The following is a 57044-nucleotide window of genomic DNA, read 5'->3' as shown; positions in this document are numbered from 1 at the left end:
AAGCTGCTGTGCGTGCCGGCGTCCGACCCGCGGATGGAGCACCTGCGGGACATCCATCACGTGAGCGAGTTCGACCGGCTGGAGATCCAGCACTTCTTCGAGGTCTACAAGGACCTGGAGCCCGGCAAGTCCGTCGAGGGTGCGAACTGGGTCGGCCGCGCCGACGCCGAAGCCGAGGTCGAAGCGTCGATCAAGCGACTTGAGGCCCACGGCGACCACTGAAGCACCGGACCGGGTCCCGGGCGAGACGGGCGCGTACGAACGGCGTACTGACGGCACGCACACCGGGTGCGTCCCCATGGAGGGGGCGCACCCTTCGTGCGTACGGAGACGGGGCGGCCGGCCGCCCGTCTCCTGGTCACATTGCCGGCAGGGGCCCTAGAAGCCGCGGGTGCGCTTGGCGGCGCGGCGGCCGGGGAGCGGCGTCTCGACGCCGGGGCTCTTGATGAACAGCCGTGCCAGCTCGCCGCCCAGGTTGACGCCGATGGCGATGGCCAGGGCGAGGGCGACGGCCCGCGAGATGCTCAGGATGCCCTCGTCCATGTGGCCCTGGGCGATGTTGAGCAGCCCGAAGTAGGTCGCGCTACCGGGCAGCAGCGGTCCGATCGCCGCCGTGATGTACGGCAGCGACGAGGCGAACTGGTAGCGGGACATCAACTGCCCGAACAGGCCGACGAGTCCGGCCGCGGCGACGGTCGCCGGTACCTCGTCGATACTCACCGGCCGGTTGACCAGAGCGCCGTAGATCAGCCAGGCCACGCCGCCGTTGAGGGTGGCCAGCACCACGGTGTGACGTTCCTGCTGCAGCAGTACGCAGAAGGCCAGCGCCAGCAGCATCGCCGAGAAGAGCTGGAGCACGGGCCGGATGTCGCCCTGTGTGTTCTCCGGCGTGAGTTCCGCGCCCAGTTCGGAGCCGATGTAGAGCATCACCAGCACGCCGCCGACGATGCCGACGATGAGGTAGATGACCTCCAGCAGGCGGGCCGCCGCGGTGATGTAGAAGCCGGTCAGCCCGTCGTGCACCGCGGCTACCAGGGCCCGGCCGGGGATCAGTGCGAAGAGGCCACCGGTGATGACGGCCGCGGCCTTCAGCCTCGTGTCGTTCGACGAGCCCGCCAGCGCCACAGCGACGCCCATCGCCGCAGGCGGCACGGCCGCGACCGCGAACTGGTAGAACTCCGGCAGTCCGCGCCCTGCGCACAGCCATGCGAGCCTGTCGCCGAGCATCGCTCCGACCGCCGCCAGCACGAAGACGAGGCCGTCGCCGCCGACGAGCAGTGACGCGGCGCCGGAGAGCGTGCCGCTCGCGAGAGTCAGTGCGTTCTTGGAGTACGGGTGCCGGTTGCGGCGCATGGCGGCCAGACGCCGGTAGGACTCCTCCAGCGTGACGTCGCCCTTGGTGATGTCGTCCACCAGCCGGAAGACGGCCGCGAGCCGCGTGTAGTCGGTGCCGCGGCGGCGCACGGTACGTCCGACCGTCACCGGGTCGTCGACCAGCGAGGGCTGGTGCGTGATGGAGATCAACGTGAAGGTGACCGTGGGCTCGCAGCGGTCCAGCCCGTAAGCGTGCGCCACACCGAACATCGCCGCCTCGACGTCCTCGGCGCCCTCACCGCCCGCGAGCAGCAGCTCGCCGATGCGGAGGGTGAGGTCGAGCACGCGCGGCACGGCCGGGCCCGTCTCGGCGTCCTCGGGACGGCTCACCCGCTCCGGTGCCGGGCGTTCGGCCAGCGGCATCCGGATCATGGTCCGCATGCGGTCCTGCCAGGGCACGCCCGGCTTGATCAGGGAGACCTTCGGAATGCCCTCGGGCGGGGTGAAGGCGCTGCCGTGCTCCGGCGGCGGCGACGTCAACAGCCCTTCGGGGACGGCGAATTCCGAGCTGGGGTGCTCGTCGTCCGGCAGAGGCGGGAGAGGCATTCCCTGCGGCGGCGTGAACGCGCTGCGCACCTCTTCGGCGAGTTGCTGCCTGGCCTCCTCCGAGGAGTCCCCGTTCTCCGCCGACCGGCCGTTCCGCTTCGGCTCCCCGACCACTCTCTGCCCGCTCCCTCACACTTGCGTCTACGGCCTTCGCCCGCTTCCGCCCGATGGTCCGAGCATAAGGTCGCTCCCGTATCGAGGTCCCGGTCAGGGTGCCCGTACGGGGCAGCCGGCACGGGTGTGAGAGACACGGGGGCGGACGCCGGCGGCGCCGGGCCGTAGGCGCCTCGGGGCCGTGCGGTGCGGGCCTGGCGGGCGGCGTCCCGGTGCCGGCGGCACGGGCGGGCGCCGGCGAGGCAGCGGGAGCGTGAGGAACACCACGGACGGGACGGGCGGCCGGGCGGCCGGGCGGCCGCACGTGCTCCGCGCGGGCACGAACCCCCGCCGCCTCACACGGGGTTGACGAACAGTTCGCGTACGGGCCCTGCCGTGGCGGGCATCGGATCGCACCGGATTCCGCTTGGCGGCGGCGCCCGTCCACGTGCCCGGCGTCGGCCGCCCGGCAGGCCGAAGAGCCGGCTCACTGCTCCGCGTACGGGTTTCCGGTGCCCGGCGGCAGCACGTTGACCTGCCGGTCGCCCTCGCCGGCCATCACGAACGCGCCGTTCCGCAGCCGCTGCACCAGGCCGCGCGCCCACTGCGCGCCGCTGTCGGCGTTGTGCACCCAGAGCTTCATGATCTCGCCGATGTGACCCCACTCCTCCGGGGTGCTCTGCTCGGGCGTCCAGTGCCGCGTGACCTCCTGCCGCCACTCCTCCAGCGCCGCGATGCGCTTCTCGAGCAGCGCGACCGCCTCCTCGCGCGGCAGGTCGACGATGAAGCCGACGCCGGAGGTGAGCATGTCCTGCTTCTCGTCGATGGCCGTGAGCGCGTGCCGGAGCAGTTTCATGAACTCGGCCTCGCCGGCGCCGGTCAGTTCGTACTGCGTGCGGGGCGGGCCCCCCGCGGTGCTCGGCGCGGTCTCGTACGGGTGGAGCAGGCCCTGCTTGGCCAGCTGCTTGAGCGCGTGGTAGATCGAGCCCGGCTTGGCGTTGGACCACTCGTGCGCGCCCCAGAACTCCAGGTCGTTGCGGACCATGTAGCCGTGTGCCCGCCCGTGCTGGCGCACCGCCCCGAGCACCAGCAGCCGGATCGCCGACATCGTCCCTCGTCCCTCGCTTCAAACGCCCGCAGCCTCCGCGGTGCCCGCCCGCGCCGCCGCCAGCCTAGACGGGCGGGACGCGGGCGCCGCTGGAGGCTGCCGGGTCAGGCCAGGGCCGGACCGGCTACTTCAGGGGCTCGCTGCCGAAGGCCGCCCAGTCAGGCTCGGGCATCGCACCCGTTTCGAAGACGAGGTCGAAGGCGCCCTTGCCGTCGATGCTCTCCCTGATCACATCGGCATGGCCCGCGTGCCGTGCCGTCTCCTCGATGAGGTGCAGCAGCCCGTACCGCCAGGAGCGCTTGCCGCCCTCGTCCCAGGGGACCTTCGGGGAGTCGAACGTCTCGTCCAGGGAGCCGATGGCGCGTACGGCCGCGTCGGTCTCCTGCGCGGCCCGGGTGTACAGGTCCAGCAGCGATTCGACGGTCTCGTCCTCGTGCGGGGTGAAGCTGTCCTCCCACTCGGCGGCGGCCGCCGTGAAGTCGTAGTCCTGGCCGTCCGCCTGGAAGGTGCGGAGCCAGCCCCGCTCCCCGTACGTCACGTGTTTGAGCACCCCCGCGAGCGAGAGCGCGCTGGCCGAGGGGACGCTGCGTGCCTGCTCCTCGGTCAGCCCGTGCAGTGCCCGCCTGATTCCGCCGCGCTGTGCATCCAGGTACGCCAGGAGCGCGCCGCGCTCGTCGCCGGGTGCCTCGGGCTTCACCACTACGGGCATGGTCGTCACCTTCCGCCAGGAGCCGCCCCTGTACGGCGCCTCTCGATGACGACCACGCTATGAGGGCTTGCGGTCAGGGAGTGTCCTCAAGCCGGCCCGGACCGGTCGGCGTCCGGACGCGGTCAGAAGGGGAAGCCGCTGCGGTCGTGCTGGATGGAGATCCACTTGGTGGTGGTGAAGGCGTCCACCATCTGTTCGCCGTTGAGCCTGCCCAGACCGGAGTTCTTCTCGCCGCCGAACGGGACGATCGGCTCGTCGGCGACAGTGGTGTCGTTGATGTGCACCATGCCGGTCTCGATCCGGTGGGCCATGCGCAGACCGCGGTCGATGTTGCCCGTGTGCACCGCGCCGCCGAGGCCGTACGGGGTGTCGTTGGCGACCCGCACTGCCTCGTCGTCGCCGTCCACCGGGATGACCAGCGCCACGGGGCCGAGGATCTCCTCGCGGAGGGCGGGAGAGCCGTCGGGCAGGTCCGTGAGGATGCTGGGCGAGACGAGGTTGCCCTGCTTGGTGCCGCGTACGAGGGCGGTGGCGCCGTCCTCGATGGTGCGCTCCACGAGGGAGTTGACCTTGTCGGCCTGAACGGCGTTGATGAGCGGGCCGATCTGTGTGTCCGGGTCCCTCGGGTCGCCGACCTTGAGGGTCTCGACCTTGGCGGTGAACTTCTCGTTGAACGTCTTGCAGATGTCCCGGTCGACGATGATGCGGTTGGCCGACATGCACACCTGGCCCTGGTGCACGAAGCGGCTGAAGACGGCGGCGTCAACCGCGTAGTCGACGTCGGCGTCGTCGAGGACGATGAGTGCGCTGTTGCCGCCCATCTCCAGCACGGTGCGCTTGAAGTGCGAGGCGGCGACGGTGGCGACCTGGCGGCCGACCGGCTCCGAGCCGGTGAAGGAGATGACCTTCGGCACCGGGTGCGCGATGAAGGTGTCGCCGATCTCGGCGGTGTCGGTGATCACCACGTTCAGCAGGCCCGGCGGGAGGCCCGCCTCCTCCAGTACCCACGCGACCAGCGAACCGCCGCACACCGGCGAGTTCTGGTGGGGCTTGAGCACGACGGCGTTACCGAGTGCGAGCGCCGGCGTAATCGTCTTCAGCGAGAGCAGGAACGGGAAGTGGAACGGGGTGACGACACCGACGACGCCCACGGGGACGCGGTGCACCCGGTTCTCCTTGCCGTCGATGGGCGACGGCACGATGCGGCCCTCGGCGCGGAGCGCCAAGTGGACGGCCTCGCGCAGGAATTCCTTGGTCTGGTGGAGCTCGATGTCCGCCTTGAGGCGCGTGCCGCCGACCTCGGAGATCAGGGCCTCGCTGATCTCCTGCTCGTTGTCCTCGATGATGCGGATCGCACGCTCGAACACCTGCCGCCGGGTGTACGGATTCGTCTTCGCCCAGTCGCGCTGGTGGCGTTGGGCGGCACGGTAGGCGTGGTCGACCTCTTCGGCGGTGGCGACCGTGATGGCGGCGAGCTTGTCGTCGTTGTACGGGTCGAAGTCGATGATGTCCCAGGAACCGCTTCCCTCGCACCACTGGCCGTCTATGTACTGAAGCGCCAGGTCCGTGAAGTAGGACATGTCATTCCTTCGTGGGGCAGGAACAAGCTGAGCAATGCCGCCTGGGGCCGCAGCACAGCACAACTCCGTACTGATGACTGGTCATCGTACTTGCAATTCAGCCGAGTTGCCGTATTGCCTGCAGATGATCGCGCGTACGCGACGGGGAGAGACTGTCCTTCACCAATCGACTCAACACCTGGTCATAGTGAGCGACTTCATCTTTCTTGTCCAGGTAAAGAGCACTGGTCAGCTGCTCCAGGTAGACGACATCGTTGAGGTCCGACTCGGGGAAGCGCAGCAGCGTGAAAGCACCGCTCTCGGCGGGGTGCCCGCCCAGCTCGAACGGGACGACCTGGACGATGATGTTGGGTGATTCCGAGACCTCGGCGAGATGGCGCAGCTGAGCGTCCATGATCGCGTGCGAGCCGAACGGGCGGCGCAGCGCGGCCTCGTCGAGGATGCAGAGGAACTTCGGGGCGTTCTCACCGAGCAGGAGCTTCTGCCGCTCGATACGGAGAGCGACCCGGCGCTCGATCTCGTCGTGCGGGATGTGGCTCTGGTGGCCGGCGGTGACGACGGCCTGTGCGTACTCCTGCGTCTGCAACAGGCCGTGCACGAACTGCACTTCGTAGGTGTTGATGTGGGAGGCGGAGCCCTCCAGGCCGACGTACGTCTGGAACCAGCCGGGCAGGACGTCGCTGTAGCTGTGCCACCACCCGGCTATGCTCGAATCTCTCGCGAGACCCAGCAGCGGCTCGCGCTCGGTGTCGTCGACCACTCCGTAGAGCGTCAGCAGATCGGCCACGTCGCGGGCCTTGAAGCTCACACGGCCCAACTCCATCCTGCTGATCTTGGATTCGGACGCACGGATCGAATAACCGGCGGCCTCGCGGGTGACCCCGCACGCTTCGCGGAGGCGGCGGAGCTGGGATCCGAGCAGAATGCGCCGCACCATGGACCCGCTTGAGCCACTCGCCCCGATTGCGCCGCTGCTCGCACCCATTGCCGGTTGTGTCTCCATTTTCGAGAAACCCTTCACCCTGCTCTGAAGGAAGTGTGCCATCAATGCGCTCCGTTGCGTGCCCGGGTGATTACACACGATCGAAAGTCTCTCGTGCACGTGCATCTGCCCTTGCATCTGCCGTGGGCATTGGGAACCATAGGGATCGCACAAGTGCGCTGCATGCCAGCACAGTTGTGACACACGGGGAACGGCGAACGAGGAACAGCGAGACCCATCGGGACAGCAAGCCGACCGGATCCACACAGGATCATCACTGCCGCAACGCCAGGAGTGGCTCGTCATGGGGACCGAAGGATCGACCGTGCTGGAGCCCATGTGGCGTGGCCTCCCGCACCTCGGCCACTCGACCGTCTCCGGGTCCGCCACATGCGCACTGCCCGCGCGTTTCGACGCGGTGAAGAGCGCACGGGACTTCACCCACGAGACCCTGCAACGCTGGCGGCTGGAAGGCGAGTTCGACACCGTCGCCCTGGTCGTCTCCGAGCTGGTGACCAACGCCCTGCGCCACGGGCTGCCGGCTTCAATCGCACCCGCGCCGGAGCCGGCCGCTCCGGTGAGACTCGACCTGATGCGGTGGGCGGCGCGGCTGGTGTGTGCCGTACGCGACCCGAGCGGCGCGCCGCCCGAGACCACCAACAACTGCACCGAGTTCGCGGACTTCACCGCCGAGTCCGGGCGCGGCCTGTGCCTGGTCGAGTCCTTCAGCGACGGCTGGGGCTGGCACCCGATGACGGGCATGATGCGCGGCAAGGTGGTGTGGGCGCTCTTCCGGCTGACCTCCGTGCGCTCCGCCTGAGGCACTCACGCCCGCGGCGTCGCTGCCGTGAAGCGCGGAGGCAAGGCCCGCAGCCGTGAAGCCCGCAGCCGATCGCCCTGGCCCAAGACCCTCCGCCCGTACGTGACTTCGCGCCACGGGCGGCTCAACCTCCGCCGCGCCGCGTGCGTCTTCCCGTGCGGCCCCGGCGCCGCGCCGCGGGGGCCGGCCCGCTCAGGCCCTGTCCGAACAGGACCTACTCCTGCACGAGGTGGTCGAACTCGCCGTCCTTGACGCCGAGGAGCATCGCTTCGACCTCCGCGGGTGTGTAGACCAGCGCCGGACCGTCCGGAAAGCGTGAGTTCCGTACGGCTATGTCGCCGCCGGGCAGCCTTGCGAACTCCACGCAGGTGCCCTGCGAGTTGCTGTGCCGGCTCTTCTGCCACTCGGCCCCGTGCAGGTCCCTCGCGGCCATGCCGTTGTACGGGTGAGGCACTTGGATCTCCCGGGCTGGTGCGGTGGGGGGTGTCGCACAGTGCGCGGTACGGACACCGATGTCCGTCAACTGCCCTGGATCATAACCTCGTTCATGTGCCTATGCATGTGCCGATGCACGTGCACGACACCCTGTCGCTGCCCCATCACAGCCGGTCAAAGCCCCTTGCAGACCGCTGACCACCCATCACCCGGAGTCCTCCGGTTCCGTTTTCCGCGGCGTCCGGGGCGGTACGCCGCCTCCTGCCCCGCCTCCGCGACGGTGAACTCCTGCTGCGCGCCTGAGACCCGAAACCCTCGCCTCTTGACTTCAAGGAAACTTCAACTTCTAGGTTCGTCCAGGTACCGACCACACCGTCACCGGCACCCGCAGGAGAGACCATGAGCATGGAGACGACCGCGTGGCACGCGCTCTACGCCTCGCGCTACGCCCAGCAGGACAAGCGCCCCTTCTCGCGGGCAGCCCTCGCCCGCATCCTTCGCTTCGCCCGCGGCCACCGCAGGGCGCTCGTCGCGTTCCTGGTCGGCAGCAGCGCGCTGGCCCTGCTCACCGTCGCCACTCCCCTCCTGGCGGGCAGGGTCGTCAACGCCATCACCGGCGGCGCCGCGGTCCGTACCGTCGTCGTGCTCTCCTCGGTGATCGCGCTCATCGCCGTCGCCGAGGCCGCAGCCGGGCTCCTCACACGCTGGCTGTCGGCCCGTATCGGGGAGGGTCTCATCCTCGATCTGCGCAGGGCGGTGTACGACCATGTACAGCGTCTGCCCGTGGCGTTCTTCACACGCACACGCACGGGCGCACTCGTCAGCCGGCTCAACAACGACGTGATCGGGGCGCAGCGCGCCTTCAGCAACACCCTCTCCCAGGTGGTCAGCAACCTCGTCACGCTGCTGGCGACCCTCGTGGTGATGCTCCGCCTGTCATGGGAGATCACGCTGCTCACGCTCGTACTGCTGCCGCTCTTCGTGCTGCCCGCCCGGCGGATGGGTGCGCGGTTCGCCCGCCTGGAGCGTGAACGGGCCGACCACAACGCCGCGATGGGCAACCAGATGACCGAGCGCTTCTCGGCCCCGGGCGCCACGCTCGTCAAGCTCTTCGGGCGTCCGCAGGAGGAGTCGGCCGAGTTCGCACGCCGGGCCGGGCGGGTTCGGGACATCGGCGTCCGTACGGCGATGGTCCAGCACCTCTTCATCACCTCGCTCACGCTCGTCTCCGCCCTCGCGCTCGCCCTGGTGTACGGGCTCGGCGGCTACCACGCGCTGCGCGGCACCCTCGACGCGGGCACCGTCGTATCCCTCGCGCTGCTGCTCACGAGGCTGTACGCGCCGCTGACCTCGCTCGCCGGTGCCCGGGTCGAGGTGATGAGCGCGCTGGTGAGCTTCCAGCGGGTCTTCGAAGTCCTCGACCTGAAGCCGCTGATCGACGAGAAGCCGGACGCGGAGAGGGTGCCGGAGGGGCCGGTCTCCGTCGAGTTCGACGATGTGCGCTTCGCCTACCCGTCGGCCGAGAAGGTCTCGCTCGCCTCGCTCGAGGACGTCGCCACCCTCGACACCCGCGGCGGCGAGGAGGTCCTGCACGGCGTCTCCTTCCGCGCGGAGCCCGGGCAGATGGTGGCGCTGGTCGGCTCCTCCGGGGCGGGCAAGTCCACCATCGCGTCCCTGGCACCGCGGCTCTACGACGCAGACAGCGGCACCGTGCGGATCGCCGGCACGGACGTACGCGATCTGACCGCGGAGTCGCTGCGCCACACCCTCGGCATGGTCACCCAGGACGGGCACCTCTTCCACGAGACCATCCGCGCCAACCTGCTGCTGCCGCGTCCCGGCGCCACCGACGACGAACTGTGGGACGCGCTGCGCCGGGCACGCCTCGACGGCCTGATCGCCTCGCTGCCCGACGGGCTCGACACCGTCGTCGGCGAACGCGGCTACCGGCTCTCCGGCGGTGAGCGGCAGCGGCTCACGATCGCCCGGCTGCTGCTGGCCAAGCCGCGCGTCGTGATCCTCGACGAGGCGACCGCCCACCTCGACTCGACGTCGGAGGCCGCCGTGCAGGAGGCCCTGGGCGAGGCGCTCGCCGGACGCACATCCGTGGTGATCGCGCACCGGCTGTCGACCGTACGGGCCGCGGATCTCATCCTCGTCCTGGAGAGCGGACGCATCGTGGAGCGTGGTACGCACGAGGAGCTGCTGGCCCTCGGCGGACGCTACGAGCAGCTCCACCGCACGCAGTTCAGCGAACGGCCCCCGCTGCCGGAGGGGAATCTGCCGCAGGCCCGGACGACCACCGGCACCGGCCACGCACAGCCGAAGGCCGCGTCACCCGTGCAGAGCAGCCCAGCGGGCGGTGCGACCGGGCCGAGCGCACGCTGAGCACAGGGTCGCCACGCGCGGGGCGGACCCCTCCCAGGCACCGGCAAGGATGGGGATCACCGTGAGCAAGCCTCTTGATCAGCTGCGCCGTTGCTCGGTCGCCGTCGACGTCGGCTCCGCCCGTACACGTGTCCACATCAAGGACGCGGGGCTCGTCGTGGACGAGCCGTCCGTCGTCGCTGTCAACACGTTCTCCGGAGCACTCATGGCCGTCGGCAGCGCCGCCGAGCGCATGGACGGGCGCACGCCGGGCCACATCCGCGTCGTACGTCCCGTGAGCAACGGCACCGTGATCGACATCGAGATGGCCCAGCGGATGCTGCGGGCGCTGGTCGGGTCGTCGGTACGGCGGGCGTGGCGGCGCCGGGGTGCCATGCAGCGCGCGGCGGTCACGATCCCGCACAACGCCGATCCGCTCGCCCGCAGTGCCGCCGTCGAGACCCTCACCGGGGTCGGCGCGAAGCAGGTCGAGCTGGTCGACACCCCCACGGCGGCCGGGGTGGGCTGCGGACTGCCCGTCGAGCAGCCCGAGGCCACCATGATCCTCGTCTGCGGGGCCACCACGACCCAGATCGCGGTGCTGTCCCTGGGCGCGATCGTCTCCGCCACGACCGTGCCGATGGGCGGCGACACCATTCATCACGCCGTCATCCAGCACCTGCGCAACCACCACGAGTTGATCCTGCCGAGCCAGGCCGTCCGCCCGCTGCACCTGGCGCTCACGGGCGTCGGCGACCCCGCCCAGGCGACGGAGGTGTGGGGCCGCGACGTGGCCACCGGCATGGCCCGCACCGTGTGCATCAACCCGGACGACGTGCGGGCGGCCATACAGGCCCCCTTGATCGGGCTCTCCGATGCGATCCGCAGCGTCCTCCACAACTGCCCGCCGGACCTGGTCGCGGACCTCGCGGACCGCGGCATGGTGCTGGCGGGCGGCAGCGCACTGCTGCCGGGGCTCGACGAGCGTCTGCGTACGGGTACGGGCATGCCCGTGCACATCGCGGAACAGCCGTCCCTCAGCGCGGTCAACGGCCTCGCGGCCATGGTCGAAGGGCAGGTCAGACCACTCAATGTGGACGTCCACTGACTGCCGGCCGACACCCGTCACCCACCACCGCGGACCCGCCGTCCGTCCGCAGGCCGTCCCGGACGGTGACCCGGCGGGCAGTGCGGACGTAGCGTCGAAGTATGTGCAGAAGCATCAAGACACTCCGCCCGCCCTACGCCGAGACCGTCACCGAGGACGACATGAGGGCCGCGGCCCTGCAGTACGTGAGGAAGGTGTCGGGCTTCCGGCACCCCGCGGCACACAACGCCGAAGCCTTCGACAAGGCCGTCGAACGGGTAGCAGCGGCGACCGAAGACCTGCTTTCGTCACTGGTCGTACGTAGCTGAAGACAAACAGGTATTCGGACGGCATGCTGATCAGAAAGTCGGGTAGCTGCTCCCCGATCTGATCCAGAACTGAGAGGTCCACAGCGTGCCGGATAAACGGGTGGAACAGAACGCGACAGGGGAACCGCCAGGTGGCGGCTCCGGCGGTCTGCGGATGACGCGGAGTCCGCAGACCGACAAAGTGGTGTTCGGTGTCACCGCCTTGATGACCCTGGCCTTCGTGGTCTGGGGGGCGGTGGCCACCGACGCCTTGGACAGCGTCGCGACCACGATGCTCAACAGCACGATGCACAACGGCGGTTGGGCCTTCGTGCTCGCCGCCTCGGGCTTCGTCGTCTTCTCGCTCTGGCTGGCCTTCAGCCGTTACGGGAAGATCACCCTCGGTAAGGAGGGCGAGGAGCCGGAGTTCCGGACCGTGTCATGGGTCGCGATGATGTTCAGCGCCGGTATGGGCATCGGCCTGATGTTCTACGGCGTGAACGAGCCGCTCACGCACTTCGTGGACGCCCCGCCCGGCACGGGCGGGAGCCCCGCGGAGCGCATGGAGACCGCGATGGCGACCACGCTCTTCCACTGGACTCTGTACCCGTGGGCGATCTACGCGGTCGTCGGTCTCGCCATCGCCTACAGCTGCTTCAGGCGTGGCCGCCGGCAGACGATCAGCGCCGTCTTCACGCCGCTCATCGGTGAGAAGAACGCCAACGGGACTTTCGGGCGCGTCATCGACATCCTCGCCATCTTCGCGACGCTCTTCGGCTCCGCAGCCTCGCTGGGCCTCGGCGCCCTGCAGATCGGCAGCGGTGTGAAGGAGGTCGGCTGGGCCGCGACCGTCGGCACTCCCGTCCTTGTGCTCATCATCGCGGTGCTGACGGCGGCGTTCGTGGCGTCCGCGGTCTCGGGTGTCGAGAAGGGCATCCAGTGGCTCTCCAACATCAACATGGTGCTGGCGGGCCTGCTGGTCCTGTTCGTCTTCATCGTCGGTCCGACGATCCTGATGCTCAACCTGCTGCCTACGTCCGTGGGTTCGTTCCTCGGCGACCTTCCCCAGATGGCCGCCCGCACGGACTCGACCGCGGGCAAGGGCGTGGCCGACTGGCTCTCCGCATGGACGGTCTTCTACTGGGCGTGGTGGATCTCCTGGACGCCCTTCGTCGGCATGTTCATCGCGCGCATCAGCCGCGGCCGTACGATCCGGCAGTTCGTCGGCGGCGTCATCCTGGTGCCGAGCGTCGTCAGCCTCATCTGGTTCGCGATCTTCGGCGGTGCCGCCATTCACCTGGAGCGCACCGGCGCGAAGATCACGGACGAGTCGACCGCGGAGGGCCAGCTCTTCGCGGTGCTGCGTGAGTACCCGATCGCGAGCGTGACCAGCCTCCTCGTGATGATCCTCGTCGGCATCTTCTTCGTCTCCGGCGCCGACGCGGCGTCCATCGTGATGGGGACGCTCTCGCAGAAGGGCACCCTGGAGCCGGGGCGTGGCGTCGTCATCATCTGGGGTGTGCTGACAGGTGCGGTCGCAGCGATCATGCTGCTGCTCGGCGGCGGCGGAGCCACAGCGCTCAACGGCCTGAAGAATCTGACGATTCTGGTGGCGGTGCCGTTCACGATCGTGATGGTCGGCATGTGTATCGCCATGACGCGGGATCTGCGCCGCGACCGGCTCATCGTCGTCGGCGAACGCGGCGACGAGGCCATCGAGACGGCCGTCATCGCCGGTCACGAGCAGTACGGCGGCGAGTACGAGATCCTCATCGGGCCGACCAACGGCGCCTCCTCGGACGGCGGTTCGAAGTCCGAGGGCAGCGGGACGGACACCGTCAGCAAGGAATGACCCGGGGCCGGAGCCCGGACCGGTCCCCGAGCCGGTCCGGACAACCCGTAGGTAAGACAGGCGCGACCGGTGCGCGACGACGCGTACGGAGCGCACGCGGAAGCGCATGACAGCGCCCCGTCACGGCACGCCGTGGCGGGGCGCTCGCGTTTCCCGCTCGCGTTTCCCGCTCGCGTATCCCCCGTCGCGTTTCCCGCTCGCGTTTCCCCTCGCGTCCGTCAGCCCGCGGACTTCGCGGCGGGCGCGAGGTGCCTGCGCTTCCAGGCCCAGAACGCCTTCTGCCCCACCAGCGTCAGCGTGCCGGCGACGAGGATGCCGGCCAGGTTCAGAGCCAGTTGCTGCACCGAGTCGACCGACTCGCCCACATGGTCGTACCTCAGGGCCAGGGCCGCGTTCGCCGCGGCCGGCACCGTCGTCACGGAGATCGCGACGCCCACCAAGGCGCCGGACTTGGCGGAGGTCAGCGAGAGCATTCCGGCGGTGCCCGCCAGGGCGGCCACGACGAACGACATCATGTCCGGCTGCCACACGAAGTCGCTGACGGGATGGGGCTGTTCGTACCTCTCCAGGGTGAACAGGCCGAAGGCGTCCATCAGTACGGTGAAGGCGCCCGTCACGAGCATCGCCACCGGAAAGCCCACCACCAGCGCGGCCAGCGGACGCAGAGCCAGCCGCGGGGTGCGCCGTACGAGCGCCGTACAGACACCCGCGAGCGGCCCGAACTCCGGACCGACCGCCATCGCGCCGACGATGAGGATCGCGCTGTCGAGCATCACGCCGCATGCGGCCAGCATCGTCGCCACGACGAGGAACGCCACAAAGGTGACCGACAGCCGCGACTCCTCGTGCGTGGCGTCGGTCAGCTTCTCCCACAGGACGGCGTCGACGCCCTCGCCCGGGGCGTCCACCTCGGCCTGGGTCCCCCGTTCCGACAGCGACAGGTCGATGTCCTCCATCGAGATCGCGCCGTGCTCGTCCAGGCCGAGCCGTCGCAGGTTCGCGATGAGACCGTCCGCGGCCTCGCGGGCGACGTCGCACATCACCACGTCGCCCACCGGGTCGCGGGCCGCTCCGGGCAGCATGACGAGATGTGCGGTGCCGACGGTCGACTCCAGCAGGGACGTGACCTCGCCGGTGCGCGACGACGGACTGATCAGCCGCAGATGAAGCATGGCGGAAGACTAGACGTGCGCCGCCGCCGGTACCGCGCCGGCAGGTGGATTCCGCCGGTACCACGCCGGCAGGTGGATTCCGCCGGCCCGGCACCGTCCGCGGGCAGCCGACTGCCGTTCTCCCGCGGCGAGTCGGCCGCGGTCGTGTCCTCTCCGGCCGCATGCGCGGGCCCGTGAACACAAAGACCACAACGACCATTAAGTTCTTTCGCGCGCAGGGGGCGAAACCGCCGCGTATCCCGTGCAGCATGTGGGGCCGTCCCCCCAGCCGGGAGCTGCCGGCCGGACCTCACTCACGAAAGGCGGTGCCCCGCGTGCGCCAGCGCACTCTCCTGTCTCTTCTCGGGGCGACGCTGCTCGTACTGATCGGCCCCCCGCTGATCACCACGGGCAGCGGTGCCGAGACAGGGACGAACATTCCCGGGCTGCAGTTCATGGTGCCCAACACACCGGGCGGCGGGTACGACATCACCGCGCGTACCGCCGCCAAGGACGCCGAGGACGCCGGCCTCAACCACAACGTCGAGGTGTTCAACCTGCCCGGCGCGGGCGGCACCGTGGGTCTGACCAGGCTCGTCAACGAGCGCGGCAACGGCAAGCTCGCGATGTCGATGGGCCTCGGCGTCGTGGGCGCCGTACGTACGAACGACTCCCCCTCCACCCTCGCGGACGCGACACCCATCGCGCGCACTGTCGAGGAGCCGAACATCGTCGTGGTGTCGAAGGACTCCAAGTACAAGACGTTCGAGCAGCTGCTCGCGGACTGGAAGAAGAAGCCCGGCTCGCTGCCCGTCGGCGGCGGATCCTCCGCGGGCGGACCCGACCATCTGGCACCGATGCTGATGGCGAGGGACGCGGGCATCGAACCCAAGTCCGTCAACTACGTGCCCTTCGACGGCGGCGGCGAACTCCTCGCCTCCGTACTCGGCGGCAAGGTCGCCTTCGGCATATCCGGCATCAGCGAGTACCGCGACCAGATCGAGTCCGGCGAACTGCGCCTGCTCGCCGTCACCGGCAAGGAGCGGATCGACGGCTTCGACGCCCCGACCCTCAAGGAGGCGGGCATGGACGTGGAGTTCACCAACTGGCGCGGCATCATGGCGCCGCCCGGCCTGCCGGAGGCGCAGCGCGCGAAGCTCATCCACTTCTTCGACGAGCTGCACCGCAGCCCGCAGTGGAGGAAGTCGCTGAAGCGGAACGGCTGGGACGACGCATATCTGACGGGTGAGAAGTACAGGCGCTTCCTGGAGGCACAGGACAAGCGCGTCCAGTCCGTGCTCAAGGAGGTGGGCAAGTGAGCACCGAATCCACCGACTCGGCTTCCGAGTCCCGCGAGGCTCCCGAGGCCGCCACGCGGCCCCCGGCGCCCGGCAGTTGGCGCGAACGGCTGCGCGGCCGCTCCGAACTCGGCGTCAGCGTCCTGCTGCTGCTCGTCGGCGTGCTCGTGCTGAGCGACACCTTCACCATGGAGACCGTCGCCGACCAGCGCGGGCCTGTGGGCCCCAGGACCGTCCCGATCGTGGTCGGCGTCTCGCTGCTTGTGGTGGCCGTCGTCCTCGCCGTCGACGTGCTGCGCGGCGGACGGGGCGAATCGGACCAGGGAGAGAAGGCCGGCAGCGAACCCGCCGACTGGCGCACCGTCGCGCTGCTCGCCGGGATCTTCCTCGCCGCCGCCGTCCTCATCGAACCGCTCGGCTTCCCGGTCACGGGCGCGCTGCTCTTCTGGGGCTCCGCGTACGCACTGGGCAGCCGCAACTTCTCCCGCGACCCCCTCATCGCGGCCGTCCTGTCCATGGCCACGTTCGCGGCCTTCAACACCTTGCTGGGCGTCCCGCTGCCCGGCGGCCCGCTGATGGGGGTGCTCTGACCGATGGAATCTCTCTCCTCCCTGCTCGACGGCTTCGGCACCGCGCTGACACCGCTCAACCTGCTGTGGGCCGCGGTCGGCGTGCTCCTGGGCACAGCCATCGGCGTACTGCCCGGCATCGGTCCGGCCATGGCCGTCGCACTGCTGCTGCCGGTGACGTACGGGCTCGACCCGATCGGCGCGTTCATCATGTTCGCCGGCATCTACTACGGCGGCATGTTCGGCGGATCCACCACCTCGATCCTGCTGAACACCCCCGGTGAGAGCGCGGCCGTAGTCACAGCCATCGAGGGCAACCCGATGGCGAAGTCCGGACGCGGCTCACAGGCGCTCGCGGCCGCCGCCATCGGGCACTTCGCGGGCGGCATGATCGGCACGATCCTGCTGGTGGCCCTGGCGCCCACGGTCGCCTCGCTGGCCGTCGACATCGGCGCGCCGGACTACTTCGCGATCATGGTGCTGGCCTTCATAGCCGTCACCTCCGTGCTCGGCAGTTCACGGGTACGCGGCTTCGCGGCGCTGCTCATCGGCCTGACGATCGGCCTGGTGGGGCTCGACCAGATGACCGGCCAGCAGCGGCTCACCTTCGGCAGCCTCCAGCTCTCCGACGGCATCGACGTCGTCATCGTCGCCGTGGGCCTCTTCGCCATCGGTGAGGCGCTGTGGGTCGCCGCCCAGGCACACCGGACGGCCGGCGAGTCGATACCGGTGGGGCAGCCCTGGCTCGGCGGCTCCGACCTGCGGCGTACGTGGAAACCGTGGCTGCGCGGCCCGGCGATCGGCTTCCCGTTCGGCGCGATCCCCGCGGGCGGCGCCGAGATCCCCACGTTCCTGTCGTACGTGACCGAGAAGCGGCTCTCCCGGCACAAGAACGAGTTCGGCAAGGGCGCGATCGAGGGCGTCGCGGGACCCGAGTCCGCCGCGTCGGCATCGGCCGCCGGAACGCTGGTCTCGCTGCTGACCCTCGGTCTGCCGACGACGGCGGTCGCCGCCGTGATGCTGGCCGCCTTCCAGCAGTACGGGATCCAGCCGGGCCCGCTGCTCTTCGAACGGGAGCCCGACCTGGTGTGGGGCCTGATCGCCTCGCTCTTCGTCGGAATGGTGCTGCTGCTGGTGCTCAACCTGCCGATGGCACCGGTGTGGGCGAAGCTGCTGCGCGTGCCGCGGCCGTACCTCTACGCGGGGATTCTCTTCTTCGCGGCGGTCGGCGCGTACGCGGTGGGCGGCGAGGCCATCGACATGGTGATCCTGCTGATCATCGGAGTCCTCGGGCTGATGATGCGGCGCTTCGGCCTGCCGGTGCTGCCCGCGATCATCGGCGTGATCCTCGGCCCGAACGCGGAGCAGCAGCTCCGCCGTGCTCTGCAGATCAGCGACGGCAGCGTGACGGGGCTGGTGAACACGCCGTTCGCGGTCACCGTGTACGTCGTGATCGCCGTGCTGCTCGCCTGGCCGTGGCTGCGCCGGCTGGCCGGGGGCCGTGGCCGGAGTCCGGAGGGACGCGGCGGCCCGGGCGGAGACGGCGGGGACGGCGGGCCGGGCGGCGGCGACAGCACCGGCGGGGACGGCGGGGACGACGGCGTCCAGGACAAGGAGGACGCCAAGGTCTGAGGCGGCCCCGCCGCCACCGCACCGCGGTCACAGAAACGGCGCCCCGCCGGTCCGGTTCACACCGGGCGGGCGGGGCGCCGTTCGTCGTCGCGGGTGCTGTGTGCTGCGGGCCTCAGCGGGGCGTGCTGCGCGGCCTCACCGGGCGATTTCAGCGGTACGCGGCTTCAGCGGCGGGCGGCTTCAGCGGCGGGCGTGCCGCCCGCGCTGACCGCCGTTCTCCGTGGTGGACGAAGCCTCCCCTGCGTCCACGGCACCGGCGGCCGCAGCGCCCCCGGACGATCCCGAGGAGCCCGAGGACCCGGTGTTCTCCCCTCGCTTCTTCGCCCTGCGGGCCCGAAGGATCTCGACGGCGATCGGTGTCACGGAGAGCAGGACGATGCCGACCAGCATCGCCTCGATGTTGTCCCGCACCCAGGCGATCTGCCCCAGCATCGCGCCGAGCAGGGTGACTCCCGCACCCCACAGCACACCGCCGACGACGTTGAAGACGACGAAGGTGCGATACCGCATCCGGCTCACGCCGGCGATGATCGGCGTGAACGTACGCACGATCGGCACGAAGCGGGCCAGCACCAGGGACTTGGCTCCGTACTTCTCGAAGAAGTCGTGCGCCTTCTCCACGTTCTCCTGCTTGAAGAACCGGGAGTCGGGGCGGCGGAAGAGGGCAGGCCCGACCTTGCGCCCGAACATGTAGCCGACCTGGTCGCCGAGCACGGCGGAGATCACGATCAGCGTGCAGACAAGCCACAGCGGATAGTCCAGATACTGATCGGTCGCGACCAGCAGACCTGCGGTGAACAGCAGCGAATCGCCAGGCAGGAAGAACCCGATCAGGAGGCCGGACTCCGCGAAGACGATCACCAGGATGCCGATCAGACCGAATGTCTGGATCAGAAAGTCCGGGTCGAGCCAACTCGGTCCCAGCGCTTGGACGGTCACGTCACAGGCTCCTCATCAGGCGCACCGCACAGGCGGTGGTCATCGGGTCGTACACGCTATCAACGACCGGGAAGACGCGGATGTGCCGCCCGCCCGGACCCGGCCGCCGGGACCGCGCGTCGCTCACCGTGACGACAAGGACGTCAGGACGATCAGGACGTCAGGACAGTCAGGACCATCGGACGGTCAGCCCTGCGGAGCGGGCAGCATCTCGTTCCAGTTCGCCCAGTACCCGCCATATCCGTCCGGAACCAGTCCGTCCGGCAGCAGCATGTCCCCCGGGGAGCTCATCTGCTGTGCGGGGATCCCCGTGTGGTGCGGGACGGACTCCCTGCGGTGCTTGCCGCCCTGCCGGCCCGTCTCCTCCGGCACGACGAACAGCCGCCCCTGCGCGGAGAGATACTGCGCGCGGGCGGTCAGCCTCCGCAGGTCGGTGCCGAGTTCGAGCGCGAGGATCTCCAGGTCGACACCGGACTGCCAGCCGTCGACGAGCACCGCGTCCTGGACGGGCGACCAGCCCATGTGGTCCGGCAACTGCGTGGGGTCGTAGGCCTGGTAATGCTCCTGCGGCTGCTGATACGGGTCGTGGGGCTGGTAGTACGACTGCGCGGCCGCGTGATGCTGTGCCTGGTGCTGATGCTGGTACTGGGTGTGGGGCTGGGTCTGCGGCTGGGCAGGCATCTGCGGAACCTGCTGCTGTTGCTGGCCCGGAGCGTGGCCCTGAGCCTGCGCGTGGGCCTGGTACAGGGGCTGGGGCTGCGTCTGGTCGGGACTCATCTGGTCGGCGGCGGGCGCGGCGGCCTGGGCATGCGCATGGGCGTGCTGGGCGTCCTGCGCCCGTACGTTCTCGTCGTGGGCGGCCTGGCCGGGGTTCGGCTGTTGCAGGGGCGGCATCAGCAGGTCGTCGGCCAGCGAACGTGCGTCGTCACGTCCCACGGTGCGGCGGGCGATGCGCACCTCCCGCTCCGGAAGGCCCAGCATCTCGGCGACCGCCTTGTCGTTGCCCACGATCACCGCGAACGCAGCAAGGGAACGGACCCGGCTCGTCTGGGCGTCGTCCAGCGTCGTCTGCGCCGAACGCACCTCCTCGTCGCTCTGGCAGAAGGCTCGCGCCAGCACCGTGTGCCGTTCCCACAGCTCCCGAGGCTCCATGCAGACCCCGCGTCCTCTCGGTCCTTATGTACTGACTTCATAGTCCAAATCATGCAATCCGTATCTTCGTAGCCCTCAATCTAGTGGCGACAACTTGGATATCCGCGCTGCTGGGACGGCGTCCGGCGCGTTTCCCCGTGATTCCCCCGGGGTACACAAGTGCGGCCCGACGGACGGCTGTCAGGCCGTCACCTCGACGCGCTCCGCTCGTAGGCACTACTCCGCGGGCCTCGGATCTCCGCCGCGCCGCCGCCCGGCAGCCGACCCCGCTCGGTCTTGCCGCGCTTCAACTCCCGGTATCGCGGCTGCAGTTGCGGGCCCGCGACCAGAGTTCTCATGCAGGTCGCCCGCGCCTGTGGGCGGTTGGGCGGTTTGCCGGGCGAGCACGCGGCGGCCGCGGGAGACAGACGGGTGTCCGTCCCGCGGGGGCACTCGGGGAACACCTGCCGCAGCTGCCGCAACCGTGCCCCCGGGCCCTCGGGCGTATCGCTCGATGGAAGTACATCCCGTGCACGGACGGGACTTACACGGCAAGGCGATGACACGGCGCACGGAGCCTCGCGGGGGCTTCACCCGCCCGTCCGCACGCCCCGTCCCGCACTCCCTGCGCGCTCTCCTCGCACCGTCATCGCACGGGCATCGCACCGGCTCGCACAGTCATCAGCCCGCACCGCCGCCCCGTTCGCCCCACGCCCGCACCGTCATCGCGCCGCACAGCTCACGCCGGGTGAATCAGCTCCGGGACGAGGCCTCGGCGTCCTCCACGATCCTGCGTACGTTCTCCACCCGCCCCGGGACGGAGGCCAGTTGGTCGCGGCGGGCGCGGGCGAACGCCCGCCCCAGCTCGGCCCGGCGACCGCTGCCGACGTTCTCGCGGGTGTCGTTGATGAGCGAACGCTCTTCCTCGTCCAGGTGATGACTGACCGCCTGTACGAGGTTCTCCAGCTTCGCGTCCCAATCCTCACCGCCGGGAGGGCCGGCCTCCAGCAGGGCGAGCAACGCCTCGTTGCCCTCCGTGTGTTCCTCGACGCTGTGCTCCACGTCCTCCTCGTCCACGTTCCGGTAGCGGCGCAGCGCGGGGTAGACCTCCGCCTCCTCGGCCGCCGCGTGGGCGATCAGCAGATCCGCGAGCCGGCGCAGGGCGGCGGCGCGGTCCGCGTCGACGCTGCGCATCTCGCGGAACAGATCCTCCATCGTCCGGTGGTCCCTGAGGATCAACTCCACGACGTCTTCGGTTTCGTGGCCCTGTCCCTGTCCCTGCTGCTGCACCTGCTGCCGCACCTGTCCCTGCTGCTCGGCGGGTGAGTCGCCCATGGCCCCTCTCTCCTCCGTCCGTCCGTTTCCCGTCCGTCCCGTCCGTTGCGACCGGGCGCTCGCCGCGTTCCCCGGCGACGCCGCCGCAGTCGTACGGAACGGAACTCCCCCACCGCGTCACGTGATCGCACACATCACGTCACCTCACGGACACCGCCCGCCGACGCCCCGCCCCGACCGGCGACGATCCGGTCCGCGTTCGCGAGACGGACCTTCACGCGCGACCGTGGGACGTGTCCGCCCTCCCGACTGACACGGAGCAGAACCGGCAGAACCGGAGGAAGGAGCCCGCCATGGGCACCATCACCACCAGCGACGGGACCGAGATCTTCTACAAGGACTGGGGAACCGGACGACCGGTCGTCTTCAGCCACGGATGGCCGCTGACCGCGGACGTCTGGGACCCGCAGCTGTTCTTCATCGCGTCCCAGGGCTACCGCGTCATCGCACACGACCGCCGCGGCCACGGCCGCTCCTCCCAGCCGTGGAGCGGCCACGAGATGGACACTTACGCGGACGATCTCGCAGAGCTGATGGACAAGCTCAACCTCAGCAACGCCACGCTCGTCGGACACTCGACGGGCGGCGGCGAGGTGACGCGCTACCTCGGCAGGCACGGAACGGCCCGCGCGGCACAAGCCGTGCTGCTCAGCGCCGTACCGCCGCTGATGCTGAAGACCGACGCCAACCCGGAGGGGCTGCCCGTCGACGTCTTCGACGAGATACGCGAGGGCGTGCGCAAGGACCGCTCGCAGTTCTACCAGGACCTCACCGCACCCTTCTACGGCGCGAACCGGGCAGGCTCGGAAGTATCCGAGGGCACACGTGACGCGTTCTGGATGATGGCCATGAGCGTGGCGCTGAAGGCTTCGTACGACTGCGTGAAGGCGTTCTCCGAGACCGACTTCACGGACGACCTGACCCGGATCGACGTCCCCGTCTTCATCGCACACGGCGACGACGACCAGATCGTCCCCATCGAGGCCGCGTCGCCGAAGACCGCCGAACTCGTCAAGGACCCCACCCTCAAGATCTACCGGGGCTGGCCGCACGGCCTGTACGGCGATCATCACGACACGTTCAACAACGACCTGCTGGACTTCCTGAAGTCCGCCTGAGGGCGGCACACGGTGGGGTCGGCCGGGCGGGGCGCGCGAGCGATCGTGCCTCCGTCGGCCGGGCCGCCGCCCCCGTCACCGGCCGTCCGCCTCCGTCGGGGGGCGGTCCGGCGTGCGCGCTTGGGCGCGCTTGCGCAGGCGTTCCGCCTCGTCCCGTATCTTCCCGAGCCGGCTCTCCAGCCCCATGCCCGGGCAGGAGGTCTCGAAGGCGTCCCGGTGTCCCGTTATGACGTCGAACCGGGCCCGGTCGCCCTCGTCGAAGCGGCTCTCGTCGCTGGAGGAGACGAGTTCCGCCTTGCCGTGGGGGTCGCCACGGGGGCCCAGCTTCCACGCGGCCAGTGAGGCGATCGAGTCGAGCATCACCTGCGGTACGTCGGCGCCCTCGTCGAATGTGCCCATGGCGGCTATGCCGAGGCTTCCGGCGTTGAAGCCCTTGGTGTGCGCGCCCTCCACCGAGCGGGACAGGGCGCCTGAGCGCCCTTCGTAGATGGTGCCGCAGTGATCGACGACGAAGTTGTAGCCCAGGTCGTCCCATCCGCGCTCGACATGCTCCGCCTCCAGCTGCCGGAGCATGCGGGGCACCGCGTCGCAGTCGTAGCCGTTGGGCTGGCTGGTGTGGTGGACGAAGACGACCCGTACGTTCCGCATCGTCGACGCACGCTCCCGTACGAGGCTCTCGTCGGCATTCCAGGCGCTGCGCGGAACTATGTCGGGGCGTGGCGGCCCGGGCGGCGTGTCCGCCTCCGCCGGGTCGCCGTGCCGCTGTCTGCCGGCGGTCGGCGACAGGGCGTCCCTCACCGGCTCCTCCCAGGTCATGGCGAACGCGAGCGGTACGAGTGCCACGTACACCAGCCTGGAGGGGCGCCTTGGCTTGGGCTTGCGATGCCGCATACGGAAAAGGTGCACCGGACCCCCGGCCTCGCACAGGTGACCGTATCCGTTCGGGTGAGAGCCGCTGCCTCTCCGCCCCGGACCGCTCGCCTACGGCACAGGGCCGCGGCCGGGGCCGGGCGTCCCGGGCGCAGGCGTGCAGCTCACCCGCGGGGAGGGCGCTGCGTCAGCCGCAGACGCAGCACCGCCTGCACCGCACCGGCGACGACCAGGGACACCAGCGGGCCGATGAGCCAGCGCGCGGCGCCGTCCACCGCGAAGCGCCCGCCCAGATATCCGAGGCCGACCGTGCACGAGACGAAGACGGCCTCGGCGACCGCCGCGCCCAGCAGGTAGCTCCGTACGGGATAGCCGACGACACCGGCGGTCAGCCCGCCCACGCCCCGCCCGCCGGGGACGAACCGGACGGCGATCACCGACGGCACGCCGTACCGCCTGAAGCGTCCGGCGGTCCACTCCAGCATCGACCGCCGGCGGGGACTGCTCCGGAGCCAGACGAGGGCCCTTCCGCTCGACCTCCGCCCCGCCCAGAAGGTGCCCAGATCACCGGCGACCGTGCTGACCAGCAGCACGGCCACCAGCAGTGGAAGGCTGAGGCCGCCCGTCGCGGCCAGTGCGCCGGCACCGGCCACCAGGGCGGAGTTCGGGACCACGGGCGGCATGGTGGCGAGCACCAGCAGCGCGTAGATCCAGTGCCCGCTCTCCATGCCCGACCGACTCCCCGGCGACTCTGTGTGATGGCCCCTGCACGAAGGCTGACAGGGGTGGGCGGGGCGTTCAACGGACAGCGGATGAGCCCCGGGGAAACTGCGAGTTCTCCCCTGGGGGCCGCCGCCCGGCGCCTCCTCCCGGAGACCGACAGCGGCCCCACCGCGTGGCGGCCCGTGGCAGGGTGTACGCATGTGCGGCAGATACGTCTCCACCCGCAGGCCGGAGGACCTGGTCGACCTCTTCCAGGTCGACCAGTGGCACCAGGAAGAGGCACAGGCCCCGGAGCCGAACTACAACGTCGCCCCGACCGACGACGTGTGGGCGGTCCTGGAGGCAGTGGACCGTGAGACCGGCGTCGTGGAGCGGCAACTCCGGCCGCTGCGCTGGGGACTTGTGCCGTTCTGGGCGAAGAGCCCGGACACCGGCGCGAAGATGATCAACGCCAGGGTGGAGACCGTCCACGAGAAGCCGGCCTACCGGCGTGCGTTCGCCAAGCGCCGCTGCCTGCTGCCTGCCGACGGCTTCTACGAGTGGCAGTCCGTACCGGCGACCGAGACCGAAAAGGCGTACAAGCAGCCGTACTTCATCACCCCCGAGGACGGCGAGGTCATGGCGCTGGCGGGCCTGTACGAGATCTGGCGTGACCCGGACCGCGACAAGGACGACCCGCGGGCCTGGTGGCGGACCTGCACCATCATCACCACCGAAGCCACCGACGCGGCCGGCAGGGTCCACCCGCGCATGCCGCTGGGCATCGACCCCGCCGACCAGGCCGCCTGGCTCGACCCGGCACACGAGGACCCGGACGAGCTCCGCGCTCTGCTGACCTCACCCGCCGGCGGCCACCTGGACGCACGGGCGGTGTCCACCGCGGTCAACAACGTCCGCAACAACGGCCCCGAGCTGCTGGAATCGCCCGGGACGAACGGCAGTTGAGCACGAACCCGCCGAGGAGCTGAGGCGAGTCCGCCGATGAACCGAGGGCGGTCGCCGGGCCGGAGCCCGGGCGGCAGCGGAACGCCCTTGCCAGCAGCAGGCGGCAGCCGGCGACATCCGACCGCGCCGCGACCAGCCTCCGACCTCGAAGGTTGTACGGGGCAGCCGAACGGGTCCTGATCGAGGCCCGACCGAGACGGCATTGCGACTGCCGTCCGGCAACCCGCCCCCTGCGCGCCCCGTCCAAACGGCGACAACGACAGCTCGCGCACCGCCTCAGGGGGACTCCTCATGAACGATCCAGCACCGCCCGCGAATCGGAACCGGCGAGGCACCGGCCGGCCGCCACGCCGGTCGCTCGCGCTGCTCACGGCCGGAGTGCTGGCCGCGGCGCTGGCCGTCGCGGGCTGCAGCAACTCCGGTACGGAGGCAAGCAGTTCGACGACCGAGCAGCAGCAGCAGCACACGAAAGAGGCGCCCGGCAGGAGCGACACCGGCGCCGGCGAGGCCCGCGCCGGCGAAGCGGCCGGCAGCGCCGCGGACTCGAAAGCCACCGGCAAGCCGGGCGAGCGGGACGGCTCGGCCGAGCAGCAGCCCCCGGAGATCGCGGCGGATCACGTCGTCCGCAAGGCCCAGCTCACGGTCCGGGTCAAGGACGTGCCGTCCGCGCTCGACGACACCCGGACAACGGTGGAGGCCGCGGGCGGCTACATCGGGGACGAGACCACCGACCGCGACGGCCGGAGCCACGAGCGGTCGCGTCTGGTTCTCCGGATACCGCAGGAGAAGTACGCGGACGTCCTGGCGGACCTCTCGGGCGGCGGAAAGCTCATCGAGCGGAAGGTGTCGGCCGACGACGTCTCCGACCAGGTGGTGGACGTCGAGAGCCGGATCGCCTCGCAGAAGGCAAGCGTCGAACGGGTGCGGGACCTGATGGACGAGGCCACCGAGTTGTCCGACATCGTCTCCCTCGAAGGCCAGCTGAGCACCCGCCAGGCGGAGTTGGAGTCCCTTCAGGCACGGCAGGCGTCGCTGAAGGACCGTACGGCCATGGCCACGATCACACTCGTGCTCTCGGAGACCGAGGTGAAGAAGGAGCGGGACGACGAGACGGGGTTCGCGGACGCGCTGGGCGGCGGCTGGGACGCGTTCATCACGACGCTGCGCTGGATCGCGGTGGTCGTCGGAGCCACGCTGCCGTTCCTGGCCGCGCTGGCGGCGCTGCTGCTGGTCTGGCGGCTGGTCCGGCACCGGCTGCCGCAGGGGTTCCGCCGCACACCGCGGCCCGCGGGTGTCCCGGACGGCCCGTCCGGCGGCCACGCACCCGCGCCGGCGGAGGCGAAGAGCGACTGAGGGCCTCGCCCTCGTCAGGAACCTGTACCGCTGCCGTGTGAGCGTCCCACGGACGGGCCCCGCCCATCGGCAGTCTGGCCCCGGGAGGCCGGTTCCGGGACAGGAACCGGCCTCCGCGCCGTGGAGCGGCCGGAACCTCGAACGGAGAGCGGCCCGTGAGCCCCCGTCAGCCGTTCCGTCAGCGCCGCTGAGGCTTCATGATTCGGCAGTCCCTCACCGCGTGGTGCGGAAGGCGGGGAGGCTGCGGATCGCGGCCAGGACGAACACGGCGACGGTCGTGACGACGAGCGCGTAGTGCAGCCAGTCGGCCGCGGCGTCGAGAGGACGGGTCAGGGCGGTGTCGGCGTAGTCATCCGGTATGTCGGCGTTGCCGGCCACCCCCAGCATGATGCCGCTGACGATCAGGCTGCCCGTACACAGCATGAGGCGGAGCAGGGTCCGCCTGCTGCGGAAGTTGTCGAGAACGGCCAACAGCAGGACGAAGCCGAGGAGATAGACCATCCACGCGCAGATGATCAGAAGGTGCAGCAACACGGGAAGCCCCCGGATCACGAATGTCTGTGCCGGCCGCCTTACCGTAGCGGCCGGCACAGCCGACGGCACGAGCCTGTCGGACACCTTTCGGCAACACCTTCACCGCGACGCGAGGGGGCACGCTCGGAGAGCGCCGGCGGCCGGCGATCATGAAGCCAGGCTCACCGCTCGACGTATGCGCCCCATCGCACTCAGGGATGAGGAGTCCACAGCGGGCTGCCCTTCGAGTCGATGCACGTCACTGGTATGAGCGGTGACGCATCGGCTCAGGAGGCGGCCGCGGTGCCGGTCCGGCGCTTGCGCGCCCGGTAGGCGGCGGCCTTGACGCGATTGCCGCACTCGTCCATGCCGCACCAGGTACGGCGGGCTCCGCGGGAACGATCGAGATAGATGCGAGTGCAAGCGGGGCGGCCGCACTCCTTCATGTGAGCCTCGCGATCGGCGAGGACGGTGACCGCGTCGCGGGCCAGTTCGGCCAGGACGGCGTCGATGTTGCCGGTCCGACGGGTTCCGGTGTCGCTGAGCTGCACAGTCAGACCCGCACCTCGAGCGAGGTCGTTGAGGGTGTCGAGAGCTCGGCGGTCGAACCCGCGCTCGGCGAGCCGGTCGGTGGCGAGCCGGTAGACCGCTTCGCGCAGGATGACGGCCTGCCGGAACGCGTCCTGGGTGACGCTGACGTCACCGGGCAGGTCGGCGGAGGCGTCGAGCCAGCGCTCCAAGTCGGCCGGCCCGGCCAGCAGCTCCTCCGGTTCGGTCAGACGCCACTTCAGCGTGCCCGCCAGATCCAGTGCCGCACTACCGCTCACGAATGTGAATTCCACGTCACCACCTTGACAGGTGACATCGAGTCGCGCAAACCTCGTCACCGTCTGAACCGGTGACGATTGGAGTGGCATGCTCAGCCGCGAGGACTACCTGTACTTCACCGATCGCGCGCTCGACGGGATGGCCGCAATCGTGGTCGAGCTCGGCGATGAACGCGCGAACCGGGCCGCCTACCCCGGCGCGAACTCGCCGTACGCGCTGCTCCACCACTGCCTGTGCGTGATCGAGACCTGGGTCGGCGGGTTCATCCGCGGCCGTCCGGTCGACCGCGACCGCGACGCCGAGTTCGCCGCCACCGGCCCGGTCGAGTTGCTCGTCGAGCGCTGCGCGACCATGCGCGCCCAGATGCACACCGACGTCGCCGGCACACACCCGGAGCAGGCCCTGCTCCAAGAGCCCCCGGCAGACTTCCTCGGCCCGCCCACCCGACTCACTCAGGGCGGCGCGCTGCAGCACGTGTTCGAAGAACTCGCCCAGCACCACGGGCAGATGGAGACCCTGCGCGACGTCCTCGCCGCCGCGCCCGTACGGCCGCTGGAGACCACATGAGTGCCCCGCCCTGTCCTGAGCTGGACCCGACCCGGCTGCGGGCCGGCCACGGAGCCAAGTGGACCGCCGTCGACGCCGGCGTCCTGCCTGCCTGGGTCGCCGACATGGACATCGGCATCCCGGAACCCGTCCGCGCCCGCATGCTCGAGACCATCGAACGTCAGGACCTCGGCTACCCCCACTGGCCCGACGGCGACCCCGTCGTCGACGCGTTCACCGACCGCATGCGGTCCCACTACGGATGGCAGCCCCGTGAGCGCCGCACCCGCGTGTTCAGCGACCTGATCCAGATCCTGCAGATCGTCATCGAACACACCACCGAGCCCGGCGAACCTATCGCCCTGCACGTGCCGAACTACCCACCGTTCCTCGCCGCGATCAACCGCGCACGACGCCGGATCGTGCCGCTGCCCCTCGACCGCACCCCCGGCGGCTGGGAACTCGACCTCGACCGTCACCGCGCCGTCTTCGCCACCGAACGGCCTCGGCTGTTCGTGCTGGTCAACCCGCACAACCCGACCGGGCACACGTTCAGCGCCACCGAGCTGCGTGGGCTTGCCGACATCGCGGCCCAGCACCAAGTCCCCGTTCTGGCCGATGAGATCCACGCCGACCTCACCCACCCTCCGCACCGGCACATCCCCTTCGCCGGCCTCGACCCCGCCACGGAGGACCTGACCATCACCGCGACGTCGGCGACGAAGGCGTTCAACCTCGCCGGTACCCGTTGCGCGGTCGCCCACCTCGGATACGCGCCCACCGCCGACGCTCTCGACCGCGCCCCGCTGGACTACTTCGGCACCCCCAGCGTCCTCAGCCGCATCGCCACCGTCGCCGCCTGGCGCGAATCCCACGACTGGCAACACGCCACCAGCGCCCTGCTCACCCGCAACCGTGACCGCGTCACCGCCTGGGCCCGCGCCCACCCTGAACTCGGCTACCTCCCCCCGGAAGCGACCTACCTCGCCTGGATCGACTTCACCCGCGCAGACCTCGGCCCCGACCCCGCAGCCACCCTGCTCCGGCGCGCACTCGTGTACCTCAACTCCGGTGCCGAATTCACTCAGCACACCGAAGTGACGAGCTCGGCCTACGCCCGACTCAACTTCGCCACCACTACCGCGAACCTCGAACGAATCCTGGACCGACTCGACAGCGCCCTGTGAAAGCTGCAGCACCAATCAGCAAGCAAGATCAAAGAGGCCCTACCCGACGTCGGATAGGGCCTCTGACCTGCGAGCCGCCTGGGGGAGTCGAACCCCCGACCTACGCATTACGAGGCCTGCAAGATCGTGATGGGGTGTGCTGAACGCTGGGGCGGAATGTCGTTTTAGCTGGTCAGCGACGGGTGCTCTGGTGACCGGTGATCCCTGATCCAAGGAGTGCTGTCCCGTCCGCTCACGCATCGCTCACGCATTCGGCGTGCCTGACCCGGAGGTCCAGCCGCAGCCACTCGCAACCCCGAAGCTCAGCCGACGTAGTCCTTGGAACGACGAATCCCGTGCCCGCGAGCGCCGATCCGACCTTCGTCTCGGCACACTTGGCAAGTAGAGCCGGATCTCCTTCGAGCTGATTCAGCAGATCGGCGATCTCATCAGCACTTGGCGATTTGGGCAACTCGCAGCGGAGTACCGTGCTGCCTGTCGCGCTGCTGCATTCCTCGTCGTCCGGGTCATCGGGTTCCCCCTGCGCAAGGGGCACTTCAGCCCCCACGCCACGACCCACCTGGACGAGAGCCACCGCACCTCGCGTGGGGTCTTCACCAGGGGCGCCTGCGGATGTCTTCCACTTCCTCCTACGTAAGAGGGTGGGAGGTTGTGGGGCACCGCCCTGCACGCCCAGACGCGGCAGTCCAAATGCCAACCCGGCCGTGTGCCCAGCCTGGACGCCTGGCGGAGACTGGTCGCAGGACGATCGTCCGGGTGATCAAGAGGGAGGCGTTCCGATGGAGCCGCTCGTGTACGGGCCCGCCGACGACTCGCGCTTCGGCCCGGTCGTCATCGCACTCGATCACGAGGCAGGGACGTTGACCGTGAGCGGTGACGGACTACCGACGGTCGAGGTCCGCCGTGCTCCCGGAACAACTCCGGAGAGCCAAGTGCCGATCGGTACCCGCGACCCCGAGCGGCTCACCTTGGCCGTCGACGTCGCCGAGGAGGCCCTGCGCCCTGCCAAGGGGTTCCTGACCCGGCGGTCGTACCGGGTGGAGGTCGTCTCCGTGACGCGGGGGCGCAGATACTTGCTGGTGCCGGACTCCCTCGGCACCAGCAGACTGCTGTGCGACGGTTGGCTGCTCGGTGTCTTCACGTCGTCCGGCGACGGGAACGTAACCGCGGAGTGGGAGACGGAAGGCGACTCCGGTCGGATTCCGGACCCGTACGACGCGTCCGTGGGATACGCCCTCGCTGCCGCCTTCGGGACCGGCGCTGAGCCGATGTGGAAGCTCACTCTGAACGCCGCGCTCGACCTGTGGCCCTGACGCGAGGACATCAGACCCCGGTCCCGGGCAGCGGGTGGGAGCAGGTCGAGCGCGCGACGAACGCGAGGCCATCGTAGTCCTGGGCCGGAACGAGCGGGGCCGTGTGGAAGCGGTAGGCGAACCGAGGGACGTTCGCGCCGAAGCTGCGCTGCGCCTGCGGGCTGTTCAGCCAGGGCGCGGTTCCGGTCCGCAGGTCGGCGTAGTAGTCGCCACGTACGGCATCTACGAGCCGCGCCTCCAGGGAACGTATGCCGGTGCCGATACGGTGCGGTACCGGAGGACCCTGGAGGTCGTCGCCGCGCCGGGCGAGGAAGGATCCCCTGCCGAAGAAGAGGGCCAGGGCGTAGTAGGCGTCGCCGTACCGTTCCCGGAGCCTGCTGCCGAGGGCAGGAACCCGTACCCCGTACGTGCCCTTGGCGATGTGGCCGTTGTGCGCCCAGACCATGACGCGCGCCCCCGGGTCGTCGTCCACGAGGCGTGTAACGGCCTCGGCCATGTAGCGGTCGCGCGCGGCGAACATGCTGTCCTCGCCGGCCGAGGGGTCGAAGGGGCGGGTCACCAGGTCGGCGGCGCGGACGAGGATCCGCGCGTGCTCCAGGGCCTCGTCCGCGCCGTCGCCAGGCCCCGACCGCTCACGCCGGTCCGCGACGAGGCGGGCGATCTCCTCGGCGTGCCGCATCAGCGCCCGCTCCGGGTCGGGCTGCGAGGCCGGGCGGGCCTGGGCGAGCACCTCAAGGGCGTAGGTGTCCCCGGCCCGTACGGGCACCGTCCGGCGCAGGAAGGCTGCGACGGCGTCGGCGGAGTCAGCGCAGCGCTGGGGGTCCGTGCCGACGAAGCGGACTCGGCGCTCCTCCGACAGGTGGCGGTTGTAGGCGCGTAGCCACTCGACGACGTCGACCATCTCCCGGGTGCGCCAGGTCCAGAAGCCTAGCCGGGTGACGAGCCTTTCGGGATCGCCGATGCCGTGCCGCACGTAGGCGTCGAGCGCATGGCCGGCGGACTGGCTGGCCTCCATGGCGAGGGTGGTGAACCCCTCCTCGAGCACCAGGAACTCTATGATGCGGTGCTTGAGCCGGAAGAACTCGGCGGTGCCGTGGGTCGATTCGCCAAGTCCCACGATCCGCGTCCCGCGCAGGGCCTCGCCCAGAGGCTTCAGGTCCTGCGTGGGCGCGCCGGGTGTCAGAGTGCTCAGTGGGTGGGCGTGCTCGGTCAGCCAGCGGACGATGTCGTCGGGCACGGTGGTGCCTCTCCTCCCTGCGTGCGTCCGGGCGGCGCGTCGGTGCGCCCGGGCCGCACGCACCCAGTCGTGGGTCAGTTTGTCGCCTCCCGGCAGGCCGCGAGGATCTCCCGCAGGTCCCGCACGGCGTCCGGTTGGCCATGCTCGGCATACACGCCCGCGATGTTGACGACAACTTCGTCCACCCCCGCCCGACCGTAATCGGCCAGCCGCCCGGCGATGTCCTCGGGTGTGCCGTGGAGGAAGACGCCGGCGTCGACCAGGGCGCGGGCGCCGAAGTTCGGGCGGCTGTGGTGGACGCGCAGGCCGGCGCGGCGCAGCATGTCGGCGTAGTGCGGTCCGGCGAGGTGAAGGTGGGCCGCCGCGTAGGCGAGCCGGTAGGCGTTGCGGCCGGGGCGGTCGACGGCGGCGTGCACGACGGTGACGGCTCGGGGCACGGCGCGGCCCGCCTCGGCCGCCCCCTTCGCCATGGCGGGCAGCAGAGTGTCACCGACGTAACCGGGCGGGGTCATCCAGCTGATCGCCGTGTCAGCCACCCGGCCGGCCGCGCGCGCCAGTGTCGGCCGGAGCACGCCGAGTCCCACCTCCACACCCGGGTGCGGCAGTCCTGGCAGGCCGACGGGGGCGCCGGCGGCGGCTGCGGCGTCCCCGTCCTCGGTCCCGATCAGCCGCCGGACCTCGGTCAGATACTCCACACAGGTGTCGCGCGGGCTGTCGTACGGTTTCCCGTGCAGCCCGGCGACGAAGTCGGGTGTCGCGGGGCCGAGTCCGAGGACCATGCGGTGCCCGGTGAGCACAGCCAGCGAGCGCGCCTGGATCGCCGCGTCCAGCGGGTGCCGGAGTGGCATGAGAGCGACTGAGGTGCCGACCGGGACGCGATGGCCCATGCCGGCCAGATACGCGAAGACCTGCTGGGTGTCGGCGCTGAGCGACTGCCCCTGCCAGAGGCGGGCCGCCCATCCGTCAGAGACGAGCGCGGCGAAGGGAGCCACGGGCCGGGGGTCCGTCGGCATCACGGGGTACAGGACGGATACGTGCATCGCTCGACCTCTAGGGAGACGTGGCCTCGGTGAGATAGCCCGAGGCCTGGAGACGGAATAGCCGGGCGTAGACGCCGTCGGCGCTCATGAGTTCCTGGTGCACACCGTGCTCGATGACCTTGCCGTTCTCCATGACGACGATCCGGTCCGCCATTCGGACCGTGGAGAAGCGGTGGGCGATGACCAGGGACGTGGCACCACGGGCGACGTCCCTGAGCCGGCCGAAGATCTCCGCCTCGGCCTCCGCGTCGATGGCGGCCGTCGGCTCGTCGAGGACGACGAGGGGGGCGCGGCGCATGAACGCCCGGCTCAGGGCCATCTTCTGCCACTGGCCGCCGGAGAGCTGGTGGCCGTCCTCGAAATGACGGCCCAGCGTCGTGTCGTAGCCGCGCGGCAGCGCCTCGGCGATCGCGTCGGCACCGGCGGCGCGTGCCGCCTCGGCGACGCGCCCGGCGTCCTCGCGAGCATCGATGCGGCCGAAGCCGATGTTGTCGCGGACCGGCATCTCGTAGCGGATGAAGTCCTGGAAGATGACGCCCATGTGGCGTTGCAGGTCGTCGAGGTCGTACTCCTCGATCGGCACGTCGTCGAACAACCAGGCCTCGTATCTCCTCGAGGAATATGCGGCCTGAACCGAATTTCCCGAACTCCTGTCAGCCGTACGCGCCGAGCGCACGTCCCCCGATACGCGGGTCGAGATCCGGACAGAGCAGATGAAGCGGATCGACGAACTGGCTGACCGGACCGGTGAACACCTGGGTGCCGACGAGTTCCGCACGCGGACGGGATGGCCCCTCCAACAGGCGCAAGAACTGCTGCACCGCCTGAAGTAGATCAAGCTGGGCCGCCTGCGGCGCATCCGACGCGACGAGCTTGAGCAGTACGTCGCGAGCCTTACGCCGCAGGCGAGCTAACCCACGCGTCACGAATCGAACATCTCAGAGAACGTCGCCACGCTGGTGGACCCGCCCTCGGTGGACGAGGTCGAGGCGAATCCCCTCACCATGGAGGAGGCTCGGGCATTCCTACTGGCTGCAGCCAAGCGCCCAACATCCCTGCGCTGGATCATCGGCGTGGGCATGGGCTTCCGGCAGGGCGAATGCCTGGAACTGCGGTGGCAGTACGTGGACTTGGAACGGGAGTTGTTCCACCCGCGCTGGCAGCTTCAACGGCTTACCTGGCAGCACAGCTGCAAAAATCCGCACGCCTGTGGAGCACGACTGCACCGCTTCGAACCGTGCCCGGAACTCTGCACCGCCCACAAGCACTACAAGCGCGGCTGCCCGCCCCCCTGCCCGAAGCGCTGTCGTCGGCACGCGAGCGCTTGCCCTGACCGCCAGGGCGGCGGACTGGTCTTCACCCGCCCCAAGACGAAGAAGAGTCAGGAGCCCGTACCGATTCCGCCCCCGTTCGTCCCCCACCTCCTCGCCCATGGCGAGGCTCAGCAAGTGCAGCGCGAGGCGGCCGGAGACCTGTGTGAGGAGCACGACGCGGTATTCGCGCGTCCGGACGGACGGGCCTACGGCCCGCGACATGACTGGGAGGAGTTCAAGGAACTACTCCCAGAAGCAGGTATCAGCGACCGTCGCCTGTACGACGGGAGCCGCCATACCGCCGACACGATCCTCAGCGAGTTGGGAGTGGACATGCCCACGATCATGGAGATCCTGCGGCACACCCAGATCAGTCAGACACGGCGGTACGTGAAGGGGGGTCGGAACTCTCCAAGGAGGCGATGCGGCGCATGGGAGACGCCTTCCTTCCGCCGCCCCGGGCCACGTCTGTGACCAGGGCTGAGACCGGACGGACACGCGGCGAGCGGTCCCGGCGGCGCCGACGCATCCGCTGACGCAAAGAACCCCAGGTCGGAGCACTTCCGACCTGGGGTTCAGGGTGAGCCGCCTGGGGGAGTCGAACCCCCGACCTACGCATTACGAGCGAGCTGGTGGGGGTCGCGCGGGTTGCTGACCTCGTGGTTCTCGCCCCAGTGGGCCTCAGGCGCTGGATCTGTGGACCTGATTCGCAGGGTGTGCGGGAGCCCGGTTAGCAAATCATTAGCAAGCTCGGGCTAGCCACAGCGCTCCGCAACTAAGCAATGAACTACACACAGTCACCCACCTTGATCATTCTCGAGAGTCGCTGGGGGGACGGTGACCGTTGCTTTGGTAGGGCGCCTCGTCAGGGTGCCGGCGAATCCTCGTCTCTCGCCATGCCGTGTCGAAGGAGAGGTCCCCCGGACGAGACTTCGTCAGGCGCCAGGCGTACCAGCTGGTCCGAGGTGACAGGAGCCAGCGCCAGAGCGTTGTGCTCATGGTCGGCATCCACTTCCAATGGCCAACTGCGTCGACGCAGGTTCCCGCACGCTCCTCATGTGCCGGTCGTCCGTCTATCGTTCAACGGATCGACGCGCAGGTGGCCGTTGAGCAGTTTCTCCACTCGTGCGGCATGCGCAGGTCTTTGGGCATGCCGCATGCCTTGAGCCAGAATTGTGTAAAGCATCTCCTTCTGAGGTTTGTCAGGGAAGCTACTCAGAAAGTCGCGAAGCACTTCGAGCGCCTCGAATTCAAGCGTTCGCTCATGTTCAGGCCGATACTCCGCGAACGCCTGCGCAGTCTTGGCTATCTCTGTGAGATCGGGAAGGTCGGACCAGTTCGGCTGCTCCTGTTCGGACCAACGCACCAATAGCCCGGCTGGTACGGACAACTCTCGCGCGATCGCCTCCCCCCTCTGCCTCCGCACGGTGTCGACGACAGTCTGCCGACGCTGGGCATCGAGGAGAGCAGTCACAGCGGTCTGGTCGTGAGGGAGTAGATCGAGAGTGAGCGCACCGTGGTATTCGATCGGCGGCGTGGTCGGAAGCGTTCGCACACGGGCCATATGGCGCCAGCACTCGTCCCGAGCTGAGGGCAAATCCGACGGATCACACGCCTGAGAAAGATCGGAAAGCGCTGAGCGTAGGGATGTTCGAACGTCGTGTGCTATGTCGTCGATTGGCGCCGGGTAGGGCGGGCTGTTGAGAACCGTAGCCGTGATTCGAGCGTTGAACCCGATCCCTGGGTAAAGGCTGGGAACCCGGGCGGAGAAGCGAGATAGACGGCGTCGAAGCCTTCTGCGCGCGGCGCGCCGAGAGTTCATATAGAACACGATCAGGACTCCACAGCATCTTCACCGATATGCGGATTGTTCTCTGACGAGGGCAGCCTGAGATCCTTGCGCAGTTCGATGACCGCGTGGTCATATCGGATCTCAGGTTCGCCGAATACAAGAGCGGAGATGGGGCTGGAGTACAGGTGACGCCTAACCACTTCCTGAAGGATGTCGGTGACCGTGTGCTTCGCAACAAGTCCCTCTGAGCGCACGCGAGCCCAAGCGATTAATAGTTGGCGGCATTCGGTGTCAACACGAGGGTCGGCAAGAGCAGCGCTCCAACTATCCACCAACGCATCCCTGACCTGTTGGCCCTTCCCAGCAGCCTCCAACAAGAGCTGCACCACTGAAGGATCAGGATATGGATCGACAAGTGAGAGAAAGGCTCGGTGACCAGCTAGGCCATTCCCTTCCTTGGTCCATTTAGTGACTGACTCCCAGACCCGTGGCAGATGCATTTCGCGAAGGGCGAGCATGTGCAGTGCCTCTTCCGCAATTCGCACTGCGCTATCACGCTCACGTCGACTGAGGATATGTCGCAGGCGGACCATCGCCTGACGGGGATAGCGATCTGCGAATGCACCTTGGCACACAAGCGCAACAACCCGCGCTACCGCCTCAGAGTCGTCCTGAGCCCAAGTGAGAAGTCGAGCGCGGACCGCTGGTCCGAATATGTCAGCCTCTGCAGCGGTGGTTAGCACGTCGGCAATCAATTGCTGATGCTCGACGCTGTCGTTCCCGTTGTCGATCCAGTTGCGAATCTGGTCAATGACGCGGATATCACTCTCGGCAACGGCCAATTGAACCAAGAGGTCGCTAATGTATTCCAGACGGATAACACCGGGCTGTCTGGGTCCGGTGATCGTGTCGACCCATTCCAGCAATGGACCGTGGATATCGGCACGCTGCCGCCACAAATGGAGCAGCACGGCACGCGCATAGCCCGGTTTGTGGTCCACATTTGCTCGCCGTCCAGCGACCTCTACTCCGACGCCTTCTAAGCGAGCGGTTAGGTCGGGCCCACTTAAGATCGTGCGAACATCCCGCACGGGCGCTTCGTTAAGTAGTTTGCGGGCAGCGCTCTGAATTGCTAGCGGGTCCTCACCACTCAGAAAGATTGCTGCGATTAGTAAGGCACGGTCGTCCGGGCTCTCCAATGTGCGCTTGAATACAGAGTCGACTTCAGCGGTCCACTGCTGGAACTGCTCTATGGCCGACGCCAGTCCAGCGGGTGTGTAGTCAACAGAAGCCAGGATGCCCGCGAGTCGTGTGGCGTCCGCCGGACTAGAACGGTCGCTGAGGAGGTGTGCTGCCTCCCCCACCATCTCTGAATCGTTCGTAGGCCACTTGAGCCACTGTCCGCGTTCCGGCATGCAGTGGACGCGTTCCAAGTGAGCCCGCGCTACGAGATGGGGTGATGGTCTGCCTTTGACTCGAACGACCACTTTGGCTAGCGTCCCCGAAACTTCCTCGGGCCAGCCGGCCTCATCACTGATAACTACCAGGTAAGATCCTATTCGTCGCAGGGCCTCACCATGACTGATCAACTCGTTGGCCACTCGGCGCTGGTCCTTCCAGGCACCGATCTCTGCCGCGACATCGAGTAGGTAGCCGGTGCCGGGCTCATCAGGCAACAACGAGGTATCCGGGGTTTCAGGGGTCTCCCAGTCGGGCCGTATCTCCTTCAGTAGCAGGGCTTGTCGACCCCTTCTCTCCAGTATTCTTGAGGTCTTCGACAAAGCCCTGATCCCGATAGCGCGCTTGCCGAATCCAGGGGGACCGGAGACGACTGCAATTCCGGGTCCTATGCCGTCTAACAACTCTGCAGCTTCGGTAGCCGTGGGGATGTTATCCCCGCTGGGAGTGAGCGGCACCCAGGCCTTCCGTACAGCTTCGATGTCACTTCTCGGAATGTCGATTGAGGGTAGCGGTGGTTTGCCCGAGGTATTTACGGAACCTCCGGCGATGATGATCGATGAGCGATCATTACCCTCAACCGATACGTGCAGCGATGTCACTGGGGGGTCAATCCGGGGGAAATCATTGGAATGTGGCATACGTGTAGGGAGAGTACTTTCACTCACCCGTCTCGCTCCGGTGCTCGGTAGACGATGCTGCCACCGGGACTGACGGACCCACCGGAGACGATTACCTGACTATCGGTGTTGCTGTGTGCATTTACTTGCATGCCCGACCTGTCGGGTGTCTCGCTTGCATTATCCACCAGCGCCTGGAGTTCAGTAACGGCATCCGGGTTCTTTTGCAGAAAGGCTGCGAGTTGAATTGTCAGCTCCTGCTGCACTGCCCCGACGAGAGCATCACGTTCATTGTCTGAACTCTCATTGAGGCGCCGATGGGCGGCGTCCAGAAGTTGCAGCTCCTCTTCGGCCGACTTTTCGCCTCCACGACCAAAGATTCCGGACATCGTGTTGCGAACGGACCTCCAACCGGTCATCAACATTTCAGCCACCAGCACACTGGAGGCACCCGTAGCTACTTGCAGAACATCCAAATCCCCCACCCCTGAGTGATCCCTTGTCGCCGATCGAGAAATCTCGGTACGCAAGGGCTCCAGACTGCGGGTGATCAGAGTTAAGGGCAATCGAAAAGATTTTCCCCATTCAGAAGTTGCCACACCGCAACCCTTGAATTCCAGCCAGGCCCGTGTATCTCGCGATACAGGTGTTGCTGAGGGGAAAATGGAGCATGCGGCCGCGCCGATGAGCACGCATGATTAGGCCGATCTCACACTCATGAGCGCCAGCGAATTATGACTCGATCACGGTGTACAACATGGCGAGTGGTAAACAAACGTTGGCTGCATGCAGTGCGACTGCCAGGCAGCCGCATTACACGTCAGGACTGCACAGGTCAGTGGAAGGTGGGCCCTTCCGCTGGTTCGCCGTGCTCCAGGTAGGCAACGCTCGCACTCCGTCGAGCTGAAGCAGCTGCCGCGATGCGTCGAGCGAGTCGCGAGATCGTCACAGCAACCAACTTGTTGACATCGTGAAACGCGAAACCGACCAGTTCGTCCGTCTGCAGCACCACACGTTCGGTATCGGTGCCGCTCAGTACTCCCCCGTCGAAGAGGTACAGCACCTTGTCCCCCTCCCCCGGGTTCGGTGCCCAGTCGACGACCAGGAGTCGGCCGATCGTTGGCGTGATGCCCAGCTCCTCGCGGACCTCGCGGATGCACGCCTCGCGGGGGGACTCGCCCTTCTCGACGTAGCCGCCAGGGATGTCCCAGTAGTCCTTGTACGCGGGCTCGACCATGAGCACTCGGTCGTGCTCGTCGAAGAAGAGCGCGCCCGCTGCCATGCGCGGGCGCGCCATCTTGGCTTCGTGCTCGTTCTCGGCTCGGTGCTCGCTCACCCCACCGACCCTAACCGGCTCACACGACGCGGAGCCGATGGGCCAGGTCGGCGACCGACCGGGAGGGCTGGCCCTTGGTGCCGCGGACCCAGCCGACGACGAGTTCGCGGCTCAGGTAGTGGTGGCGGACCTGTTCGGGGGCGTCCTGCTCGGCTTCGAGGACCTTGTCGAGGGCTTCGTCCGTACGGTTCCAGGCGTTGAGGGCGCGCGCGACCTCGAGGTGGTGCCGTACGCGGCGTTCCGTCGGCAGCGCCGTAACGTCGAGGTCCTGGCCGAGCTCAACCGCGACCTGCATGTCGCCGAACTCCCCCGCTGTGGCCACGCGGTGGATGCCGACGTTCGTCGGGCCGAAGGACGTCCACATGTGGTTCGCGTCGGCGCCGAGCCGGCGAGCGGCGTTCTCGGCTTCCCGGAGGTACGTCTGCGTGGTCGAACGGTCCTCGGCGCGTGCCGCGGCCATCGAGCCAGCGAGGAAGAGCGTCCCGTACACGGACAGGTAGCCGGGTGAGGCGTCGGCGAGCTCTGGTTCGAGCACGGTCGAGGCGTCGTCGACGAGCTGGACGGCGTTCTTGAACCGACCGGTGGAGAGCAGGCAGTGCACCACCGAGCGGAAGAGGGAGCCGGTGACAGAACGGTTCCCGCTCTGCTGGGCCGCGGCAAGGCCTCGGTCGGCGGCCATCCACGCCAGCTCGGTCTCCCCCACCTTGCCGAGCACCTGGGCCGCCCCCTGGTACGTCATGGCCAGGTGTGCGTTCGCTTCCTCGCCCTCGCGACCGGTGTACGAGCGGGCGGCGAGCAGTGCGTCCGCCAGGAGAAGCGGGAGCCGGCGAGTGGCGTAGCCGTAGCGGGATGCCTGGTAGGCGTCGAGGACGTCGGCGATGTTCGAGCGCAGTTCCGGAAGTGCCGGCGGCTCACCCTCCGTCGGGATGCCGAGCAGGGGCGTCAACTGCCGGTAGTCCATGAGAGCTTCGCGAAGTGCGGGGACGGTGCGCCGGCCGCTGTCGGCCGTCCAGTCCATGAGCGTCGGCTCGGCGAGCAGGTCGCCCAGCGACACGTCGAGCGCGTCCGCCAGGGACTTGATGACCGAGAGCCGGTCGAGGTCGATGCGGTTGTTCTCCGCCTTGCTCAGCCAGTCCGTCGTACGTCCGATGAGGCCGGCCAGCGCTTCCTGGGGGATTCCGCGCCGCCGGCGGTACCAAGCGACGCGCTCACCGATGGTCAGGTTCTCCGTCATTCCTCGCATGGACAGAGCTTCACCCCGCGGTCCGGTCGGACCCCGGAAGGTTTTTCCGGGGTGCTGCGGCGTTCCGTTCCTAACGTCATAGCCACTGGAGCAACTGATCGAACCGCAGCACGGCTTGGAGCTCGGGACATGGCACTGACGGAAAGCGAGCGCGCTGAACTGACCGTAGTTCTACGGGAGATGGCTGAGGAAGCCCACGATCTGTCGGACCGGGTGAACCAGCTGTTCAGCCGCGTTACTGAGGACCGACCGCATCTTCGAGCTGCCCGAGCCGACGAGCGAGGCTCTGCATCTCGCCCCTCAACGCGCGGATCTCACCCATGATCGCCTCGTACTCCGGAGTGTGGGCAGATGCCGAGTCGCTCGGCTTGGCCAGCACGTACACGGCCTTGCCGGGCTGGCCGCGCAGCAGACCCTCCCCTTTGAGCTCCGCGACTGCGCGCCGGACGACCGTGACCGAGACGCCGTACTCCTCCATGAGGTCCGCGGTCGACGGGATGGACTCCCCCAGCGGGAGGACGTCGTTCGCGATCTGGCGCCGCAGGTCGTTCATGACCCGTCGGTACTCAGGCAGCCCCGTCTGCTCGCCCACTCCGGATCCTCCTATGTGCACCTGGTCGTCGCCGTACCTAGTTGAGCACATCGCAGATGACCGGGGAACGAGCAGGTTCTCGCCGAGAAAGGCAACACGATCGCTTGACAACTATGTGCACATAGCTCAACCATGTACATACGGCAAAGCAAGGTGGTGCATGCGAAAGCAGCGCCCCTTGCGACGTACTCAGGAGGTTCAACTTGTCCAAGCCGACGACCAACCAGCGGCCGCTGAAGGTGAAGGACATCGCCGCACTTCTCGACGTTCACGTGGCCACTGTCTACCGCGAGATCGAGGCCGGTCGGCTGCATGCCATCCGTGTGGGTGCCGGCCGCGGCACTCTGCGGATCCCGCGGCCCGCGTACGACGCGTACGTGAGCTCGGCGGGCACGGCGCCGGCGGTCGAGGCCGCCTGACGGAGAACAGCAAGAGGCCCCGGCGAGAACGGCCGAACGGGAGCTGCCACTCCTGGTCAACCTCACCGAGGCCCGACATCGCGAGTGAACTGAGGAGTTCAACGATGCTCAATGAGCAGCGTACCGCCGATGTGGCGGTCGATGCCCGGCCGGATGAGCTGGGCAGGTCCCGCACAGTCGCGAGTCTGCGGCTGATCGCGGACTTCCTGGAGGGCTTTCCTGGCCTTCCTGATCTGTACGTGGTGGTGCATACCGACGGCTCGATCGGCGTGCAGGTCTCCGAGTTCGACGGTGAGCCGGGGGAGCGGTGCGAGGCGGTCGCGCGTATCGCGCAGGAGGCTGGCGGTATCGCCCTGGTGAAGCCCCTCAAGGACCGCACGTGGTTGTTCGAGACCCATGTGTTGGTCGGCGGCCGGCAGGTGCAGGTCTACGCCCCGGTCGAGGGCCCTGACACCGGCCGCGGTGGTGATGCGGCGTGATGTCGACGCGTCCGTTCTACGACCAGCGTCCTGCCTGCGCGACGGCTCGCTGCCCGCGCTGCCAGAGCGCGACGTCCGTCTCGCGGTGCCGTACGGCTGCCCGCGAGGTGTGCGGGAGCTGCGGCCACATGTGGACGCCCGGCCCGCAGCTTGAGCGTGAGGGGGTGCGCTGAGATGACTGTTCGTCCTGTGACGATCCGCGTGGTGGGCTCCTCCCGCCCGCACCTGCGCCAGGCCAAGGCGCCGTACGTGCACCCGAACCGCCGTGGACCCGGTGGCCCGCCGGTGCCGGGCGCCGACCCGGACGTGGAGGCCGGTGCCGCGTGCGTCGAGGTGGAGACCGAGCTGTTCTTCACCGACCGGCCCGCGGACATCGAACTGGCCAAGAGTATCTGCGAGTCCTGCCCCGTGCGGGCGGCGTGCCTGGAGCGTGCGCTGGAGAACAACGAGCAGTTCGGCGTCTTCGGCGGTCTGACCGCCAACCAGCGCCGAGCGCTGCGGCGCAAGCGGGCACGGCAGGTCGGCGGTGAGGCCGCATGACCGAGCACACGAACTCGCAGACCAGCCAGGCGTACGTGCTCACGGACGCTTCCGGCCGGCAGTTCGCCTCACTGGCGCCGGCGGCCCAACCGCCAGCCGAGCATGCGGTAGCCGTCGGCCCGCACACGAATGCGGCGCCAAGCTGCTGCTCGCATCACGACCACGGTCAACAGGCGCCTGCACGACGGCAGTTCAAGCCTTCGGCTGTGGGTGTCGGCACCGCCGGCGCGCTGGCGGTGGGCGTCGTCCTGGTCTCACTGCTGCTGTCGGTCGCCGTGGTCGCCATCGCTGTCGGCATCTCGGCTGTCGCGATCACGTGCTGCGTGCTGGTGATGCGCAGCCTCACCACCTACCGCTGACCCGCTCTCTGCTCTCTCGCTCGTCCTGACTCCGCCGGGCCGCAGGCCCGTCGCCTTAGCCCCGTGCGGCCCGGTGGTGCCCTACTTGTGGAGGTTTCTCCTCACATGTCGACCCCGACACGTTCCGAACTCGCCCGCAGCAACACGTATCTGCGTCGGCAGCTGGCCGCGCTGCGGCACGACCACACCGAGCTGCTGGGCGCGTCCCGCGCCGCGGTCGTCGCGCACTACGACGGCCATGCACTGCCGCTCTCCGTCCTCATCGACACCCTCGACCAGCTCGGTCAACTACCCGAGTACGAGCCGCAGCTGGCCGAGGAGCTGCTCACCGGGCCGCTGCCGCTGGCTGGGAGGCGGATCGCATGAGTGCCAAGACCCGCTGCCCGGACTGCGGTTGGCGCCGTACGTACCGGAGCCAGAAGGCCGCTCGCCGCGCTGCCCGCGCCCACAGCTGCCAGCCCGCGCGTACGGGGAGGGCCGCATGAGCGCTCTGATAGCTGCGGCCACGGCTGCCGTACCGCTGGCCGGTTGGGGCTTCCACACGGTGTGGATGCGTCGCCAGCTTGACCGTGCGCGCCGCGACCCGCTCACCGGCCTCCCCGGACGTACCGCCTTCGAGCGGCGTGCCGCGCGGATGCTGCGTGGGGGCCACTGCGCCGTGGTCCTCATCGACCTGGATGGATTCAAGGCCGTCAACGACACCTACGGCCACGCGGCTGGCGACCAGGCCATCCGTGCCAGCGGCTCCAGGTTGACGGAATGGCTGGATGACCGGCCGGCCGACGGCGCCGCTGCTCGCCTGGGCGGCGACGAGTTCGCGCTCGCCGTGCGCGCTGGCGATCCGGAGGCGTTTCACCGGTCGCTAGCCACGCTGCACCGAGGGCTGTGCCTTCCCGTCGACCACGGCCGCGACCGCTTTCAGCTGGGCGCCTCGATCGGAGCCTGCTGGAGCGGCGAACTGCCGCGACCCGATCTGGCGCTCGCTCTGCGGCGTGCCGACGAGGCCATGTACGTCGTCAAGCGCGGCGGTGGCGGTTGGCTTACCGCTGACGGTCCCGCCAGCACTCAGAAAACGGTCAACGGTCGCCGAGCCGGACGACTCGGCGCCTCCCGCGCTCGCGAGGGGAGGGCTGCGTGATGACCGCACGTGTCAACTCCCTCTGGGCGCAAGGCCGGATGGTGGCCTTCGACACCGAGACCACCGGCGTGGACGCGGAGAAGGACCGTGTCGTCACCGCGGCCGTGGTCGCCGTCGGCGGCGGTCGGGCCTCCGACAGCCGCACGTGGATGGCTGATCCGGGCGTCGAGATTCCCGAGCAGGCCACGGCGATCCACGGAGTCACGACCGACCAGGCGCGTGCCGAGGGTTCCGATGCCGCCGACGTCGTCGACGACATCACCGCGGCTCTGGCTGAGCAGTTGGGCGCCGGCGTTCCGGTGGTGGTCTTCAACGCCCGCTACGACCTCACCCTGCTCGACCGCGAGGCGCGCCGGCACGGCGTGCTCCCCCTCGTCGAGCGCCTGGCGGGCCTGGACGTGGCGCCAGTCATCGACCCGCTGGTGCTCGACCGGCAGATCGACCGCTACCGGCGCGGCTCCCGCAAGTTGCCAGCACTCGCCGCGCACTACCGCGTACGCCACGAGTCGGCGCACACCGCCGAGGCCGACGCCCTGGCCGCGGCCCGCATCGCCTGGCGGATCGGCACCCAACACAGCCGGATCGGCAGCGCCGATCTCCTCAAGCTGCACGACGCCCAGATCAGTTGGGCCGCACAGCAGGCCGCAGGGCTGGAGGAGTACCTGCGCCGTACCGATCCCGAGGCATACGTCGAGCCCGCCTGGCCGTACCTGCCCCACTCCCTCGTCGGCGCGAGCAGGGAGGGGTGAGTGGCCATGCGATTCCCCGCCCTGCTCGGGCTTCCCGTCGAGGCAGGCCTGCTGGACGGCTACACGATCGCGCTCACCGTCGAGCGCTACTTCGGCCGGCCCTCGCTCTGGTGGCACGCCTGGGCGCCCGACGGCTCCTACGCGGGCCAGACCAACAACGGCCGCTGGCTGGCGCTGCTCATCGCCCAGCACCGCCAGACCACCTCCTGACCCCCGAACGCTGCTGAATCTGCCTGGAGTTGACCGTGTCGCACCCTGTGCTCATCCCCGTCAACGGCACCGAGCCGCCCGCCCGCGGCGGCCTGGTCGCCGCGGACGGCCGTCCCCTCACACCCATCCCTCCCGAACTCACACCTCGGAGCGCATCACCCGCCGAAGAGCCGACGGCCGACGAGTCGCCGGCGTCCGACGAGGACAACCATGACGACCTGCCGCGGCAGACCGCGGACCCATCGAAGGTGCGCTGGCTGCTGATCGCCGTCGTGGTGCTCGGGGCGCTGGTGATTGCCGCGATCGGCTTCACCGGCTCCTACAGCGCCGTACGGGACCTGGCCGCGCGCAAGGGCTTCGGTGCCTTCGCGCCGTACTTCCCCATCGGCATCGACGCCGGGATCGTCGTCCTGCTCGCGCTGGATCTGCTGCTGACGTGGCTGCGCATCGCGTTCCCGCTGCTGCGTCATACGGCGTGGCTGCTGACGGCCGCAACGGTCGCGTTCAACGCGGCGGCAGCGTGGCCGGACGCGCTCGGCGTCGGGATGCACGCCGTCATCCCCATCCTGTTCATCGTTGCCGTGGAGGCAGCCCGGCACGCGGTGGGACGCGTCGCCGACATCACGGCCGACAAGCACATGGAGGGCGTGCGGCTGGCCCGCTGGCTGCTGGCCTTCCCCTCCACCTTCGGCCTGTGGCGACGCATGAAGCTGTGGGAGCTGCGCAGCTACGAAACCGCGGTGGCCATCGAGCAGGACTGGGCCGTCTACCGCGAGCAGCTGCGCGCCCGTTACGGCCGCAGCTGGCGCCGCACCGCGCCCGAGGAGATGCGGCTGCCGCTGCGGCTGGCCCGCTACGGCGTCCCGCTCGCCGAAGCCATCGACCGCACCCGCCCGGCACCGGACGCACCCGAGCCCGGAAGCACCCCGTCCGCACCGGAGGCACCCCGCCCGGGTGCACCCGCCGCGCCTCCGGACGCGCCTCGTTCGACTGCGTCCCGCCCGAGGACCGGACGCACCCACCGGGCCACCGGCCGGACGCAGAAGGCGGCGACCAAGCCGGGGGCCGAGAAGCCGAGCACCGACGAGGAGCGCCGCGCGCACCTGCGGCGCCTAGCCGCCAACGGACAGGCGCCCGCCTCGATCCGCCAGGGCGCCGATCTCCTCGGCTGCCGCCAGTCCAAGGCCAAGGCGCTCATGGCCGCCGAAGGCCTGCTCACCCCCACCACCCACGGCGCCACCAGCAACGACCGCACCACCAACCAGAAATGAGGTACCGCACCGTGTCCGACGAGATCATCCGCTACAGCCGCTGGCACACACCGCGCGTCATCGTCGCCAACGCGCTCGACGTCCTCGCCGACCTGGCGGACATCGTCTGCGCCCTGCCCGGTCTCTACGCGGGCATCCTCGCCGCATCCGCGGCCATCGGTGACTCACCCACGTACTCGCCGTCGGATGCACCGGGCTTGGCGCTGGCCGCGCTCGCCTGCTTCGGCGCGGGACGCATCGTCCGCCTCGTGCTGACGGCACCGGCGAAGCGGCTGCACCCCGGCTACGGCCACCTGCCCGGCTGGGCCGTTCCCGCCCGCATCCGTACACAGGTGCATGAGCGCCTCGACGAGAACGGCGAGTCCCGCGCGGGCGAGATCGCCGACGAGCTCGACTTGCCCCGCAGCACTGTCAGTTGCGCTCTGCGGTACCTCGCCGCCGACGGGATGGCCGTCAAGAGCCGCTGGGGCGTGTGGACTTCCACCCCTCACGCCCAGCATCGCAGGCCGCAGGTCCCGCTCAGCGGTGGTGAGGCCCGATGAGCCGCCGGCAGAAGGCCCGCCGCCAGCGCGAAGCCGCGCACTTCGCGGCGAAGCGAGCCGCGGCGCCAACCTCCGCTGCTCTGGCCGCCGTTGCATTCGACGAGCTGCGGGCCCGGCTCGCCGACCTCCCCGCGCAGGAGCGCGAGAGGGCTTGGCAGCAGGTCGCCGACGACCTCGACGCCTGGGCCCGCCACTTCGACCGAACTCACGCAGCGTGAGCGGGCGCGTGAAATTCACGGCGACATTCACACGCCCGCCCACGCCAACGCGGAGGCGCGCGCAGGCGCGCGCGACCCCACAATCACCGAATGTCACAAAAGTTGATCTTGAAGGGAGTTGATTCCATGTCGTTCCTCGACGCCTCGATCTCCGTAACCGTCGGTGTGCTGTGCCTCATCGCCGCAGTGCTGCTGCGGACGGTCGGCCGCCGGACGGCCCCACGGCTGACGGTCCTGCTCATCCTCGCCGGCGTGGTGGGGATCGTCGGCACGCCCGTCGGCGGCTGGCTGCGTACGGCGGTCGGCTGGGCGGACACGGCGGTGAACACGGTCATCGGCCGCTACACCGGCGCCGCGGCCGTCGGGCTCATCGGCCTGGTGGCGTTCCTCGTCATCGCGTTCGACCTTGTCAACAGGGCCATCACCAACCGCACGCTCGCCTGCGCCGCCGTGCTGCCGGTCGCCGGGGTGGCGATCCCCGGCACCGCCGGCGCGGTGGTCATGGGCGTCGTCGGCGCGATCGCCGGCGCCTTCGGCGCCATCGGCGGCTTCCTCTTCTGACCCGCTCCACCCATCAACCCAACTCTCTTTGGAGGTGAGGCCCTGTGGGTCTCGTCATCATCATCCTGGCGCTGTGCTGGGCCGTCGGCGACGGCGTCAGCAACGCCACCAGCAGCGTGCGCGAGAACTACCGCACCGGACGCGACCGCCGGCACGCCAAGGCGGACAGGCGGCGCAAGCTCGCCGCCCGCGGCGGCGGCCCGGCACCGCGTAGCGCGAGCTCCGGCGTCAAGGTCGCCTCCGGCGCCGTCACGATCGGCCTGGGCAGCTTCCTCGTCGCCCGCGGCTTCATCGATGGCTTCCGCGCCGGGTGGCCCAAGGGCAAGGAACGCGCCCGTCGTTGGGCCGACACCCGCAGGAACCGCTCGGCCGCCAAGGACAGCGACGGCACGCCGCCGGACGACCCCGGCTCCGCACCCGCCGCGAAGCCGAGCACCAAGGACGACGGCGGCAAGGCGACCGTCCACGTCATCACCAGCGCTCCCTCGGCCAGCGCGCCCAAGACCCCCGCCGCCGCACCGAGCGGCGGGCCTGTCCCCAATCCCTCATCCCCTTCGGGAGGTTCCACACCCGTGTCCATCAACACCGTCACCGGCGGCGAGGTTCACAGCTACGAGCAGCTGCTCGCCGAACTCAACTCCATCGCCGTCGAAGCCCACGCCGAACTCGAGGACGCCCAGGCCGACGCCGAGCGCGCCCGACAGGACGCCGAGCGCATCGACACCATGGTCGGCTCCCTGACGGAGCTGGAGCTGGACTCCGAAACCCTCGGCAAGGTCAGCGCCTTGACCGAGTCCGCAAGCGCACGGCTGGAGGCGGCCAACGCCCGCGCCGTCGCCGCGGAGACGCGCGCCAGCAGCGCGATGGAGACCGCGCAGCACGTCCAGCAGACCCACCAGGCCCTCGCCGAGGCCTACGCCTCGGCACCCGAGGGCGGCGCGAAGAAGGAGTTCTACACCGCCTGACAACCGACGGTCCGGCCCGGCAGCCAGCCGGGCCGGACCCCGGCCCCACCTCGCGCCCCCATCTCCCCTCGTCCGCAGGCCTGTTCAAGGAGCCCCGCGTCATGCTGCGTCGCCGCCCTCGCATCGTCATCCGCCGCTCGAAGCTGGAGACCGCCGTTCTCACCGCCCGCGCGCTCTTCCGCACCAGCCGCGGCATCGTGCGCTTCTCCTGGCGGCACCGCCGTCCCCTCGCGCCCCTCCACGCCGCCATCACGCTCGGCACGCTCGGAGCCGCCTGCGGCGCCGCAGCCGACGGATGGAAGACCGCCCTGCTCCTCGACGCCTCGCTCGCCGCTGGCACCACCTGGTGGCTGCGCCGCCGCAGGCTCAAAGACCGGCCGCTGCGGCCCCGCGAGCGCGCCTACGCACTGACCTCCGCCGGTACGGCCGGTGCCCTGCTGCTGGCCATGGCCGCCCGCGGCGGCATCGCCCCGCCCATGCCCGGCCTGCTCCTGATCTGGCTCCTGGCCGCCGGCATCCCCTGGTGGTGGCACCACCGCATCCGAGACGTCGACGGCGCCCTCGGCGAGGAGATCGAGCTGTGGGAACAGCGCGTCGCCCACGACCGCGGCGCCCTCACCGGCTCCTGGCTCACCAACCTCGTCGGCCGCCAGGACGGCAACGGCATCGGCGCGCTGATCAACCTCCCGCCCGGTGAACTGACCACCGAGCAGGCCGTCGCCGCCACCGGCCGCATCGCCTCCGCCTTCGGAGTCCCGCCCTCATCCGTCGTCATCGAGGCCACCGCCGAGGGCGCCAACAACCAGGCCGAACTCGCCGTCTACAAGCGCAACCCGCTCCAGGCCGTCCACCCCTGGCCCGGCCCCCAGCTGCTCGACCACGTTGCCGGCATCGCGCCGATCGGCGTCTACCCCGACGGCGGCCACGCCCTCTACCGCTTCTGGCGCCCCGGCTCCGGGCCCGTCCACGACCTCATCGCCGGCACCACCGACGCCGGCAAGTCCCGCCTGCTCGACCAACTCCTCGCCTACGAGCGGCACTCACCCCTGATGGTCTCCTGGGTCATCGACCCCCAGCGCGGCCAGTCCCTGCCGGACTGGCAGGACGCCGTCGACTGGTTCGCCGACTCCGTAACCGAGGGCAAGAAGCTGCTGAAGGCCGCGCAGCGGGAGATGTACCGCCGCAACAAGCTGCTCGCGCGCATGGAATGGGTCGACGAGAAGGGCCGACTGCGCCGCGGGAAGGCGTCGTTCACGCCCACCGAAGAACTGCCGCTGCTGTGCCTGACGATCGAAGAAGCCCACGCCGTCCTCGCCGACCCGCAGAACGTCAAGATCGTCGAAGACCTGGCGAAGATGGCCCGCAAGTGCGGCATCAAGCTTCGCCTCGTCACCCAAGTCCCGCTGCTGGCCCAGCTCGGCAACTCCATGACCCTGCGGGACATGGTCGCCGCCGGCAATGTGGTCGTCCTGCGCACCGCCAACCGCCTGTCCGGGCAGGTCGCCTTCAACGGCACCATCCCCGCCGACCCGCACGCCCTGCCCCGCGAGTTCCCCGACGGCTCCTCCAGCTCCGGGCTCGGCTACAGCCTCGGCCCCCAGGCCCGCTCGTCCGTCATGCGTACGCACTTCGTCGAGGACCCCTTCGAGTGGGCCACTACCGGCGAGACGACGACCCTGTGCGCCGAGGGCATAGCCACCGCCGGCACCGACTACGTCACCTGGCGCCAGCGCCGCGACGAGGCATGGGGCACCCCCGAACCCGCCGACGAACCCGCGGCCGTGTCCCTCGACAAGAACGGGGACGCCGCGGACGCCGACGTCGACGAACTCGCGCCCGTCGTCCCCGCCGACGACAGCGCCAAGAGCGCCATCTGCACCTACCTCGCCGGACGCGACCAGGCCCGCACCGGGGTCATCGCCCACGACCTCGACATCCCGCTGCCCACCGTCAGCCAGTCCCTGCGCCGCCTCGCCGCCGAAGGCCGCGTCACCCGCGTCCGGCACGGCATCTGGGCCACCGCCGACACCGACGCCGCCGAGCGCGACGACGCAGCCGCCTGAACTTTCCTCTCCCGCACGTCACTTGTGGAAGGCCGTACGTGAGCCAGCCAACCCAGCACGACCACTCAAACAACATCCGCCCCTTGCGCCCCAAAGATGGCGAGGCGGGCGGCCTCGACACGTCCATGCCGCACGACCTGGACGCCGAGCAGGCCGCCCTCGGCGCCATGCTCCTGCAATCGCCCGGCCTCGACCCGATCGCCGACGTCACCGCGTTCGTCGACGCCGACGATTACTACCGGCCCGCGCATGCCACCATCCATACGGCGATCGTCGGCATGCACGAGCGCGGCGAGCCAGTCGACCCCATCACCGTCACCAACTACCTGCGCAAGAGCGGCGACCTCGACCGCGTCGGCGGCCCCGGCTACCTCCACAGCCTCGTGCAGAAGGTACCCACCGCAGCCAACGGCGCCCACTACGCCGAGATCGTCGCCGAGAAGGCCGTCGAGCGGCGCATCATCGAGACCACCACCCGCACGGCCAGCCGCGTCCGCACCGCCGGCGAGGCCGGCGTCGACATCGCCGCCGACGCCGAACGCGAACTCGCCGCCCTGCGCACCGCCGAGCGCTGGCCCCCGCCCGTCCCGCTCGGCACTCACGCCGCGCTGCCCGTCTTCCCCGTCGACGCGCTGCCGCAGTGGGTCGGCGAACACGTCGCCGCAGTCGCCGAGTTCACCCAGACCCCGCCCGACATGGCCGCCACCATGGCCCTCGCCGCGCTCTCCACCGCCGCCGGCGGACGCGTCCACATCCAGATCCGACCCGGCTGGGTCGAGCAGTCCAACCTCTACCTCGTCTGCGCCATGCCGCCGGCTTCCCGCAAGTCCGACGTCTTCGCCCTGATGACCGCGCCCATCTACGAGATGGAGAAGCAACTCCAGGACGCCTCACGCGCCGCCCGCGTCGAAGCCCAGACCGCCAAGGACGCCGCCGAGGCCGAAGCCGAAGCCCTCATGGCCAAGGCCCGCAAACCCGACCAGGCCTCAGAGCACCTGGTCGCCGAGGCCTCCGCCGCCCGCATGCTCGCTGAGGACATCGTCGTCCCGCCCAAGCCGCGGCTGACGGCCGCCGGCGACATCACCCCCGAACCGCTCACCCACCAACTCGCCCTGCACCGGTGCCTTGCCGTGCTCTCTCCCGAGGGCGACCTCTTCGACATCATCGCCGGCCGCTACAGCGCCCGCCCCAACCTCGGCGTCTTCCTCAAGGGCCACAAGGGCGAACGCCTGGAGACCGACCGCATCACCCGCGAACAGCCCTCCATCGACAAACCGGCGCTGACGATCGGCATCACCCCGCAACCCTCAGTCCTCCAGGACCTCGGCGACGCCCACGGCGCCCGCGACCGCGGCCTGCTCGCCCGCTTCCTCTACGCCCTCCCCGCCTCCAACCTCGGCTACCGCAAGACCCGCACCACACCCGTGCCCGACGCCGTCGCCCACACCTACGCCTCCCGCCTCGACGCACTGCTGCGGACGCTGACCGACCTTCCCGAACCGGTCACCCTCACCATGGACGCGCTCGCCGACCAGGCCGTCGAAGAACTCCAGGCCCAACTCGAAGTCCAGCTACGGCCCGGACAGCCCCTCGAACACCTCCAGGACTGGGCCGGAAAGCTCGTCGGCACCACCGCACGCGTCGCCTGCCTGCTCCACCTCGCCGACCACCTCACCAGCGGCTGGGGCCAGCCCCTCACCGCCGACACTGTGCACCGGGCCGCCGACATCACCGGCTACTACACCGAGCACGCCCTGGCCGTCTTCGACCTCATCGGCTCCGACCCCGCGACCGAAGACGCCCGCACCATCCTCAACTGGCTCAGCCGGGCCAAGGCCGACGGCACCCACCGCCGCACCATCAAACGCCGCGACGCCGTCGCCGCCTCCCGCCGCTTCCGCACCGTCAGCCAGGTCGATCCCGCCCTCCAACTCCTCGAAGCCCACGGCTACCTCAAGGGCGAAGAACCGACGAGAACCGGCCAGCGAGGCCGACCGGAGTCCGCTACGTACCGCGTTCACCCGTCCTTGCACGCCCCCGTGGAGGACGCCGATGCCCGCTAACTGTCAGCAGAATCAGCACAAACAGCTGACCTGCGAAAACAGCTGTCAGCACGGTGTCAGCAGATGTCAGCACAGTCAGCACAACTCCCGGAGCTCCCAATTACTGCTGACAGTGCTGACTTTCGCTGACACCCGTCAGCAGCTCATCAGCCCAGCTCAGGGATTTGTGCTGATTCTGCTGACGGTCTGCGCCCTCCAAGCGCGTCCGCCGCCCCTGCGTTCACCCTCCGCAACTGCGCCTGCCCGGCCGAAAACCACCGGAGATCCCACCATGCGCATCCGCCTCCACGGCGCCGAAGACGAATGCCGCCGCACCGGCGACCACCTCGCCGAGCACCTGGACGAGCTCGACATCAGCCGGCCCTACCCCGACCGACCACCCAGCCACCTCGTACGCCTCTACCTCACCGCCAACCCGCCAACCAGTGCCGCCACTTCAAGGGAGATCGAAACCCCATGACCAAGACCGCACTTGCGGAACCGCCCGAGGACGACGACCGCAACGGAGGCCAGGAACCCGGGCCAGCAAGGCAAAAGCGCGCGTACCGCGTGAACATGCGCGACGGCATCCTGAAGCGCGGCGCCACCTGGTCGTACGTCGTCAACGTGTACGACCCGAAGACCGGGACATCCAAGCCCACTTGGGTCGGCGGCTTCGAGACCGCCGAAGAAGCCAAAACGGAGCGCGACAAGGCTCGCGTCAAAGCACGCGAAGGCAACTACGTACGTCGCAACCGCATCACCGTAGCCGCCTACCTCGACGACTGGATAGCGGTGCACGCCGCCGAGATCAAACCCCGCACTCTCGACAGCTACCGGGGCGTCATCGACCGCTACATCGTTCCGCACCTCGGCAAGATGCCGCTTCAAGATGTCCGCCCCGCAACGATCACCCGCTTCTACATGGAGCTCAGGAGCAAGGGCGGACGCACCGGGCACGGGCTGTCACCCCGAACCATCGACTACGTGCACGCCGTGCTCCGACGCGCGTTCCGCGACGCGGTTGTGGTGGAAGAGCTGCTGTCCAACAACCCTGTGGAGCGGGCGAAACGACCGCGTCGCGAGGTGCATGAGCCAAAAGCCGTCTGGGACAAGACACAGCTGCGACGCTTCCTTGCACACGCCGCCGAGCACAGGCTCGGCGCCTTCTACCACCTCGCCGCATACACGGGCGCACGCCGTGGCGAGCTGCTGTACCTGCGTTGGTCAGCCGTGGACCTCGACAAGCGCGAGCTGACGATCCGCGGCTCAACGGCCTTCGTCAAGGGCGAGCGCATCCAAGGCTCGACCAAGACGGGGCACAGCCGCGTCATCAGCATCGACCAGACGACCACCCAGGTCCTGAAGCGGCACCGCGACATGCAGGACGCGGAGCGACATCAGCTCGGCATGGGACCGACCCAGGCAGACGACTTCCTCTTCGCCAACGAGGCCGGCGAGCAGATCCACCCCGACACCGTGACATGGCTTATGTCGAAGCTGATCACCTCGTACAACGCCCCGGCTAAGGACGACCCCCCGGCGGAGCCGCTACCGAAGGCGCGGCTGCACGACCTCCGCCACCTGCACGCGACCATGCTCCTCTTGGCCAAGGTCCCCGTTCACGTGGTCTCAGCGCGCCTCGGGCACCGGGATCCCGCAATCACGCTGCGCGTGTACGCGCATGTCATCAGCGACCGCGCTGTAAACGTCGCAGACGCCTTCGAGAGGGTCGTGGAGGACAACAACGCCCCGGAACAGCAGTACCGTTAGCCGGGAAGATCGAAGAGGCGGTCCCCCACCTTGCTATGGCCTCTGGGCAACCTCACCAGAAGTCCCTTTAGTGTTTCTCATGGCTTCGTTCTCCCTGGGCCGCGATGGTTTCTCCCGTAGGGGGGTTGGGGGCACCTACGCTGGGGTGCACGACTGTTGGGGATGTACCAGTAACTCGTTGGTGCGTGACGGGGGTTGAGCGTGTGGTGAGTTCGGATATCGCGCAGTGGGTGCAGCAGGCCGCCCCCGCTGTGACGGCCGGAGTGAGCGCGTATGGTGCGGCCGTGCTGACCCGTGCTCAGGATGCTGCTGCAGACGCCACGGTGAACCTGGGGCAACGGGTTCTTCAGACCGTGTGGCGTCGTGGAGACGAGCAGGGCCGCGCGGAGCTGGAGCAGGTGGTGGACGATGCGGCTGATGAGCAGGATGAGGCGTACACCAGGGCCGTCCTGAGCAGGCTCCTCAAGCGCGCGTTGCAGGACGATCCCCAGTTGTGGGAGGAACTATCCGCAATGGTGCCCGCCCCCGCGAGCAGGGTGAACGTTACGGCTTCTGGTGAGCGGTCGATTGCAGGTCAGCACATCGGTACCGCGATCACCGGTGACGGTCACACCACGCCACAGTCATGAGCAACGACGGTAGGTCCGAGCCACGCATCGTGGCGCCCGGGCAGCGTGCGATCGCAGCCAAGCGGATCGACCACGCTCACACTGGTGATGTCCTGCCTGCCGAGGCGTTGCATGCGCCTAAGAGGGTCAGTGCGCCCCCGGAGACCTCGAACCTTCCGCCAGTTCCTTTGTGCCTGGGGCGGCAGGACGAGCTGGCCGAGCTGCGGCGTGCCTTGACCGATCAGAGCGAGGGTGCGATCACACAGAGCGGTGCAGTGCACGGTCTGGGAGGGATCGGCAAGAGCACCCTCGCCCTGCACTATGCCCACCACTACCGCAAGCGCTACAGCCTGATCTGGTGGCTCAACGCCTCATCTCCCGACGAGATCGAGACCTCACTTGCTGGCCTTACGCACACACTGGCTCCGGACTGGGCCGATAGGGCCGAGCGGAGTGCGCAAGTGGCCTGGGCCAGGCAGTGGCTGGCCTGGCATCCGGGCTGGCTGCTGATCTACGACAACGTCGAAAATCCCAATGATCTCGCGCCCTATACCGGCGCCCTCCACCAAGGGCACCACCTGGCCACCAGCCGCCGTACCACCGGCTGGCCCGACAACGCCTTCACCCTGACGCTGGGAAACCTCGACCTCGAGAACGCCTCCGCCCTGCTGTGCCAGCTCGTCTTCAAAGATGCCGGCCCCACTCCACGGCAGCAGGTGGACGCCCGCGCTCTGGCCGCCGACCTTGGGCACTTCCCGCTCGCGATCAAACAGGCTGGCGCCTACCTCGCCCAAAACCGCGGTATCAGCCTCGATGCCTATCGTCGCCGTCTGCCAGCCAAGCTCGACAAGACCGCCCATGGCACCGACGCCGAACACAGCGTCGCCCGCGTCTGGAACGTCACCCTCGCCGCGTTGGAAGAGGCCGATCCGCTGGCGGTGGAGGTCCTTCACACCGCTGCGTGGCTCGCCCCCGACAGCATCTCCCACAGTCTGCTCAGCTTGCCCGGAACGGATCCGGACGAGGTCGCGGAAGCTGTCGGCTTGCTGGCCGCGTACAGCATGGTCAGCGACACCGGTTCCACTGTCGGCGTCCACCGCCTGGTCCAAACCGTCCTCCGCACTCCGCCCCGGACGGGTAAATGTCAGCCACTTCGGCATCTCCACGGACGCGCCCGCGCCGAACAAGCCGTACTTCACAGCCTCACCCCACGACCTGGCCAACACTGCCCCACCGAAGAACAGTGGGACAGCCTCACCCCCCATCTCATCCACCTCGCCGCCTTCGCTCCCCCTGAACACCGAAACGACTCGCTCACCGAGGCATACGTCACGGCCGCGAACCGCCTTCACCAGCAAGGCCGCACCCTTCGCGCCGGCCCCCTGTGGGAGGCCGCGCTCACCCAGTACGAGCAGGTCGCGGGTGACACTCATCCCGACACCCTGAACGTCCGCAGCAATCTCGCTCACGCCTACTACTCGGCGGGGGACCTGGAGCGCGCCACCGCCCTGCTGGAGGCCACACTCGCTCAGTGTGAGCGGGTCCTGGGTGACACTCACCCCCGCACTCTGGCCAACCGCAATGATCTCGCCAGTGTCTACCAAGCGGCGGGGGACCTGGAGCGCGCCATCCCCCTGCTGGAGGCCACACTCGCTCAGTGTGAGCAGGTCCTGGGTGACACTCACCCCGACACTATGACCAGCCGCAACAATCTCGCAGGCGCTTACTGCCAGGCGGAGAACCTGGAACGCGCCATCCCCCTGC

At 69.1% G+C, this 57044-nt stretch carries 57 protein-coding genes and 2 pseudogenes (1 of these 59 only partly in view); 35 read left to right on the top strand and 24 right to left on the bottom strand.

What is annotated here, in order from left to right; genetic code table 11:
* Positions 1 to 222, top strand: the 3' end of a protein-coding gene (locus AN215_RS14210; protein ID WP_070009437.1) for an inorganic diphosphatase. Its footprint begins 270 nt before the window's first position; the window shows 222 of its 492 coding nt (coding positions 271-492); its start codon lies off the left edge, out of view; its stop codon occupies positions 220 to 222.
* A 156-nt stretch (positions 223 to 378) separates the two neighbouring features.
* Here AN215_RS14210 and AN215_RS14205 read toward each other — a convergent pair whose 3' ends face one another.
* The 5 genes from AN215_RS14205 to AN215_RS14185 all read right to left on the bottom strand — a co-directional run bounded on the left by AN215_RS14205 (position 379) and on the right by AN215_RS14185 (position 6347).
* Entirely contained in the window at positions 379 to 2034 is a 1656-nt protein-coding gene (locus AN215_RS14205) for a threonine/serine exporter family protein (RefSeq protein WP_070009436.1), read from the bottom strand.
* A gap of 466 nt (positions 2035 to 2500) precedes the next feature.
* Positions 2501 to 3121: a PadR family transcriptional regulator gene (locus AN215_RS14200; RefSeq protein WP_070009435.1), complete on the bottom strand. Its 621-nt coding sequence runs from the start codon at positions 3119 to 3121 to the stop codon at positions 2501 to 2503.
* A gap of 124 nt (positions 3122 to 3245) precedes the next feature.
* Positions 3246 to 3830, bottom strand: a complete 585-nt coding sequence (locus AN215_RS14195; protein ID WP_070009434.1) for a DinB family protein — start codon at positions 3828 to 3830, stop codon at positions 3246 to 3248.
* 122 nt (positions 3831 to 3952) lie between these two features.
* Positions 3953 to 5410, bottom strand: a complete 1458-nt coding sequence (locus tag AN215_RS14190) for an aldehyde dehydrogenase family protein (RefSeq protein WP_070009433.1) — start codon at positions 5408 to 5410, stop codon at positions 3953 to 3955.
* Between the two features lie 97 nt (positions 5411 to 5507).
* Positions 5508 to 6347, bottom strand: a complete 840-nt coding sequence (locus tag AN215_RS14185; RefSeq protein ID WP_245694440.1) for a Sco1979 family transcriptional regulator — start codon at positions 6345 to 6347, stop codon at positions 5508 to 5510.
* 349 nt (positions 6348 to 6696) lie between these two features.
* On the opposite strand from AN215_RS14185, the gene AN215_RS14180 reads away from it, so the two are divergent.
* Positions 6697 to 7212 carry an ATP-binding protein gene (locus AN215_RS14180; protein WP_070009431.1) on the top strand — a complete coding sequence of 172 codons (516 nt, stop codon included), beginning with the start codon at positions 6697 to 6699 and terminating at the stop codon, positions 7210 to 7212.
* 214 nt (positions 7213 to 7426) lie between these two features.
* Here AN215_RS14180 and AN215_RS14175 read toward each other — a convergent pair whose 3' ends face one another.
* On the bottom strand, positions 7427 to 7666 hold the full coding sequence (locus tag AN215_RS14175; protein WP_070009430.1) for a DUF397 domain-containing protein: 240 nt from the start codon (positions 7664 to 7666) through the stop codon (positions 7427 to 7429).
* A 380-nt stretch (positions 7667 to 8046) separates the two neighbouring features.
* Here AN215_RS14175 and AN215_RS14170 point away from each other — a divergent pair, with 380 nt between their 5' ends.
* The 4 genes from AN215_RS14170 to AN215_RS14155 all read left to right on the top strand — a co-directional run bounded on the left by AN215_RS14170 (position 8047) and on the right by AN215_RS14155 (position 13261).
* Positions 8047 to 10035: an ABC transporter ATP-binding protein gene (locus tag AN215_RS14170; protein ID WP_079122968.1), complete on the top strand. Its 1989-nt coding sequence runs from the start codon at positions 8047 to 8049 to the stop codon at positions 10033 to 10035.
* A 55-nt stretch (positions 10036 to 10090) separates the two neighbouring features.
* Entirely contained in the window at positions 10091 to 11122 is a 1032-nt protein-coding gene (locus tag AN215_RS14165) for a rod shape-determining protein (protein ID WP_070009581.1), read from the top strand.
* Between the two features lie 101 nt (positions 11123 to 11223).
* Complete coding sequence (locus tag AN215_RS14160) at positions 11224 to 11430, top strand: DUF2277 domain-containing protein (RefSeq protein WP_070009429.1); 207 nt, start codon at positions 11224 to 11226, stop codon at positions 11428 to 11430.
* A gap of 154 nt (positions 11431 to 11584) precedes the next feature.
* Positions 11585 to 13261 carry a BCCT family transporter gene (locus tag AN215_RS14155; RefSeq protein WP_107374334.1) on the top strand — a complete coding sequence of 559 codons (1677 nt, stop codon included), beginning with the start codon at positions 11585 to 11587 and terminating at the stop codon, positions 13259 to 13261.
* A 218-nt stretch (positions 13262 to 13479) separates the two neighbouring features.
* On the opposite strand, the gene AN215_RS14150 is transcribed toward AN215_RS14155, so the two are convergent.
* The gene (locus AN215_RS14150; protein ID WP_070009427.1) at positions 13480 to 14433 is read right to left on the bottom strand and encodes a DUF389 domain-containing protein; all 954 of its coding nucleotides are present in this window, start codon (positions 14431 to 14433) and stop codon (positions 13480 to 13482) included.
* Between the two features lie 314 nt (positions 14434 to 14747).
* On the opposite strand from AN215_RS14150, the gene AN215_RS14145 reads away from it, so the two are divergent.
* Genes AN215_RS14145 through AN215_RS14135 form a run of 3 tightly spaced genes read left to right on the top strand, consistent with a single transcriptional unit; the run spans position 14748 to position 17911 of the window.
* The gene (locus AN215_RS14145; RefSeq protein WP_070009580.1) at positions 14748 to 15731 is read left to right on the top strand and encodes a Bug family tripartite tricarboxylate transporter substrate binding protein; all 984 of its coding nucleotides are present in this window, start codon (positions 14748 to 14750) and stop codon (positions 15729 to 15731) included.
* Complete coding sequence (locus AN215_RS14140) at positions 15728 to 16300, top strand: tripartite tricarboxylate transporter TctB family protein (protein ID WP_070009426.1); 573 nt, start codon at positions 15728 to 15730, stop codon at positions 16298 to 16300. Before AN215_RS14145 ends, AN215_RS14140 begins: the two co-directional genes overlap by 4 nt.
* Before the next feature lie 3 nt (positions 16301 to 16303).
* Positions 16304 to 17911, top strand: a complete 1608-nt coding sequence (locus AN215_RS14135; protein WP_079122966.1) for a tripartite tricarboxylate transporter permease — start codon at positions 16304 to 16306, stop codon at positions 17909 to 17911.
* 180 nt (positions 17912 to 18091) lie between these two features.
* Here AN215_RS14135 and AN215_RS14130 read toward each other — a convergent pair whose 3' ends face one another.
* The 3 genes from AN215_RS14130 to AN215_RS14120 form a co-directional block, all read right to left on the bottom strand.
* The gene (locus tag AN215_RS14130) at positions 18092 to 18850 is read right to left on the bottom strand and encodes a DedA family protein (protein WP_070009425.1); all 759 of its coding nucleotides are present in this window, start codon (positions 18848 to 18850) and stop codon (positions 18092 to 18094) included.
* A 186-nt stretch (positions 18851 to 19036) separates the two neighbouring features.
* Positions 19037 to 20002 (bottom strand): hypothetical protein, encoded by a 966-nt coding sequence (locus AN215_RS14125; RefSeq protein WP_070009424.1) that lies wholly within the window; start codon positions 20000 to 20002, stop codon positions 19037 to 19039.
* Positions 20003 to 20734: 732 nt separating this feature from the next.
* Entirely contained in the window at positions 20735 to 21316 is a 582-nt protein-coding gene (locus AN215_RS14120) for a hemerythrin domain-containing protein (RefSeq protein ID WP_079122965.1), read from the bottom strand.
* Positions 21317 to 21609: 293 nt separating this feature from the next.
* Here AN215_RS14120 and AN215_RS14115 point away from each other — a divergent pair, with 293 nt between their 5' ends.
* The gene (locus AN215_RS14115) at positions 21610 to 22434 is read left to right on the top strand and encodes an alpha/beta fold hydrolase (protein WP_070009423.1); all 825 of its coding nucleotides are present in this window, start codon (positions 21610 to 21612) and stop codon (positions 22432 to 22434) included.
* A gap of 75 nt (positions 22435 to 22509) precedes the next feature.
* Here the strand turns inward: AN215_RS14115 and AN215_RS14110 are convergent, their stop codons facing one another.
* Together AN215_RS14110 and AN215_RS14105 are read right to left on the bottom strand one after the other, a co-directional pair.
* A complete protein-coding gene (locus AN215_RS14110) occupies positions 22510 to 23277 on the bottom strand; it encodes a peptidoglycan recognition protein family protein (RefSeq protein WP_245694439.1) in 768 nt (255 codons plus the stop codon).
* Positions 23278 to 23468: 191 nt separating this feature from the next.
* Positions 23469 to 24032 (bottom strand): DedA family protein, encoded by a 564-nt coding sequence (locus tag AN215_RS14105; protein ID WP_070009421.1) that lies wholly within the window; start codon positions 24030 to 24032, stop codon positions 23469 to 23471.
* Between the two features lie 193 nt (positions 24033 to 24225).
* On the opposite strand from AN215_RS14105, the gene AN215_RS14100 reads away from it, so the two are divergent.
* Together AN215_RS14100 and AN215_RS14095 are read left to right on the top strand one after the other, a co-directional pair.
* Positions 24226 to 24972 (top strand): SOS response-associated peptidase, encoded by a 747-nt coding sequence (locus AN215_RS14100; protein ID WP_070009420.1) that lies wholly within the window; start codon positions 24226 to 24228, stop codon positions 24970 to 24972.
* A gap of 291 nt (positions 24973 to 25263) precedes the next feature.
* Positions 25264 to 26325, top strand: coding sequence for a DUF4349 domain-containing protein (locus AN215_RS14095; RefSeq protein ID WP_070009419.1), 1062 nt, complete (start codon positions 25264 to 25266; stop codon positions 26323 to 26325).
* 213 nt (positions 26326 to 26538) lie between these two features.
* On the opposite strand, the gene AN215_RS14090 is transcribed toward AN215_RS14095, so the two are convergent.
* The gene (locus AN215_RS14090; RefSeq protein WP_070009418.1) at positions 26539 to 26859 is read right to left on the bottom strand and encodes a hypothetical protein; all 321 of its coding nucleotides are present in this window, start codon (positions 26857 to 26859) and stop codon (positions 26539 to 26541) included.
* Positions 26860 to 27125: 266 nt separating this feature from the next.
* Positions 27126 to 27665, bottom strand: a complete 540-nt coding sequence (locus tag AN215_RS14085) for a CGNR zinc finger domain-containing protein (protein WP_070009578.1) — start codon at positions 27663 to 27665, stop codon at positions 27126 to 27128.
* An 88-nt stretch (positions 27666 to 27753) separates the two neighbouring features.
* Between AN215_RS14085 and AN215_RS14080 the strand changes: the two genes are divergently transcribed.
* The 3 genes from AN215_RS14080 to AN215_RS14070 all read left to right on the top strand — a co-directional run bounded on the left by AN215_RS14080 (position 27754) and on the right by AN215_RS14070 (position 30712).
* A complete protein-coding gene (locus tag AN215_RS14080; RefSeq protein ID WP_070009417.1) occupies positions 27754 to 28233 on the top strand; it encodes a DinB family protein in 480 nt (159 codons plus the stop codon).
* Positions 28230 to 29399, top strand: coding sequence for a MalY/PatB family protein (locus AN215_RS14075; RefSeq protein WP_070009416.1), 1170 nt, complete (start codon positions 28230 to 28232; stop codon positions 29397 to 29399). Before AN215_RS14080 ends, AN215_RS14075 begins: the two co-directional genes overlap by 4 nt.
* A gap of 779 nt (positions 29400 to 30178) precedes the next feature.
* Complete coding sequence (locus AN215_RS14070) at positions 30179 to 30712, top strand: hypothetical protein (RefSeq protein WP_070009415.1); 534 nt, start codon at positions 30179 to 30181, stop codon at positions 30710 to 30712.
* A gap of 10 nt (positions 30713 to 30722) precedes the next feature.
* On the opposite strand, the gene AN215_RS14065 is transcribed toward AN215_RS14070, so the two are convergent.
* From AN215_RS14065 to AN215_RS29855, 4 genes are all read right to left on the bottom strand, one after another.
* A complete protein-coding gene (locus AN215_RS14065) occupies positions 30723 to 31949 on the bottom strand; it encodes an erythromycin esterase family protein (protein ID WP_070009414.1) in 1227 nt (408 codons plus the stop codon).
* 74 nt (positions 31950 to 32023) lie between these two features.
* Entirely contained in the window at positions 32024 to 32989 is a 966-nt protein-coding gene (locus AN215_RS14060) for an LLM class flavin-dependent oxidoreductase (protein ID WP_070009413.1), read from the bottom strand.
* Positions 32990 to 32999: 10 nt separating this feature from the next.
* Entirely contained in the window at positions 33000 to 33584 is a 585-nt protein-coding gene (locus AN215_RS14055) for an ATP-binding cassette domain-containing protein (RefSeq protein WP_070009412.1), read from the bottom strand.
* 58 nt (positions 33585 to 33642) lie between these two features.
* A complete protein-coding gene (locus tag AN215_RS29855) occupies positions 33643 to 33915 on the bottom strand; it encodes a hypothetical protein (RefSeq protein WP_171904151.1) in 273 nt (90 codons plus the stop codon).
* Between the two features lie 9 nt (positions 33916 to 33924).
* Between AN215_RS29855 and AN215_RS28645 the strand changes: the two are divergent.
* Positions 33925 to 34838 (top strand): annotated as a pseudogene (locus AN215_RS28645) (tyrosine-type recombinase/integrase); the annotation flags it as partial.
* A gap of 518 nt (positions 34839 to 35356) precedes the next feature.
* On the opposite strand, the gene AN215_RS29585 reads toward AN215_RS28645, so the two are convergent.
* From AN215_RS29585 to AN215_RS14035, 6 genes are all read right to left on the bottom strand, one after another.
* Positions 35357 to 35776, bottom strand: a complete 420-nt coding sequence (locus AN215_RS29585) for a hypothetical protein (RefSeq protein WP_139140738.1) — start codon at positions 35774 to 35776, stop codon at positions 35357 to 35359.
* A gap of 359 nt (positions 35777 to 36135) precedes the next feature.
* On the bottom strand, positions 36136 to 38154 hold the full coding sequence (locus AN215_RS29580; RefSeq protein ID WP_139140737.1) for a hypothetical protein: 2019 nt from the start codon (positions 38152 to 38154) through the stop codon (positions 36136 to 36138).
* Between the two features lie 62 nt (positions 38155 to 38216).
* Positions 38217 to 38771, bottom strand: coding sequence for a hypothetical protein (locus AN215_RS29575; protein ID WP_139140736.1), 555 nt, complete (start codon positions 38769 to 38771; stop codon positions 38217 to 38219).
* Positions 38772 to 39007: 236 nt separating this feature from the next.
* Positions 39008 to 39469: an NUDIX domain-containing protein gene (locus tag AN215_RS14045; protein WP_070009577.1), complete on the bottom strand. Its 462-nt coding sequence runs from the start codon at positions 39467 to 39469 to the stop codon at positions 39008 to 39010.
* 58 nt (positions 39470 to 39527) lie between these two features.
* Positions 39528 to 40751, bottom strand: coding sequence for a helix-turn-helix domain-containing protein (locus AN215_RS14040; RefSeq protein ID WP_245694438.1), 1224 nt, complete (start codon positions 40749 to 40751; stop codon positions 39528 to 39530).
* A 235-nt stretch (positions 40752 to 40986) separates the two neighbouring features.
* The gene (locus AN215_RS14035; RefSeq protein WP_070009409.1) at positions 40987 to 41343 is read right to left on the bottom strand and encodes a GntR family transcriptional regulator; all 357 of its coding nucleotides are present in this window, start codon (positions 41341 to 41343) and stop codon (positions 40987 to 40989) included.
* A 203-nt stretch (positions 41344 to 41546) separates the two neighbouring features.
* Here AN215_RS14035 and AN215_RS14030 point away from each other — a divergent pair, with 203 nt between their 5' ends.
* The 19 genes and pseudogenes from AN215_RS14030 to AN215_RS30080 form a co-directional block, all read left to right on the top strand.
* A complete protein-coding gene (locus AN215_RS14030) occupies positions 41547 to 41762 on the top strand; it encodes a helix-turn-helix domain-containing protein (RefSeq protein WP_070009408.1) in 216 nt (71 codons plus the stop codon).
* 104 nt (positions 41763 to 41866) lie between these two features.
* Positions 41867 to 42241: a hypothetical protein gene (locus AN215_RS14025; protein ID WP_070009407.1), complete on the top strand. Its 375-nt coding sequence runs from the start codon at positions 41867 to 41869 to the stop codon at positions 42239 to 42241.
* A gap of 174 nt (positions 42242 to 42415) precedes the next feature.
* Positions 42416 to 42781, top strand: coding sequence for a WhiB family transcriptional regulator (locus tag AN215_RS30750; RefSeq protein ID WP_079122962.1), 366 nt, complete (start codon positions 42416 to 42418; stop codon positions 42779 to 42781).
* Positions 42778 to 43140: a hypothetical protein gene (locus AN215_RS14015; RefSeq protein WP_070009406.1), complete on the top strand. Its 363-nt coding sequence runs from the start codon at positions 42778 to 42780 to the stop codon at positions 43138 to 43140. The genes AN215_RS30750 and AN215_RS14015 overlap by 4 nt, the downstream gene beginning before the upstream one ends.
* A gap of 105 nt (positions 43141 to 43245) precedes the next feature.
* A complete protein-coding gene (locus tag AN215_RS14010; protein ID WP_070009405.1) occupies positions 43246 to 43506 on the top strand; it encodes a hypothetical protein in 261 nt (86 codons plus the stop codon).
* Between the two features lie 115 nt (positions 43507 to 43621).
* Positions 43622 to 44278: a GGDEF domain-containing protein gene (locus tag AN215_RS14005; protein ID WP_070009404.1), complete on the top strand. Its 657-nt coding sequence runs from the start codon at positions 43622 to 43624 to the stop codon at positions 44276 to 44278.
* The gene (locus AN215_RS14000) at positions 44278 to 45027 is read left to right on the top strand and encodes an exonuclease domain-containing protein (protein ID WP_070009403.1); all 750 of its coding nucleotides are present in this window, start codon (positions 44278 to 44280) and stop codon (positions 45025 to 45027) included. The genes AN215_RS14005 and AN215_RS14000 overlap by 1 nt, the downstream gene beginning before the upstream one ends.
* Complete coding sequence (locus AN215_RS13995; RefSeq protein ID WP_070009402.1) at positions 45028 to 45237, top strand: hypothetical protein; 210 nt, start codon at positions 45028 to 45030, stop codon at positions 45235 to 45237.
* Positions 45238 to 45494: 257 nt separating this feature from the next.
* A pseudogene (locus AN215_RS30360) lies at positions 45495 to 46113 on the top strand (DUF2637 domain-containing protein); the annotation flags it as partial.
* A 406-nt stretch (positions 46114 to 46519) separates the two neighbouring features.
* A complete protein-coding gene (locus AN215_RS13985) occupies positions 46520 to 47050 on the top strand; it encodes a helix-turn-helix domain-containing protein (protein ID WP_070031167.1) in 531 nt (176 codons plus the stop codon).
* Complete coding sequence (locus AN215_RS13980; protein WP_070009400.1) at positions 47047 to 47268, top strand: hypothetical protein; 222 nt, start codon at positions 47047 to 47049, stop codon at positions 47266 to 47268. Before AN215_RS13985 ends, AN215_RS13980 begins: the two co-directional genes overlap by 4 nt.
* A gap of 126 nt (positions 47269 to 47394) precedes the next feature.
* Complete coding sequence (locus AN215_RS13975) at positions 47395 to 47829, top strand: hypothetical protein (RefSeq protein ID WP_070009399.1); 435 nt, start codon at positions 47395 to 47397, stop codon at positions 47827 to 47829.
* A 44-nt stretch (positions 47830 to 47873) separates the two neighbouring features.
* A complete protein-coding gene (locus tag AN215_RS13970) occupies positions 47874 to 48794 on the top strand; it encodes an RAD23 family protein (RefSeq protein WP_070009398.1) in 921 nt (306 codons plus the stop codon).
* Between the two features lie 101 nt (positions 48795 to 48895).
* Positions 48896 to 50857 (top strand): hypothetical protein, encoded by a 1962-nt coding sequence (locus tag AN215_RS29240; RefSeq protein ID WP_070009397.1) that lies wholly within the window; start codon positions 48896 to 48898, stop codon positions 50855 to 50857.
* A gap of 83 nt (positions 50858 to 50940) precedes the next feature.
* Complete coding sequence (locus tag AN215_RS13960; protein WP_139140734.1) at positions 50941 to 52920, top strand: DUF3987 domain-containing protein; 1980 nt, start codon at positions 50941 to 50943, stop codon at positions 52918 to 52920.
* 271 nt (positions 52921 to 53191) lie between these two features.
* The gene (locus AN215_RS13955) at positions 53192 to 53380 is read left to right on the top strand and encodes a hypothetical protein (RefSeq protein WP_070009395.1); all 189 of its coding nucleotides are present in this window, start codon (positions 53192 to 53194) and stop codon (positions 53378 to 53380) included.
* Positions 53377 to 54672: a site-specific integrase gene (locus AN215_RS13950; protein ID WP_216093802.1), complete on the top strand. Its 1296-nt coding sequence runs from the start codon at positions 53377 to 53379 to the stop codon at positions 54670 to 54672. Before AN215_RS13955 ends, AN215_RS13950 begins: the two co-directional genes overlap by 4 nt.
* Before the next feature lie 284 nt (positions 54673 to 54956).
* Positions 54957 to 55301, top strand: coding sequence for a hypothetical protein (locus AN215_RS13945; RefSeq protein WP_245694437.1), 345 nt, complete (start codon positions 54957 to 54959; stop codon positions 55299 to 55301).
* A partial coding sequence (locus AN215_RS30080; protein WP_079122961.1) for a tetratricopeptide repeat protein occupies positions 55298 to 57044 on the top strand: 1747 nt, incomplete at its 3' end. The genes AN215_RS13945 and AN215_RS30080, both read left to right, overlap by 4 nt.

The organism is Streptomyces abyssalis, assembly GCF_001751365.1.
Taxonomy (GTDB): Bacteria; Actinomycetota; Actinomycetes; order Streptomycetales; family Streptomycetaceae; genus Streptomyces; species Streptomyces abyssalis.
Note: the sequence above shows the minus strand (reverse complement) of the source record. Positions and strands in the feature narration are given on the sequence as shown.

Excerpts from the sequence above, each read along its gene's own strand:
- AN215_RS14120 (WP_079122965.1), bottom strand. The coding sequence starts at position 21,316 with ATGGGCGACTCACCCGCCGAGCAGCAGGGACAGGTGCGGCAGCAGGTG.
- AN215_RS14170 (WP_079122968.1), top strand. The coding sequence starts at position 8,047 with ATGAGCATGGAGACGACCGCGTGGCACGCGCTCTACGCCTCGCGCTAC.
- AN215_RS30750 (WP_079122962.1), top strand. The coding sequence starts at position 42,416 with ATGACTGTTCGTCCTGTGACGATCCGCGTGGTGGGCTCCTCCCGCCCG.
- AN215_RS14185 (WP_245694440.1), bottom strand. The coding sequence starts at position 6,347 with ATGGTGCGGCGCATTCTGCTCGGATCCCAGCTCCGCCGCCTCCGCGAA.
- AN215_RS13980 (WP_070009400.1), top strand. The coding sequence starts at position 47,047 with ATGAGCCGCCGGCAGAAGGCCCGCCGCCAGCGCGAAGCCGCGCACTTC.
- AN215_RS14160 (WP_070009429.1), top strand. The coding sequence starts at position 11,224 with ATGTGCAGAAGCATCAAGACACTCCGCCCGCCCTACGCCGAGACCGTC.
- AN215_RS13955 (WP_070009395.1), top strand. The coding sequence starts at position 53,192 with ATGCGCATCCGCCTCCACGGCGCCGAAGACGAATGCCGCCGCACCGGC.
- AN215_RS14070 (WP_070009415.1), top strand. The coding sequence starts at position 30,179 with ATGGAGCCGCTCGTGTACGGGCCCGCCGACGACTCGCGCTTCGGCCCG.
- AN215_RS14150 (WP_070009427.1), bottom strand. The coding sequence starts at position 14,433 with ATGCTTCATCTGCGGCTGATCAGTCCGTCGTCGCGCACCGGCGAGGTC.
- AN215_RS14095 (WP_070009419.1), top strand. The coding sequence starts at position 25,264 with ATGAACGATCCAGCACCGCCCGCGAATCGGAACCGGCGAGGCACCGGC.
- AN215_RS14075 (WP_070009416.1), top strand. The coding sequence starts at position 28,230 with ATGAGTGCCCCGCCCTGTCCTGAGCTGGACCCGACCCGGCTGCGGGCC.
- AN215_RS14115 (WP_070009423.1), top strand. The coding sequence starts at position 21,610 with ATGGGCACCATCACCACCAGCGACGGGACCGAGATCTTCTACAAGGAC.
- AN215_RS13975 (WP_070009399.1), top strand. The coding sequence starts at position 47,395 with ATGTCGTTCCTCGACGCCTCGATCTCCGTAACCGTCGGTGTGCTGTGC.
- AN215_RS14155 (WP_107374334.1), top strand. The coding sequence starts at position 11,585 with ATGACGCGGAGTCCGCAGACCGACAAAGTGGTGTTCGGTGTCACCGCC.
- AN215_RS14195 (WP_070009434.1), bottom strand. The coding sequence starts at position 3,830 with ATGCCCGTAGTGGTGAAGCCCGAGGCACCCGGCGACGAGCGCGGCGCG.
- AN215_RS14005 (WP_070009404.1), top strand. The coding sequence starts at position 43,622 with ATGAGCGCTCTGATAGCTGCGGCCACGGCTGCCGTACCGCTGGCCGGT.
- AN215_RS14000 (WP_070009403.1), top strand. The coding sequence starts at position 44,278 with ATGACCGCACGTGTCAACTCCCTCTGGGCGCAAGGCCGGATGGTGGCC.
- AN215_RS14190 (WP_070009433.1), bottom strand. The coding sequence starts at position 5,410 with ATGTCCTACTTCACGGACCTGGCGCTTCAGTACATAGACGGCCAGTGG.
- AN215_RS14010 (WP_070009405.1), top strand. The coding sequence starts at position 43,246 with ATGTCGACCCCGACACGTTCCGAACTCGCCCGCAGCAACACGTATCTG.
- AN215_RS14025 (WP_070009407.1), top strand. The coding sequence starts at position 41,867 with ATGCTCAATGAGCAGCGTACCGCCGATGTGGCGGTCGATGCCCGGCCG.
- AN215_RS14200 (WP_070009435.1), bottom strand. The coding sequence starts at position 3,121 with ATGTCGGCGATCCGGCTGCTGGTGCTCGGGGCGGTGCGCCAGCACGGG.
- AN215_RS14045 (WP_070009577.1), bottom strand. The coding sequence starts at position 39,469 with ATGGCGCGCCCGCGCATGGCAGCGGGCGCGCTCTTCTTCGACGAGCAC.
- AN215_RS14015 (WP_070009406.1), top strand. The coding sequence starts at position 42,778 with ATGACCGAGCACACGAACTCGCAGACCAGCCAGGCGTACGTGCTCACG.
- AN215_RS14125 (WP_070009424.1), bottom strand. The coding sequence starts at position 20,002 with ATGGAGCCTCGGGAGCTGTGGGAACGGCACACGGTGCTGGCGCGAGCC.
- AN215_RS14105 (WP_070009421.1), bottom strand. The coding sequence starts at position 24,032 with ATGGAGAGCGGGCACTGGATCTACGCGCTGCTGGTGCTCGCCACCATG.
- AN215_RS14040 (WP_245694438.1), bottom strand. The coding sequence starts at position 40,751 with ATGCGAGGAATGACGGAGAACCTGACCATCGGTGAGCGCGTCGCTTGG.
- AN215_RS13950 (WP_216093802.1), top strand. The coding sequence starts at position 53,377 with ATGACCAAGACCGCACTTGCGGAACCGCCCGAGGACGACGACCGCAAC.
- AN215_RS14080 (WP_070009417.1), top strand. The coding sequence starts at position 27,754 with ATGCTCAGCCGCGAGGACTACCTGTACTTCACCGATCGCGCGCTCGAC.
- AN215_RS14100 (WP_070009420.1), top strand. The coding sequence starts at position 24,226 with ATGTGCGGCAGATACGTCTCCACCCGCAGGCCGGAGGACCTGGTCGAC.
- AN215_RS14180 (WP_070009431.1), top strand. The coding sequence starts at position 6,697 with ATGGGGACCGAAGGATCGACCGTGCTGGAGCCCATGTGGCGTGGCCTC.
- AN215_RS14060 (WP_070009413.1), bottom strand. The coding sequence starts at position 32,989 with ATGCACGTATCCGTCCTGTACCCCGTGATGCCGACGGACCCCCGGCCC.
- AN215_RS14135 (WP_079122966.1), top strand. The coding sequence starts at position 16,304 with ATGGAATCTCTCTCCTCCCTGCTCGACGGCTTCGGCACCGCGCTGACA.
- AN215_RS29240 (WP_070009397.1), top strand. The coding sequence starts at position 48,896 with ATGCTGCGTCGCCGCCCTCGCATCGTCATCCGCCGCTCGAAGCTGGAG.